55 protein-coding genes and 2 riboswitches (1 of these 57 only partly in view) are annotated in these 56,199 nt (G+C 69.6%); of the genes, 19 read left to right on the forward strand and 36 right to left on the reverse strand.

The window, feature by feature from the left end; genetic code table 11:
* Window positions 1–402 precede the first annotated feature (402 nt).
* Both IMZ11_RS23270 and IMZ11_RS23275 read left to right on the forward strand, forming a co-directional pair.
* Window positions 403–1,404, forward strand: coding sequence for an HNH endonuclease signature motif containing protein (locus tag IMZ11_RS23270; RefSeq protein ID WP_228644534.1), 1,002 nt, complete (start codon window positions 403–405; stop codon window positions 1,402–1,404).
* Window positions 1,405–2,097: 693 nt separating this feature from the next.
* Window positions 2,098–2,502, forward strand: coding sequence for a ClpX C4-type zinc finger protein (locus IMZ11_RS23275; RefSeq protein ID WP_061261362.1), 405 nt, complete (start codon window positions 2,098–2,100; stop codon window positions 2,500–2,502).
* Between the two features lie 158 nt (window positions 2,503–2,660).
* Here IMZ11_RS23275 and kynU read toward each other — a convergent pair whose 3' ends face one another.
* Window positions 2,661–3,887 carry a kynureninase gene (kynU, locus tag IMZ11_RS23280; RefSeq protein ID WP_228644535.1) on the reverse strand — a complete coding sequence of 409 codons (1,227 nt, stop codon included), beginning with the start codon at window positions 3,885–3,887 and terminating at the stop codon, window positions 2,661–2,663.
* A 129-nt stretch (window positions 3,888–4,016) separates the two neighbouring features.
* Between kynU and IMZ11_RS23285 the strand changes: the two genes are divergently transcribed.
* Complete coding sequence (locus IMZ11_RS23285; RefSeq protein WP_228644473.1) at window positions 4,017–4,559, forward strand: VanZ family protein; 543 nt, start codon at window positions 4,017–4,019, stop codon at window positions 4,557–4,559.
* Between the two features lie 151 nt (window positions 4,560–4,710).
* Window positions 4,711–5,463, forward strand: coding sequence for a GntR family transcriptional regulator (locus tag IMZ11_RS23290; RefSeq protein WP_228644474.1), 753 nt, complete (start codon window positions 4,711–4,713; stop codon window positions 5,461–5,463).
* 258 nt (window positions 5,464–5,721) lie between these two features.
* Here the strand turns inward: IMZ11_RS23290 and IMZ11_RS23295 are convergent, their stop codons facing one another.
* A complete protein-coding gene (locus tag IMZ11_RS23295) occupies window positions 5,722–6,729 on the reverse strand; it encodes a DivIVA domain-containing protein (RefSeq protein WP_228644475.1) in 1,008 nt (335 codons plus the stop codon).
* Window positions 6,730–6,882: 153 nt separating this feature from the next.
* Between IMZ11_RS23295 and IMZ11_RS23300 the strand changes: the two genes are divergently transcribed.
* Window positions 6,883–7,416 carry a gamma carbonic anhydrase family protein gene (locus IMZ11_RS23300; protein ID WP_228644476.1) on the forward strand — a complete coding sequence of 178 codons (534 nt, stop codon included), beginning with the start codon at window positions 6,883–6,885 and terminating at the stop codon, window positions 7,414–7,416.
* On the opposite strand, the gene IMZ11_RS23305 is transcribed toward IMZ11_RS23300, so the two are convergent.
* Together IMZ11_RS23305 and IMZ11_RS23310 are read right to left on the reverse strand one after the other, a co-directional pair.
* Window positions 7,403–8,398 (reverse strand): endonuclease/exonuclease/phosphatase family protein, encoded by a 996-nt coding sequence (locus tag IMZ11_RS23305; protein WP_228644477.1) that lies wholly within the window; start codon window positions 8,396–8,398, stop codon window positions 7,403–7,405. The genes IMZ11_RS23300 and IMZ11_RS23305 overlap by 14 nt on opposite strands.
* A gap of 89 nt (window positions 8,399–8,487) precedes the next feature.
* Window positions 8,488–9,654 carry a mannosyltransferase family protein gene (locus tag IMZ11_RS23310; RefSeq protein WP_228644478.1) on the reverse strand — a complete coding sequence of 389 codons (1,167 nt, stop codon included), beginning with the start codon at window positions 9,652–9,654 and terminating at the stop codon, window positions 8,488–8,490.
* A 158-nt stretch (window positions 9,655–9,812) separates the two neighbouring features.
* On the opposite strand from IMZ11_RS23310, the gene IMZ11_RS23315 reads away from it, so the two are divergent.
* Together IMZ11_RS23315 and IMZ11_RS23320 are read left to right on the forward strand one after the other, a co-directional pair.
* A complete protein-coding gene (locus IMZ11_RS23315) occupies window positions 9,813–11,192 on the forward strand; it encodes a hypothetical protein (RefSeq protein WP_228644479.1) in 1,380 nt (459 codons plus the stop codon).
* Window positions 11,193–11,416: 224 nt separating this feature from the next.
* Window positions 11,417–11,578, forward strand: a complete 162-nt coding sequence (locus IMZ11_RS23320) for a hypothetical protein (RefSeq protein WP_228644480.1) — start codon at window positions 11,417–11,419, stop codon at window positions 11,576–11,578.
* 83 nt (window positions 11,579–11,661) lie between these two features.
* Here the strand turns inward: IMZ11_RS23320 and IMZ11_RS23325 are convergent, their stop codons facing one another.
* The 6 genes from IMZ11_RS23325 to IMZ11_RS23350 all read right to left on the reverse strand — a co-directional run bounded on the left by IMZ11_RS23325 (window position 11,662) and on the right by IMZ11_RS23350 (window position 17,752).
* Entirely contained in the window at window positions 11,662–11,943 is a 282-nt protein-coding gene (locus tag IMZ11_RS23325; protein WP_061261370.1) for a metal-sensitive transcriptional regulator, read from the reverse strand.
* A 35-nt stretch (window positions 11,944–11,978) separates the two neighbouring features.
* The gene (locus IMZ11_RS23330; protein WP_228644481.1) at window positions 11,979–13,055 is read right to left on the reverse strand and encodes a glycosyltransferase; all 1,077 of its coding nucleotides are present in this window, start codon (window positions 13,053–13,055) and stop codon (window positions 11,979–11,981) included.
* Window positions 13,052–13,849 carry a hypothetical protein gene (locus tag IMZ11_RS23335; protein WP_228644482.1) on the reverse strand — a complete coding sequence of 266 codons (798 nt, stop codon included), beginning with the start codon at window positions 13,847–13,849 and terminating at the stop codon, window positions 13,052–13,054. Before IMZ11_RS23335 ends, IMZ11_RS23330 begins: the two co-directional genes overlap by 4 nt.
* A 224-nt stretch (window positions 13,850–14,073) precedes the next feature.
* Window positions 14,074–16,188 carry a (Fe-S)-binding protein gene (locus tag IMZ11_RS23340; protein WP_228644483.1) on the reverse strand — a complete coding sequence of 705 codons (2,115 nt, stop codon included), beginning with the start codon at window positions 16,186–16,188 and terminating at the stop codon, window positions 14,074–14,076.
* Between the two features lie 161 nt (window positions 16,189–16,349).
* Entirely contained in the window at window positions 16,350–16,943 is a 594-nt protein-coding gene (locus IMZ11_RS46280; protein ID WP_228644484.1) for a TetR family transcriptional regulator, read from the reverse strand.
* Window positions 16,940–17,752 (reverse strand): sugar phosphate isomerase/epimerase, encoded by an 813-nt coding sequence (locus IMZ11_RS23350; protein ID WP_061261375.1) that lies wholly within the window; start codon window positions 17,750–17,752, stop codon window positions 16,940–16,942. Before IMZ11_RS23350 ends, IMZ11_RS46280 begins: the two co-directional genes overlap by 4 nt.
* Before the next feature lie 80 nt (window positions 17,753–17,832).
* Here IMZ11_RS23350 and IMZ11_RS23355 point away from each other — a divergent pair, with 80 nt between their 5' ends.
* The 5 genes from IMZ11_RS23355 (at window position 17,833) to disA (ending at window position 21,919) form a co-directional block, all read left to right on the forward strand.
* Entirely contained in the window at window positions 17,833–18,531 is a 699-nt protein-coding gene (locus IMZ11_RS23355) for a class I SAM-dependent methyltransferase (protein ID WP_228644485.1), read from the forward strand.
* A 64-nt stretch (window positions 18,532–18,595) separates the two neighbouring features.
* On the forward strand, window positions 18,596–18,976 hold the full coding sequence (locus IMZ11_RS23360; RefSeq protein WP_061261377.1) for a MerR family transcriptional regulator: 381 nt from the start codon (window positions 18,596–18,598) through the stop codon (window positions 18,974–18,976).
* Window positions 18,973–19,287, forward strand: coding sequence for a thioredoxin (gene trxA, locus IMZ11_RS23365; RefSeq protein ID WP_061261378.1), 315 nt, complete (start codon window positions 18,973–18,975; stop codon window positions 19,285–19,287). The genes IMZ11_RS23360 and trxA overlap by 4 nt, the downstream gene beginning before the upstream one ends.
* Before the next feature lie 59 nt (window positions 19,288–19,346).
* The gene (gene radA, locus IMZ11_RS23370; RefSeq protein WP_228644486.1) at window positions 19,347–20,774 is read left to right on the forward strand and encodes a DNA repair protein RadA; all 1,428 of its coding nucleotides are present in this window, start codon (window positions 19,347–19,349) and stop codon (window positions 20,772–20,774) included.
* A 56-nt stretch (window positions 20,775–20,830) separates the two neighbouring features.
* Window positions 20,831–21,919 (forward strand): DNA integrity scanning diadenylate cyclase DisA, encoded by a 1,089-nt coding sequence (disA, locus tag IMZ11_RS23375; RefSeq protein ID WP_228644487.1) that lies wholly within the window; start codon window positions 20,831–20,833, stop codon window positions 21,917–21,919.
* 18 nt (window positions 21,920–21,937) lie between these two features.
* Here disA and IMZ11_RS23380 read toward each other — a convergent pair whose 3' ends face one another.
* Window positions 21,938–22,687: a hypothetical protein gene (locus tag IMZ11_RS23380; RefSeq protein WP_228644488.1), complete on the reverse strand. Its 750-nt coding sequence runs from the start codon at window positions 22,685–22,687 to the stop codon at window positions 21,938–21,940.
* An 83-nt stretch (window positions 22,688–22,770) separates the two neighbouring features.
* On the opposite strand from IMZ11_RS23380, the gene IMZ11_RS23385 reads away from it, so the two are divergent.
* Window positions 22,771–23,637 (forward strand): A/G-specific adenine glycosylase, encoded by an 867-nt coding sequence (locus IMZ11_RS23385; protein WP_228644489.1) that lies wholly within the window; start codon window positions 22,771–22,773, stop codon window positions 23,635–23,637.
* Here IMZ11_RS23385 and IMZ11_RS23390 read toward each other — a convergent pair whose 3' ends face one another.
* From IMZ11_RS23390 to IMZ11_RS23415, 6 genes are all read right to left on the reverse strand, one after another.
* Complete coding sequence (locus IMZ11_RS23390) at window positions 23,638–24,573, reverse strand: TIM barrel protein (RefSeq protein WP_228644490.1); 936 nt, start codon at window positions 24,571–24,573, stop codon at window positions 23,638–23,640.
* A gap of 330 nt (window positions 24,574–24,903) precedes the next feature.
* Complete coding sequence (locus IMZ11_RS23395; protein WP_228644491.1) at window positions 24,904–27,408, reverse strand: ATP-dependent Clp protease ATP-binding subunit; 2,505 nt, start codon at window positions 27,406–27,408, stop codon at window positions 24,904–24,906.
* Between the two features lie 268 nt (window positions 27,409–27,676).
* Window positions 27,677–28,021, reverse strand: a complete 345-nt coding sequence (locus tag IMZ11_RS23400) for an Lsr2 family protein (RefSeq protein ID WP_061261385.1) — start codon at window positions 28,019–28,021, stop codon at window positions 27,677–27,679.
* Window positions 28,022–28,537: 516 nt separating this feature from the next.
* A complete protein-coding gene (locus IMZ11_RS23405) occupies window positions 28,538–29,110 on the reverse strand; it encodes an RDD family protein (RefSeq protein ID WP_228644492.1) in 573 nt (190 codons plus the stop codon).
* Window positions 29,111–29,286: 176 nt separating this feature from the next.
* Window positions 29,287–30,594: an RDD family protein gene (locus IMZ11_RS46285; protein ID WP_228644493.1), complete on the reverse strand. Its 1,308-nt coding sequence runs from the start codon at window positions 30,592–30,594 to the stop codon at window positions 29,287–29,289.
* Between the two features lie 111 nt (window positions 30,595–30,705).
* Complete coding sequence (locus tag IMZ11_RS23415; protein ID WP_228644494.1) at window positions 30,706–31,272, reverse strand: amino-acid N-acetyltransferase; 567 nt, start codon at window positions 31,270–31,272, stop codon at window positions 30,706–30,708.
* Window positions 31,273–31,668: 396 nt separating this feature from the next.
* Window positions 31,669–31,834, forward strand: a riboswitch (cyclic di-AMP (ydaO/yuaA leader).
* 194 nt (window positions 31,835–32,028) lie between these two features.
* Between IMZ11_RS23415 and IMZ11_RS45975 the strand changes: the two genes are divergently transcribed.
* Window positions 32,029–32,958 (forward strand): C40 family peptidase, encoded by a 930-nt coding sequence (locus tag IMZ11_RS45975; protein ID WP_305075897.1) that lies wholly within the window; start codon window positions 32,029–32,031, stop codon window positions 32,956–32,958.
* A gap of 60 nt (window positions 32,959–33,018) precedes the next feature.
* On the opposite strand, the gene IMZ11_RS23425 is transcribed toward IMZ11_RS45975, so the two are convergent.
* From IMZ11_RS23425 to lysX, 3 genes are all read right to left on the reverse strand, one after another.
* Window positions 33,019–33,267, reverse strand: coding sequence for a LuxR C-terminal-related transcriptional regulator (locus IMZ11_RS23425; protein ID WP_228644495.1), 249 nt, complete (start codon window positions 33,265–33,267; stop codon window positions 33,019–33,021).
* A 209-nt stretch (window positions 33,268–33,476) separates the two neighbouring features.
* Window positions 33,477–33,812 (reverse strand): helix-turn-helix domain-containing protein, encoded by a 336-nt coding sequence (locus tag IMZ11_RS23430; RefSeq protein WP_228644496.1) that lies wholly within the window; start codon window positions 33,810–33,812, stop codon window positions 33,477–33,479.
* A gap of 132 nt (window positions 33,813–33,944) precedes the next feature.
* The gene (gene lysX / locus IMZ11_RS23435; RefSeq protein ID WP_228644497.1) at window positions 33,945–35,435 is read right to left on the reverse strand and encodes a bifunctional lysylphosphatidylglycerol synthetase/lysine--tRNA ligase LysX; all 1,491 of its coding nucleotides are present in this window, start codon (window positions 35,433–35,435) and stop codon (window positions 33,945–33,947) included.
* Between the two features lie 107 nt (window positions 35,436–35,542).
* On the opposite strand from lysX, the gene IMZ11_RS23440 reads away from it, so the two are divergent.
* On the forward strand, window positions 35,543–35,683 hold the full coding sequence (locus IMZ11_RS23440; protein ID WP_169808745.1) for a type II toxin-antitoxin system VapB family antitoxin: 141 nt from the start codon (window positions 35,543–35,545) through the stop codon (window positions 35,681–35,683).
* Here IMZ11_RS23440 and IMZ11_RS23445 read toward each other — a convergent pair.
* The 4 genes from IMZ11_RS23445 to IMZ11_RS23460 form a co-directional block, all read right to left on the reverse strand.
* The gene (locus IMZ11_RS23445; protein WP_061261391.1) at window positions 35,662–36,444 is read right to left on the reverse strand and encodes a type III pantothenate kinase; all 783 of its coding nucleotides are present in this window, start codon (window positions 36,442–36,444) and stop codon (window positions 35,662–35,664) included. The genes IMZ11_RS23440 and IMZ11_RS23445 overlap by 22 nt on opposite strands.
* A gap of 46 nt (window positions 36,445–36,490) precedes the next feature.
* Window positions 36,491–39,055, reverse strand: coding sequence for an L-aspartate oxidase (locus IMZ11_RS23450; RefSeq protein WP_228644498.1), 2,565 nt, complete (start codon window positions 39,053–39,055; stop codon window positions 36,491–36,493).
* A 97-nt stretch (window positions 39,056–39,152) separates the two neighbouring features.
* Window positions 39,153–40,001 carry a pantoate--beta-alanine ligase gene (panC, locus tag IMZ11_RS23455; RefSeq protein WP_228644499.1) on the reverse strand — a complete coding sequence of 283 codons (849 nt, stop codon included), beginning with the start codon at window positions 39,999–40,001 and terminating at the stop codon, window positions 39,153–39,155.
* Window positions 39,992–40,882, reverse strand: coding sequence for a Rossmann-like and DUF2520 domain-containing protein (locus IMZ11_RS23460; RefSeq protein WP_228644500.1), 891 nt, complete (start codon window positions 40,880–40,882; stop codon window positions 39,992–39,994). Before IMZ11_RS23460 ends, panC begins: the two co-directional genes overlap by 10 nt.
* 127 nt (window positions 40,883–41,009) lie before the next feature.
* Here IMZ11_RS23460 and IMZ11_RS23465 point away from each other — a divergent pair, with 127 nt between their 5' ends.
* Window positions 41,010–41,972 (forward strand): SAM-dependent methyltransferase, encoded by a 963-nt coding sequence (locus IMZ11_RS23465; protein ID WP_228644501.1) that lies wholly within the window; start codon window positions 41,010–41,012, stop codon window positions 41,970–41,972.
* Here IMZ11_RS23465 and IMZ11_RS23470 read toward each other — a convergent pair.
* Entirely contained in the window at window positions 41,956–43,161 is a 1,206-nt protein-coding gene (locus tag IMZ11_RS23470) for a cytochrome P450 (protein ID WP_228644502.1), read from the reverse strand. The two genes, IMZ11_RS23465 and IMZ11_RS23470, sit on opposite strands and share 17 nt — an antisense overlap.
* Before the next feature lie 120 nt (window positions 43,162–43,281).
* Window positions 43,282–43,397: riboswitch (SAM riboswitch) on the forward strand.
* Between the two features lie 48 nt (window positions 43,398–43,445).
* Between IMZ11_RS23470 and IMZ11_RS23475 the strand changes: the two genes are divergently transcribed.
* Entirely contained in the window at window positions 43,446–44,738 is a 1,293-nt protein-coding gene (locus tag IMZ11_RS23475) for an aminotransferase class V-fold PLP-dependent enzyme (RefSeq protein ID WP_374462599.1), read from the forward strand.
* A gap of 30 nt (window positions 44,739–44,768) precedes the next feature.
* The gene (locus tag IMZ11_RS23480) at window positions 44,769–45,959 is read left to right on the forward strand and encodes an NADH-quinone oxidoreductase subunit D (RefSeq protein ID WP_228644503.1); all 1,191 of its coding nucleotides are present in this window, start codon (window positions 44,769–44,771) and stop codon (window positions 45,957–45,959) included.
* A 3-nt stretch (window positions 45,960–45,962) separates the two neighbouring features.
* Here the strand turns inward: IMZ11_RS23480 and IMZ11_RS23485 are convergent, their stop codons facing one another.
* The 11 genes from IMZ11_RS23485 to dacB form a co-directional block, all read right to left on the reverse strand.
* On the reverse strand, window positions 45,963–46,412 hold the full coding sequence (locus IMZ11_RS23485; protein WP_228644504.1) for a DUF3180 domain-containing protein: 450 nt from the start codon (window positions 46,410–46,412) through the stop codon (window positions 45,963–45,965).
* Window positions 46,413–46,431: 19 nt separating this feature from the next.
* Window positions 46,432–46,932 (reverse strand): 2-amino-4-hydroxy-6-hydroxymethyldihydropteridine diphosphokinase, encoded by a 501-nt coding sequence (folK, locus tag IMZ11_RS23490; RefSeq protein WP_228644505.1) that lies wholly within the window; start codon window positions 46,930–46,932, stop codon window positions 46,432–46,434.
* Window positions 46,929–47,300 carry a dihydroneopterin aldolase gene (gene folB, locus IMZ11_RS23495; RefSeq protein ID WP_228644506.1) on the reverse strand — a complete coding sequence of 124 codons (372 nt, stop codon included), beginning with the start codon at window positions 47,298–47,300 and terminating at the stop codon, window positions 46,929–46,931. The genes folK and folB overlap by 4 nt, the downstream gene beginning before the upstream one ends.
* Window positions 47,297–47,716: a nuclear transport factor 2 family protein gene (locus tag IMZ11_RS23500; protein WP_061261401.1), complete on the reverse strand. Its 420-nt coding sequence runs from the start codon at window positions 47,714–47,716 to the stop codon at window positions 47,297–47,299. Before IMZ11_RS23500 ends, folB begins: the two co-directional genes overlap by 4 nt.
* On the reverse strand, window positions 47,703–48,560 hold the full coding sequence (folP, locus tag IMZ11_RS23505; RefSeq protein ID WP_228644507.1) for a dihydropteroate synthase: 858 nt from the start codon (window positions 48,558–48,560) through the stop codon (window positions 47,703–47,705). The genes IMZ11_RS23500 and folP overlap by 14 nt, the downstream gene beginning before the upstream one ends.
* Window positions 48,561–48,674: 114 nt before the next feature.
* Window positions 48,675–49,262: a GTP cyclohydrolase I FolE gene (gene folE, locus IMZ11_RS23510; RefSeq protein ID WP_061261403.1), complete on the reverse strand. Its 588-nt coding sequence runs from the start codon at window positions 49,260–49,262 to the stop codon at window positions 48,675–48,677.
* A 2-nt stretch (window positions 49,263–49,264) separates the two neighbouring features.
* On the reverse strand, window positions 49,265–51,265 hold the full coding sequence (ftsH, locus tag IMZ11_RS23515) for an ATP-dependent zinc metalloprotease FtsH (RefSeq protein WP_228644508.1): 2,001 nt from the start codon (window positions 51,263–51,265) through the stop codon (window positions 49,265–49,267).
* Window positions 51,266–51,529: 264 nt separating this feature from the next.
* Window positions 51,530–52,087, reverse strand: a complete 558-nt coding sequence (gene hpt, locus IMZ11_RS23520) for a hypoxanthine phosphoribosyltransferase (RefSeq protein ID WP_228644509.1) — start codon at window positions 52,085–52,087, stop codon at window positions 51,530–51,532.
* Between the two features lie 11 nt (window positions 52,088–52,098).
* A complete protein-coding gene (tilS, locus tag IMZ11_RS23525; RefSeq protein WP_228644510.1) occupies window positions 52,099–53,085 on the reverse strand; it encodes a tRNA lysidine(34) synthetase TilS in 987 nt (328 codons plus the stop codon).
* A 79-nt stretch (window positions 53,086–53,164) separates the two neighbouring features.
* Window positions 53,165–54,247 (reverse strand): zinc-dependent metalloprotease, encoded by a 1,083-nt coding sequence (locus tag IMZ11_RS23530; protein ID WP_228644537.1) that lies wholly within the window; start codon window positions 54,245–54,247, stop codon window positions 53,165–53,167.
* A 184-nt stretch (window positions 54,248–54,431) separates the two neighbouring features.
* On the reverse strand, window positions 54,432–55,811 hold the full coding sequence (gene dacB / locus IMZ11_RS23535) for a D-alanyl-D-alanine carboxypeptidase/D-alanyl-D-alanine-endopeptidase (RefSeq protein WP_228644511.1): 1,380 nt from the start codon (window positions 55,809–55,811) through the stop codon (window positions 54,432–54,434).
* Between the two features lie 88 nt (window positions 55,812–55,899).
* On the opposite strand from dacB, the gene IMZ11_RS23540 reads away from it, so the two are divergent.
* Window positions 55,900–56,199, forward strand: partial view of an inorganic diphosphatase gene (locus IMZ11_RS23540; RefSeq protein WP_061261408.1) — the 5' portion only. Its footprint extends 198 nt past the window's final position; 300 of the gene's 498 nt are visible here — the first part of the coding sequence; the start codon lies at window positions 55,900–55,902; its stop codon lies beyond the right edge, outside the window.

The following is a 56,199-nucleotide window of genomic DNA, read 5'->3' on the forward strand; positions in this document are numbered from 1 at the left end:
GCGCCCCGCCGGACAGATCCAGCACCCACCCCTCCATTCCGCCCGGCTGGACCGGGCACCTCTTCTGCATCTCGCCCGGTTGATCCAGCGGCCACGCCCCCATTCCGTCCGGCTGATCCGAGTCCTGCTTCTGCTTCGTGCCCGACTGCCAACCGCGAGCGGAAGTCCGATCCTGCTTCGGCTTCCAACCCTCCGGCCGCGAGTGCTGGTCCAGGCGCGATCGAGAGAAGGGCGGCCCCTGCCCGCAAGCCGGACACCGAACCGGAAACGGATCCTCACCGGAGATCCGCGTCGGTTCGCCGTCGCGGGATCGTCGAGCTCCAGCTCCCGTTGTCCCTGTTGCACGAGTTGCACGCCGACATCTACGCCCAGGGCGGTTGGGCCGGTGTCATTGCCGACATCATGCGCCAATACGGCCAAGCCGCAGGGCAGGGCTCCCCGCCCAGCGCTCGAAACGGCCATGGCAGCGGAAGCGTCCACGGCGATGGTGATGGTGGCGGCGGGGGCGACAACGGCGGTAAGAGCGCGAGTGTCGTCACCCCGGCTGCCGAAGGCGGCGGCACCAGTGGTCTCGGCACTGCCCATTTCGCTGACGCCCAGTCCGCTGATTATGCAGTTCGCGGTGCTACGGCTCGCGGGGTTACGGATCATGGTGCTACAGCCCATGCTGCGCGGGATGCGGTCACCGGCGGCCAGACGGCTACTGGGGATGAGCGGCGGCGGTTCCCCACAGCCGGACTGCGGCGGCAGATCGAGATCCGCGACAGGGTCTGCTCCCATCCCGGATGCCGTGCACCTGCGACCCGGTCGGAGATGGACCACACCCGCCAATACGCGTATGGCGGCCCCACCAGCGAGCGCAACCTCGCCGCCGCGTGCGCGCACGACCACGACCTGCGTGACAACGGCTGGCAGGTCGTACAGACCAGCCCCGGGCATGTGACCTGGATCAGCCGGACCGGCCACGAGTATCCCGTGCAGCCGCCGCCGATCATCGAACCCATGCCCGAGCCGTTCGCCCCCAACGGCTGGACCGGCCCCAACGAGCGCGGAGCGGCCAACACCCACCCAGCGAGCGGGCCCGAGGGTGGCGGCCAGATCGGCAGGAAGATCGGCGGCGAGGTGGGCGGCGGAGGCCACAGGGAGATCGTGAGCGGGTTCGGAGGCGAAAGCGAAGCACACGGGCTTGCGATCAGCGGGTACGGCGCGGGCAGCATCACCGACCCGGCCAATGACGAAGTGCCGTTCCTGCCGACATGGAACGACGAACCCGCCTGGTGGGACGCACCCGTCAAACCCGTCCCCACATCGCACGACGCGTCCCCTGTAGCGTCCCCCAGCCCATTACCCGACCCACGACCCGGACCGGCACCCGGACCGGACGAGGACATCCCTCCCTTCTAGGGAAGGATCTTGCGGAGTTCAGCCATGCGAGATCGGCACGTCCAGACAGCCGCATTCTCCCGCCGCCTCGGACTCCACAACGATCTTGGCTACCGTAGTCCGGACGAGTACGGGGACGGTCTCCCGGTCTGACCACCCCAACAGGGTGTCCGACAGCAAGAAAGCAGTTCACCAACGTGGCAATGCGCGGGTTCCGTCGGAAATGGCCGAATAGCTGGGCGCGGCCGAGCAGCTCCGCTGATCGTGGGTCGCGAGATCTCAACGGAGGCCACTGCGTCGCCCACCGCCGAACAGAACCTCGTCGCCGCGCACGACCATGACCTGCGTGACAACGGCTCAGACGTCCTTCGTGGGAGAACCTCCACGGGTAGCCGCGTCGCTGTCGCACCCAGGCACGGCCCCCAGTGGAACCCACGGCTGGATCACGGCGGACACTGCCGCCTAGCTGTATTGACCCGCAGGGTTGTTGACACGGCTGATCGGTGGCCGGCCTCCGAGTGCGGTGTTCGGGAACGGGCGGCCACGCGGCCCACTCATCCCGATCCATCCCCACCAATCCAGACATCGGGAGACATCCAGAGACATGCAGTGAGATCCGGCGGCATCCCCATGCATCCAATGCATCCATACGACACCGGTACGGTGGATCTTCGCTCTTGATGATCTTAGAATGACAACCTAAGGTTGTCAGTCATGGAGCCATCTGAATTACTCTCGCGGGCGCGGTCACGATCGCTCGACCCTGCGGATCCCCTCGAGACCCTCGCGGCCGCGATCACGCTGAGCGCCGAGCTGAGCCGTGACACGGACGCCCTGCTCGATCTCGCCGTACGCGAGGCTCGAGAGGCCGGAGCCTCCTGGACGGTGATCGGAGAGCGCTTCGGCTTCTCGAAGCAGGCCGCCAGGAAGCGTTTCACCCCGCCCTTCGCTGGCCGCCATCTGGCGAACCGCCGCAAGAAGCGCGACGCGGCCTGCTCCTTCTGCCGTCAGACGCCCGGGCCACGCATTCAGATGGTGCACGGCGAGGCGGGCCGGATCTGCGGCGCCTGCGTGTCACTGGCCAGCGACATCGTGGCCGATCTCATCAAGCGCCGATAACCGGCGCCGAAAGTCGGCGCCGAAAGCCGGCGCAGACCCCGGAGCAAACCCCCGGCAGAACCTCAGATCCGCCCCCGGAGTCGAACCCCGATCCGCACTCCGGGGCCCGACTCCGAGAGCCGGTGACAAGAGACACGAGCAGCGGACACGGAGTCCGATCAGGTCACGGCCAGCCGCTGCTGATAGCGCTCGTCCCGCCACAGTTCCTTGTCGAGCACCTCGGCCAGAGTCGCGGCGGCGTCGTACACGTCGACGTAGCGCAGGTACAGCGGCGCGAAGCCGAACCTCATGATGTCCGGCTCCCGGTAGTCGCCGACGACTCCGCGGTCGATGAGCGCGCGAATCACCGGGTAGCCGTCGGCGTGCCGGTAGCTCACCTGGCTGCCACGCTGGGCCGGGTCACGCGGGGTGGCGAGGACCAGGTCGGGCCTGAGTTCGTCGACCAGGTCGATGAACAGCGTGGTCAGGGCCACGCTCTTGGCCCTGACCTGCGCCATGTCGACGGTGTCCCAGATGTCGAGCGAGGCGTTCAGCGCGCTGTAGGCGAGCACCGGCGGGCTGCCGGTGGCGAACCGCCGTACTCCGTCGGCGGGCCGGTAGTTCGGCTCGAAGGCGAACGGTGCGGCGTGCCCGTGCCACCCGGAGATGACGTTGTGCGCGGCGTCCTGGTGACGGTCGGCCACGTACAGGTACGCGGGGGCGCCGGGGCCTCCGTTGAGGTATTTGTACGTGCAGCCGATGGCGAAATCCACGTCGGCCGCACGCAGGTCGACGGCGACGGCGCCCGCGCTGTGGCAGAGGTCCCAGATCATGATGGCCCCGGCGGCGTGCACCTGGGCGGTCACCGCGTCCATGTCGCGAAGGGCGCCGGTCCGATAGTCCACGTGGCTGAGCAGGACCGCCGCCACGTCGTCGTCCAACGCCTCGTCGAGGGAGCCGATGTCCCTGATCTCGTACGCGCCCAGAGCCTTGGCGACCCCTTCGACGACGTACCGGTCCGTGGGGAAGTTCTCCAGGTCCGAGACGATCACCCGCCGTCCGGGGCGGAGCGGCAGCGCGGCGGCCATCACCTTGAAGATGTTCGTGGACGTGGAGTCCCCGGCGAGGACCTCCCCGGGGCCCGCGCCGATCAGCGGCGCCAGCCGGTCGCCGGTGGACTGCGGAAGATCCCACCAGCCCGCGGAGTTCCAGCTCGCGCCGAGGTCACGACCCCATTCGGTCTCCACGGTGTGCGCCACTTTGGCCGCCGTACGCCGCGGCAGCGCGCCCAGGGAATTGCCGAGCAGGTACGTGGTCCCGCTGGGCAGGGAGAACTCGTCCCGCAGGTCCCGCAGCGGATCCTCGGTGTCGAGGGCGTAACAGTCGGCACGGCTGATGGCCACGATCAGAACTCCTTCGTTTGGTCGTTGTTTCCTGAAATACCGCCAAATGGGCGGTTGCACACAACCAGCCGTCATCCGACCTCCGGGTAGCCGGGTCGCCACCTTCCCGTCACCACCCACAGAATGTCCGTCATGTGGCTCGTGTGGCGTATGTGGGGTCATGTCATCATGGCCGCCGTGCTGGCGGTCCCGGTCACGCTGCTCGCGGCCCACCTGCTGGCCCGCCGGAGAGCGGCCCGCGGCCATCCCCATCCCGCTCGTACGGCCTACGCGGACGTCCTCATGATCGCCGGAACGGCCCCCTGGCTGTGGATGATCCTCACCCCGGGACACAACACCGAGGGGATCAACCTCGTCCCCTTCCGTGACCTCGCCGCGGTCTTCCAGGCACCCGCCGAAACCGTGATCGTGCAGGTCGGGGGCAATCTCCTGGTGTTCGCGGCGCTCGGCGCGCTGCTTCCCGTCAGGTCCGCGCGGTTCGCCCGGCTCTGGACCGTGGCGCTCGTCGCCGCCGCCGCCTCGGCCACCGTCGAGGCCCTCCAGTACGGCCTGCACCTCGACCGGGTGTCATCGATCGACGACGTACTGCTCAACACGGCGGGAGCCGTCATCGCCGCGATCATGACGCAGCGTTGGCATGCGAGCCGGATAGCGGCCGGGAGCGTTCCACAGTAACGGACCGCGATAATCCCTCGAGATCGTCACATGGGCACGATCCACTCAAAATAAGCACGGGACCAACGTCATTCCCTGTGCGATCGTGGACAAGACGGGGCAAGTTCTCTGGAGACGCTAACCCCCCGTTGGTGACAGAGGGTGATCAAACGTGACGGAATCCTCCCCGGTGCACGAACTCCCGATCTACCGGCGCATCGCCGACAGGCTACGCGGCGAGATCCTGTCGGGTGAACTGCACGACGGAGATCGGCTACCGGGAGAGAACGCACTCATGGCCGAGTACGGCATCGCGCGGGCCACGGCCCGCCAGGCCCTCGCCGTGCTCATCAACGAGGGCCTGGCCGTGCCCCGGCGCGGCTCCGGCGTGTACGTACGGTTGTTTCGCCCGATCCGGAGGCATGGCTCCCGGCGGCTCTCCCGCGAGCAGTGGGGGCAGGGCCGCGCCATCTGGGACGCCGACGCCCGTGGCCGCGCCTACACGGTCGATCAGGTCCAGATCCAACGGGAACAGGCGAGCGAGGAGGTAGGACACATACTCGACAGCGACGAGGTGTGGGTGCGGCGCCGCCGCTATCTCGTGGACGACCGGCCCGTCCAGCTCGCCGCCTCGTACTTCCCGGCCGAGCTGGTCGAGGGTACGGCGGTCGTGCTCCCCGACACCGGCCCGGGCGGCGTGTACGCCCGGCTGGGCGATCTCGGCCACCCTCCGGCACACTTCACCGAGGAGGTCCGGGCCAGGATGCCCCACCCGCGCGAAGTAGAACTACTCGGCCTGCCCGCGGGCACGCCCGTCATCTCCATCGGCCGTACGGCCTACACGGCGGAGGGCCGTCCGGTCGAGCACAACGAGATGGTCCTCGACGCCGCCTCGTACGTCCTCCAGTACGACTTCGACGCATAGGTCAAGCAAGTGACGTTGACCTGACTGTCCCGATCATTGATTTCTCTAGAGATGTCCCGCACCTTGAGTGGGAGAGGTCAAGAAGCCGCCTCCGGCGCGAGCCGGAAGCGGCAGACCCCGGCCACGAGTGCGGAAGCCTCCGACCCGATCGGGGGCGGGGGCTTCCGCCTCCATGATCCCCCGTGGGGGCGTCGCCACTGGTGCCATCCCAACGGCGCCTCCACGGGCACCAACCAACCGTGCCACCGCCGGCGGCTGCTACTGCCGGTGGGAGGGCTGGCCGTTCTGCTCGTTCTGGACCCGGACCACGGTGACGTCCGTGGTGACGTCCGTGTCCTCGACGTGCTGCTGCGGGCCACCCTCCGCCTGGACCGCCACGTCCTCCACGATGACGCGGATGTCCTCGTCGTCCTCGACCGCGGGCTCGGCCGGGGCGAGTTCGAGCTGCTGGGCCTGCGGAGCCGGCGGCAGCACCGCCGCCTCGTCGATCAGCGCGCCCGACGCGCTCTCCCTGTGGAGCAGGTCGCCCAGGACCGACCCGATCTCGCCCAACCTGCGCATGACCTCGGTGTGAGTGTCCGTGAGATAGGCGACCCGGCGGCCGGTGTGCTCGTCCAGCGCGGCGACCCGCTGCTGGGCGGCGGTGAGCGTCGAGTGCGCCTCGGCACGGGCGTCTCCGACCAGCTTCTCCGCCTCGAGGCGGGCGACCGTGAGCTGCCTGTCGGCCTCGGCGCGGGCGGCGCGGAGGGTGTCCTCGGCCTCGGCGCGCGCCGTGCCCAGGGTCTCCTCGGCGTCGGAGCCCGCCTGTGCGAGCAGGCGCTCGGCGGCGCTGGTGGCGTCAGCGACGCGGCGCTCGGCCTCCTCCTGGGCGGCGGCCCTGATCGAGTCGGCCTGCTCACGCGCGGTCGTGACCATCCGGTCGGACTCGGCCGCGGCCTGGTCGACCAACCTGTGGGCCTCGGACTGGGACGCCTCCTTGTTGGCCGCCGCCTCCTCGTGCGCCAGCTTGAGGATCTGGCTCAGCCGCTCACCCAGCTCATCGGGGTTCTGCGGGGCCTCAGACAGCCTGCGGCGCGCTTCGGACAGCTCGTGACGGCCCTGCTCGGCCTGGTCGATCGTCCGAGCCAGCCGCTCCTCCAGGTCTCTGATCTGGTTCCGGGTCCTGATCATGTAGTCATGGACCTGCCGACGGCTGTATCCACGCATCACGACTTCGAAGGAGTCGTCGCTCAAGAGGTCGGGGAAGTTCTCGGTCTGATTCGTCATGACAAGCCCTGGGTTTGGAATTGAGGCGGTAACGCACGTCAGGACATGACTCTGGTGCCATCCGCCCTACCTCGCAACCCGAACGCCCGAGCTCCTGCCGAAAAGCGGCCCTCCGCGCCGGGCTCACGAGGGCGTTCGTGGAATCATGACGCCATGCCGTACATCGCTGCTCTGGACGACGACGCCACCCCCGACCTGCACCCCGAGTCCTGGGTCGCGCCCGGCGCGGTGATCGTCGGTCGCGTACGGCTCGGCCGCGGGTCGAGCGTCTGGTACGGCTCGGTCCTGCGCGGCGACGACGAGCGGATCGAGGTCGGCGCCGAATGCAACATCCAGGACCTGTGCTGCCTGCACGCCGATCCCGGCCAGCCCGCGCTCCTGGAGGACAGGGTGAGCCTCGGGCACAAGGCGATGGTGCACGGCGCCCACGTGGAGACGGGCGCGCTGGTCGGCATCGGGGCCGTCGTCCTCGGTGGCGCGCGGATCGGCGCGGGCACGCTGGTCGCCGCGGGTGCGGTGGTCACGCCGGGGGCGAGGATCCCCGCAGGAGTGCTGGTCGCGGGCGTGCCCGGCCGGGTGGTCCGTGAGCTGACCGACGCCGACCGCGCCTCGTTCGCCCGTACGCCTGACAACTACATGGCCAAGGCGCGCCGCCACGCCTCGGCCGCCCGGCTCACCTCGGGGTGACCGCGAACGCCTCGGTGATCAGCTGCGTGAACGTCTGCACGAACGTCTGGGCGAAGTTCCCCTCGAAGGTCCCGGTGAACGTGCCGGCCAGCGGCCGGTGGTCCGAGAGCTCCGGCTGGGTGTCGATCACTTCGGCGCCGGCGTTCCGGTAGGCCGACTGCGTCGCGAAGATGTAGTCGATCTTCCGGCCGCCCCTGGTCGTGGGGGTTCCCCCCCGGCTCAGGCGGTCCGCGGGTCCGGCGTCGACCTCCGTGTAGTTCCCCGTTCCCAGCCCCGATCCGTACAGCGGGGTCAGTTCGGCGTGCTCCGGCTTGCGGTTGAAGTCGCCGCCGAGGATGACCGGGGTGTCACCCGCCCAGTCGGTGATCTGCCCGGTGACCTGCTGCGGGGTCTCCAGGGCCGAGATGTGCGTCACGCAGCCGACGGCGTACTCCATGCCGACCAGGGAGCGCGCGCACAGCACTCCGCGCCGATGCAGGGACGCGGCGGGGTCACCGAACGGGTTGTCGACGACGAGTCGCCGCCGGAGCGGCGGGCCCACGACACCGTTCTTGAAGGCCAGCGCGATGCCGGCGGTCCTGCCGTTCGGCGCCGCGAGATCGTCGGTCATGTCACCCCAGATCCGGGGACACGTGGCCGATCTGCCGAGGCCGTACCAGACGAAGTCGTAGTCCGGGAGCTGCTGCCGCAGCAGGCCGACCTGGGCGTAGCACATCTCGGTGAAGGACGCCACGTCCACGTCCCTGCTCCTGATCAGTGAGGAGACCTGGGGGGCCCAGATCCTCCGCCGCTCCGGTGTGAGGTCCTCCGCGCAGGTGTTCCGCTTGTTGTTGCCTCCGCACAGATTGAAGGTGAGCACGTTCACTCGGTAGGTCAGCGTCGCGTCGGCGACCGCCGCCCCACCTGGGCCGACGAGCGGTGAGGCGAGCAGAACACCGGAGACCAGAACCCTCGCCATGCCGCAGCGGCTCGTACCGATCATCTCTCACTCTCCACAATCGCGTGATTACTTAGAGTAGCAAACGTGATCATACTAGCGAGACAGGGATAGATTGCGGCAAAAAGGACTTCTTATCCCACCCAGGCACCGGTGGTGAAATTTCCCACATTGATGGCCATGATCGGTGCGGCCACCGACAGGTACGCCATGAACACCCAGGGACGGCGCGATCCCACGATGCCGACCGAGAGATAAAGCGGCCACCACAGCAGCGACGCCCGGCCGACGGACATGTAGAACGACGACATCGCCAGCAGCGCCACCGCCTGGGGCGCGAGATAGGCGAAGTCAGCCCACCGGCGGCGGACCAGCCGCCAGACGATGAGCGCCACGAGCACACCCGCGGCCAGCATCTCCTCCTGGTACGACGTGCGCAGCGCGACCTCGTCGACCGACCTGTTCCAGGTGTTGAGCAGCACCGTCCAGGGCAGCTCGGGGAACCGTCCCCAGTACTGCGCCTCGGCCGCCTTCCACGCCATGAGGTCGCCCGTACGGTTCCAGAGATAGAGCATGTAGGCCAGCACCGGCAGGCCGGGCAGCGCGAGCCAGGCCACCTTGCGCCACTGCCTGCCGTTCTCCGCGACCAGGAACATGACGGCCAGGCCGAGGGCGAGGAAGAGCCCGGAGACCCGGATCGAGGACGCCAGCGCCGCGCAGACGGAGGCGGCGGCCCAGCGGCCCCGGCGCGCGAGCAGCCACGCGGGGATCGCCAGCGCGAGGAACGGCGCCTCGGAGTATCCCGCCAGCAGGAACACCGCGAACGGGCTGAGGAAGAACGCCAGGACCGTCCAGGTGCCCGTGCCCTCCCGGTAGGAGTCGCTCAGCCGGGACAGCGCCACCGCGACGACCGCGCTCGCCACGAGCGAGACCAGGACGATGGACAGGCTCCAGTCGGGGATCAGCCAGTGCAGGTCGCGCAGCAGCAGCGGCAGCCCGGGAAAGAACGCCACCAGCTTCGGCGCGTCCGTCATCTCCGGCGCGCCGTCGTAGCCGTACTGCGCGATGGCGATGAAGTTGTCCGCGTCCCAGGGCGTCAGCCGGTCGAGCAGGGGCGCCTCGGTACGGCCCGGCGCCGCGAGCACCATGTAGATGTACGTGGCGACGTGCCAGAAGAACCAGATCAGCAGGGCCGTCCGGTCGGCGGGCCGGCCGAGGAACCGGCGGAGCCCGCCGAACCGCGTCCCGCCCGGCACCGGGTCGGATTCCGGTACGGCTTCCGCCTGCTGAATGTCCGTCACGTTGACCAATGGAAGTACGTCGGGACCGTCCGTGCAAAGGGAATGGCGGACGGAAACCACGCAGCCCCTCGAAACCAAGGTCATTTACCCAGGTCATCCCGTTTTCCGGGCTGAAACTTTCACGCCGTCCCGTCGCCGGCGGGATCTACCATTGCCGGGTGCACTGGGACGGCTTCACGGCGATCGAGCGGGACGTCCGCGCCATGGTCGCCGATCCACGCTGGGGGGCGCTGCCCGTCCCCGCGCGGGCCCAGGCGATGGCGCGGCGGGCCCTGATGACCCCGGACGGCTCGTGCTGGTTGTTCGGCGCGCACGCCCGGTGGTACCGGCTGGACCGCGTGGACGGCCGGTGGCATCTGTCGGCGCCTCCGGTGTCACCGGCGGTTCGCTCGGCCGCCAGCCCGCCGCACACGGCGATGGGGATCCCCCATCTCCTCATCCCCGCCGGGCCCGACTTCGCGGTGGAGCGCGGCTCCACCCAGGCGTTCGTCGGGCCGGACGTGCCCGAGGGCGTCACCGAGCGGATCAGGGCCCTGGTGGTGGCGCACCGCCGGAGACACCGGGATGACTTCCCGCTGCCCGAGAGCTGCTTCCGCGACGTCTTCGCGGCGGACGTGCCCGGCACGGTGGCCGCCGTGTGGGGCACCATCATGTGGTGCGCGTACGCGCCCGCCTTCGACGGCAACGAGGTGCTGCTGTCGCTGTTCGGCGAATTCCTGGCCCGGCCGCTGCCCGGAGACGACTGGGTGCGATGGCTCCCGCCGGTCCCCCTGGACACCCTCGTGACGCTCTACACGGAGCGGATGCTCGCCCGGCCAGGCGAGGCCGGAGCGCTGCTGGCGGGGCGGATGGCCGGGCTCGTCACCGAGACCGCCACGGCGCTCCGCGCCGACCCCCGGTTCCGGCCCAGAGCCGACGCGCTCCTGGCCATGGCCGGTCCGGCCGCCGCCCGGCCGTGGCTGGACGAGCCCGCCGCGCGGGCCGGTGCCGTACGGCAGGCATGGCTGGCGCGGTGCCCTCCGCATCTGGTCATGGCGACCCTCGCCGAGACGTCCCCGGGCGAGCATTTCCGGCACACGTTCTACGACCTGGTCGAGGCGTTGGGCCACGTGGCCGCGACGGGGGCCGACCCGAGGGCGGTGGCCGCTTCTCTGCTCGCCGCCGACGTCGCGGTCGTGTCCCCGGGCGTGGTGGCCGCGCTCTATCCGTGGATGGACGACGAGATGCGCCGCTCGTTGTACGTGGCGCTCACCGATCCCGCCCATCCGCTGCGCGGCTGCTGGCCCGCCTCCGGCGAGTTGCCCGCCGCCCTGCTGCCCTCCGGGAGGGACGAGGCCGCCGCCCTGCTCGGAGCGGCGTACGCCACCGGGCTGGCGTGGTGCCGGCTGACGGGCACGGCCCCGCCGCCGCGGGGATTCCCGGTATCCTCGGCGGTCGTCGCGTGCCTCACGCACCAGCGGGACGACGCCGTTCCCGAGATCTCGGTGACCGATGAATTCGACGATCAGTCAGCGTCCGGGTGGCTCTTTCACAGGTGACGCTTTCTTCACCTGAATCCCAGGAAGACGCAATATCCTCTGCTTTTACCAAAGGGTGCGGGCGCCTTCCCGAAATTAACCGAATTGTGATCTCAGATTCTGGGAAATGGTTAGTGGTAGGGGGCGGACCAGCCCTCAGGAATGGTCCCGATGGGCCATGTCGGGGAAAGGCGGCCGGACGTAACCTCGTGATGGGTGTGGGCTGCAGAAGGAAGGACGACGCGGTGGGGCACGACGACCTGGACTCTCGGGTCCACGACCGTGTCGCGTTGGACGAGATCGCGCTCTATGCGGAGGTGCTGGAGGCCGTCAACTTCAGCGATGACCGACTGACCTTGGAAGAACTCGACAACGCGCTCGGATTGGGAACTTCGGCGAGCTGCTGAAGGCATTCACGAGAAACGGTCCCGGACTCCGGCAACGGGGTCCGGGATTGCTTTTCCGGGACTAGTCAACCAGCCCCCACCGCTCAGGAGCGTACGAGCCGGGCGATGGCCGCCGACGCTTCCTTGATCTTCTCGTCGGCCGCGGGACCGCCCTCGCTCACCGCGTGGGCGACGCAGTGCGCGATGTGGTCCTCAAGCAGCCCGAGAGCCACCGCCTGAAGCGCACGGGTCGCCGCCGACACCTGGGTGAGAACGTCGATGCAGTACGCGTCCTCGTCGACCATCCGATGCAGCCCTCGGATCTGCCCCTCGATCCGGCGCAGCCGCTTGAGATACGCCTGCTTGTCACCGCTGTACCCATGCATGACCTCACGTTACCCGTTTTGGGTATGAACGCCAGTCACTCCCGTGATCGCAGGCCGTACATGAGTTCCTGCCAGCGGGCGGCCACCACGCCGGCGGCGTGACCCGCGGCGGACTGGATCGCCCCGGCGGCCAGCGCCGTACGCCGGCGGTCGTCGTCCACCAGCCCGAGCAGGGCGGTGGCGTACGCCTCGACCTCGTCCCCGCCCTCGGGCACCAGCACGCTGTCGTGGCCGGGACGGACGAACTCCACCGGACCGCGCGCCCCGTCGAACCCGACGATCGGGACCCCGCAGCTCAGCGCCTCGACCACGCTCATGCCGGGCGCCTCGTGCCGGGACGGCACCGCGACGATGGACGCCTTGGCGAACTCGCCGGGAAGGTCGGACGTCGTGCCCATGAAGTAGACGTGGTTGTGCAGGTCGAGCTCGCGGACCAACGCGCGCAGCCGCTTCTCCTCCGGGCCCGTGCCGTACAGGCGAAGCCGCCAGTCGGGCCGCTTGTCCGCGACGACGGCGAAGGCGCGGATCAACCGGTTGTACGCCTTGACCGGCACGAGCCGGCCCCCGGCGCTGACGATGCGGTTGTCCATGCGGGACCTGGGCCACGGCCCGGCGGGCAACGCGTCCGGGATGGTGTGCACCGAGAGCTCGTCGTCGAGGAGGCGCGCCCAGTCCTCCCGCGCGCTCGTGGTACTCGTCACGACCGCGTCGAGGCGGGGATAGAAGCGGCGGACGGGACCGGGCACCGCGGGACGCGACCACTCCTTGGCGATCCGCACCACCTCGCGCGGCGCGTAGCGTGCCGACTGGACGCTGAGGCTCGGCCTGGCCGTGATCAGCACGTCCGTGCGCAGCCCGCGCAGCATGCGCCAGAGGGCGACCTCCGTGCGGACCTGGCCCGGCGGCAGCAGGTGGCGCACACCCGGTCGCGAGTCCACCAGCCAGCGCATGGAGATCCGCGGATCGACGGGGAAGAACGGCGTCTCCCTGGTCCGCTTGACGCTCACGATCTCGACCTCGTTGCGCGAGGCGAGCCCCGCCGCGAGGTTCAGCGTGGCCCGGACGTCACCGCGCATCCCGTACGCCGAGGGAAGCAGGAAGGAGATCTTCACGCGCCGACCTCCAGGCGCAGCTCGTCATCCGAGGTGAAGGTGGGGGTGACCGGGACGCCGTCGACCAGCACACGGGGGTAGTGCACCCGGCGGCGTTTGCCCTCGACGTCGTCGATCCTGGCGCCCAGCGGCAACCACCCGTCGATGCCGTCGACCTCCAGGGCCGGCTGCCAGACCCCCTCCTGGTCGGGCGCGGCCGCGAGAACGTCGCACAGCGAAAGCGCCGCGTGGAAGCGCACACCCTGGACCGTGGCGGCGACCGTCACGGTCGCGTCGGGGTCGCCGCAGCGCAACGTGAGCGTGGCCCCGCGGTGCCGGTCGTCGTCGTCGAGCCCCGTGTAGGCCAGCAGGCCGGTGACCTCGAAGCGTCCCTCGCGGAACCACACCGCCCGGACGTCGGCGACCGGCGCGGCTTCGTCGATCTTGACGGCGAGAAAGCCGTTGCGGGTCCGGTAGGCGCGGTAGGCCAGGGTGCGCCGTCCCAGCGCGTACGCGTCCAGCCGGTCGAGCGAGAAGCCGGGGTCGCTGCTGCGCATCCGCACCCGGGGACCGTCCTGCTGGAGATAGGCGTCCCAGCGTCCCGGCGTGAGCGACAACGGCGCGAGCGGCACCGCGAGCGTGGCCTCCTCGACGTCGCCCTCGGGTGCGTCGACGGCGTCAAGGGTGATCTGGCGTTCGGCTCCGGTGCCTCGATGCCGCAGGATCAGACGGGTTTCGCCGGAGAGCGGCTCCTCGACCGCCATTCGCACGGCGAGGACGTCGGCAAGGGTGACCTCGGCATCCGTAACGATCACGCCCACCGCTCAGCCCCCTCCCCGTTGATTGAGCCACCGTTGAGGTTACCGTGATTTTCCCGTTATGTGGATATGCGGAGAAAGACATTTGGGGTTAACGCCGGGATTACTGATACCCCTGCAGATCTGACCGATCAATTCCACAAATTGTGGATAAGATTGGAAAGTCGCGGATCGCCCTCCCCCTTCCTCCCTGGGAGGGCGATCCGTTACGACGCGTACCGTCAGCCGGCGACCGGCTCGCCCTTGACGGACTTGATCAGCAGCTGCGCGACGTCGACGACTTCCAGCGTCTCCTTGGCCTCGCCGCTGTTCTTCTTCTCGTTGATGGCGTCGCCCAGCATGACGAGGCAGAACGGGCACGCGGTGGAGACGGTGTCCGGATCGGTGGTCAGCGCCTCGTCCACCCGCTCGGTGTTGATGCGCTTGCCGATCCGCTCCTCCATCCACATGCGGGCGCCTCCGGCGCCGCAGCAGAAGCCGCGGTCCTTGCAGCGGTGCATCTCCTGCGCCTGGACGCCGGGCACCTTCGCCATGATGTCGCGGGGCTGCGCGTACACCTTGTTGTGGCGGCCGAGGAAGCACGGGTCGTGGTAGGTGATCTTCTCCTCGATCGGCGTGATCGGGGTGAGCCTGCCCTCCTCCACCAGGTGCGCCAGGAGCTGGGTGTGGTGCACGACCTCGTAGGTGCCACCCAGCTGCGGGTACTCGTTGGCGAGCGTGTTGAAGCAGTGCGGACAGGTCGCGACGATCTTCTTGACCCCGGCCTCGTTCAGCGTCTCGATGTTCTGCTGGGCGAGCATGTTGAACAGGAACTCCATGCCCAGGCGGCGGGCCGGGTCACCCGTACACGCCTCCATCGGGCCGAGCACACCGAACTTCACGCCCGCGATGTGCAGCAGCTCGGCGACCGCCTTGGTGGTCTTCTTGGCGCGGTCCTCCAGGGCTCCGGCGCAGCCGACCCAGAAGAGGTACTCGACGTCCTCGGGCATCTTCTCGTCGATGATCGGGACCTCGAAGTCGAGCTCCTCGATCCACTCGGCCCGCTTCATCTCGGACATGCCCCACGGGTTGCCCTTGTTCTCGAGGTTCTTGAGCATGACGCCCGCCTCGGACGGGAACGAGGACTCGATCATGACCTGGTAGCGGCGCATGTCGAGGATGTGGTCGATGTGCTCGATGTCGACCGGGCACTGCTCGACGCAGGCGCCGCAGTTGGTGCAGGACCACAGCACGTCCGGGTGGATGACGCCGTCCTCACCCACGAGGGGCTTGTCCAGCAGGGCGAGCACATCCTCCGGGTAGCCGGCCCTCGCCTCTTCACCCGCCAGCAGGTACGGCGCGATCTTGAAGGCGTGGTCGCGCTGGTCGATGATCAGCATCTTCGGCGACAGCGGCTTGTCGGTGTTCCAGGCGGGACACTGCGACTGGCAACGGCCGCACTCGGTGCAGGTGTAGAAGTCCAGGAAGCCCTTCCAGGAGGTGTCCTGGATCTTGCCGCGGCCGAAGACGTCGACCTCGGGGTCGGCCTCCTCGAAGTCCAGCACCTTGCCGCCGCTGCGCATCTCCTGCGCCGCGCCCAGGCCGTCCGGGCGACGGGAGAACATCACGTTCAGCGGCGCCGTGAAGATGTGCAGGTGCTTGGAGTTCACCACGATGATCAGGAACACCAGCATGACGCCGATGTGCAGCAGGAGGCCGATCTCCTCCAGCAACTCGCTGGTCGGCAGGATCTTCGCGGTCAGCTCCGAGGCGAACGCGCCGGAGGCGTACGGGAAGTTCCCCGTGTTGATCGCCGCGCCGCGGAAGAGGAACATCGTCCAGATCACGTTGAAGATCATGAAGAGGACGAGCCAGGCGCCGCCCAGGTGCGAGCCGGAGAACCGGGAACCGCGCCCGAGCTTCTTCGGCGAGTTCTTGATCCGGATGACGGTGAACGCGACCAAACCGATCAGCGCCGCGACCGCGATGAAGTCCTGCAGGAAACCGAGGACCGCCCACGTCCCGATGAGCGGAATGTGGAAGTCCGGCGTGCCAGTGATCATCCCCTGGATGAGCGCGCCGTACGCCTCGAGGTAGACCGTCGCCAGGATGAAGAACGCCCACATCACGAAGAAGTGCGCGGTGCCCGACGGCGTCCACTTGAGCAGCTTCTTCTGCCCGAAGACCTCGACCAGCTGGGCCTTGATCTCCGCGCCGACGTTATCCTTGGCGTACTCGATCCGTTCGGGCGCGGGCTGGCCGCTGGTGGCGAGCCTGTAGAGGAACGCCACGCGACGGCCCGCGAAGGCGAGCGCCACGCCCGTCATGACGAGCCCGATGATCGCAACCCAGAGCACGGGTCCTCCCTTAGCAAAGTTGGCTGCCGGCGTACGACCGCAGGTCATCCACAATTACGCCGAGGCCGCACCGAATCCTACCCACGGGTAACTTGTCGGGCAAAAGTCCGGCACGTCCAGCCTCGATAGTAGAAGAAAGCTCTAGATCGATGTCAGCCGGGCTACGCGGAGAGATAACGCTGCAGCGTAGGGGCGAGGATCTCGACGAGTTCCTCCGTGTCCGCCGAGGCGAGCGGTTCCAGTTTGACGATGTAGCGCATCATCAATACTCCGAACATCTGGGCGAAGGCTACCTCCATCCTGATGGGTGGGATGCACAGTGCCTCCGCCACCCGGGTGAGGATCGCCTCGGTGATGAACTCGCGCAACATGTCGACCGCCTGCTCGTTCACCATCGCGGTGCGCAGCAGCGCCACGATCGGCTCACGGGCCTCGGGCGTCGAGATCATGGTCAACAGGAAGCGGACCAGCCGCTCGCCGATCTGCTCGGGCGGACCGCCGAGGATCGTCGGCAGCACGGCCGCCGGATTGACCGGGAACTGCATCGCCGCGACGAAGACGCCCTCCTTCGACGCGAAGTAATGGTGCACGAGGGCCGGATCGACCCCCGCCTCGGCCGCGATCCCACGGACGGTCGCCTTGTCGTACCCCTTCTCCGCGAAGATCTTCCGCGCGGCGGCGAGCACCGCCCCGCGAGTGTCGGCCGTCCCCGGCCTGCGGCCGGGCCGCCTCTTCGGCGTCGCCCGCTCCGTCACCGGCGGCCCGAGGGGGCCAGATGCAGCCGCGCGAAGGCCAGCGCCTCGGCGAGATCGTCGATCCGCTCGCTCCGGCTGGCCGCCCTGCGGGTGTTGATCTCCAGCACGACCAGGCCGCCGTATCCGTTGCCCGCCAGACGCTCCAGCATCTGGGCGCACGGCTGGTTGCCCCGTCCGGGCACCAGATGCTCGTCCTTGTTGGTGGTGCCGACGCCGTCGGCGAGGTGCAGGTGGGCGAGCCGGTCGCCGAGCTTGGCCGCCATCTCCATCGCGTCCGATCCCGACACCGCCGTGTGCGACAGATCCAGCGTCACATCCGGGAAGTCGTAGTCGATCGGGTTCCACCCCGGCGCGTACGGCACGACCTCGCTGCCCCGGGCCCGCAGCGGGAACATGTTCTCCACCGCGAAGACGACGTCGGTCTCGTCGCGCATCCGGGCGAGACCGACCTCGAAGTCCCGCGCGTAGTCTCGCTGCCAGCGGAAGGGCGGGTGGACCACCACGGTCTGCGCTCCCAGGCGCTCGGCCGCGCGCCGCGCGCGCTGCAGCTTGAGCCACGGGTCGCGCCCCCACACCCGCTGGGTGACGAGTAGGCACGGCGCGTGCACGGCCAGGATCGGCATCTGGTAGTGATCCACCAGCCGCTCCAGGACCTCGACGTCCTGGCTGACCGGATCCTGCCCGACCATGATCTCCACACCGTCGTATCCCAGGCGCTGCGCCAGTTCGAAGGCGTCTGGCGTCCGCTCGGGGTACACCGACGCCGTTGACAACGCGATCTTCGCGTTGGGGACACGGATGGCACTCACGGATCCAGCCTAAGCCGGGCGGAGACCGCGTGCCGCGACGCCACAATGATGCAGCGAAGATCACAACCTATCGTTGACGCATGGCGCACATCCTGACCGGGGCCATTCCCAGCCCGAACATCTGGAACTCCCCGCAGACATACGAGCTGGAGAACCGGGCGGTCGACCCCGACGGCGTCGTCGACGCGGCCATGCGCGCGATCCGCCCGTGGGACGGCGCGACCGTGCTCGACATCGGCTGCGGCACCGGTTTCCACCTGCCCTCGCTCGCCGCGACGGCGGCCCGCGTGGTCGGGGTGGAGCCGCACGCCGGCCTCGCGTCCCGCGCCACCTCCCGCTGCGCCTCCCTCCCCAACGTCCGGGTCCGTACGGCCACCGCCCAGGCGCTCCCGGTGCCCGATTCGTCGGTGGACGTGGCCATCGCCCGCTGGGCGTACTTCTTCGGCCCCGGATGCGAGCCGGGGCTGCGGGAGCTGTCGCGGGTCATGCGCCGCGGCGGCGCGGCCTTCGTCGTGGACCTGGACGCCGCGAGGGGCGCGTTCGGGCGCTGGTTCAGCCGATCGATCCCGTCGTACTCCGCGAAGGACGTCGAGGCGTTCTGGTCCCGGCAGGGCTGGCAGCGCCGCGAACTCGACCTGCGGATGGTCTTCGCCACCAGAGCCGATCTGGAGAGCGTGCTCCGCATCGAGTTCACGCCCGCGGTGGCCGAGGCGGCCGCCGAGGAGACCGAGGGCCTGGAGCTCGACTACCCCAACGTCCTGCGCTGGCGGCATTTCTAGCGCCGGAGACGCCTTGACATTGACGTTGGCGTCAAGGCTTACCGTCGGGGTTCTGGGAGGGCCGATGCGGATCGGAGAGCTGGCTCGGCGCGCGGGCGTGAGCACCCGCGCTCTGCGCTACTACGAACAACAGGGGCTGATCGAGGCACGCCGCTCCGCGAACGGATACCGGGAGTACGACGAGGCCGACCTGCGGCTGGTCATGGAGATCCGTTCGCTCATGGCGGTGGGGTTCACCCTCGAGGACGCCCGGCCGTTCGTGGACTGCCTGCGCTCCGGACAACCTTCGGGGCACGCCTGCGCGGACTCCGTCGCGGTCTACCGGCGCAAGCTGGCCGAGATCGACGCGGACATCCGCTCGCTGATCGCCCGCAGGTCCGAGGTGGCCGCCCAGCTCGCACTGGCCTGCCCGGGCTGCGTGCTTTCCACAGGAGGAGAACCATGATCACCCTGACTGCCGAGACGTTCGACGAGCAGGTGCTGCGGAGCGACAAACCCGTCCTGGTGGACTTCTGGGCGGAGTGGTGCCCCCCGTGCCGGATGCTCGCGCCGATCCTGGAGGAGATCGCCTCCGAGTACGGCGACCGCCTCACCGTGGCCAAGCTCAACGCCGACGACCACCCCGAGATCGCCCAGCGGTACGGCATCCTCGGCTTCCCGACGCTGAACCTCTACCGCGACGGCGAGATCGTGCGGCAGATCCGCGGCGCGAAGCCCAAGCGCATGCTGCTGGCCGACCTCGCCGGGCACATCTGACCGTTCCCGCGTCCCCTCGTCCGTGCCTGATTGTCGGCGAGTGCCGATAGCGTGCCCCCGTGGCGACGAAGCAGAGGGTGTCCTACCGGTGCGGCGAGTGCGGGTGGACCACCGCCAAGTGGGTGGGGCGCTGTGGCGAGTGCCAGGCGTGGGGCACGGTCGAGGAGGCCGGCGCCCGGCAGGGCGTCAACGTGGTCAAGCCGGGCGCCGTGTCCGCGCCGGCGGTTCCGATCGGCGAGGTCAAGGCCGAGGTCGCACACGCCCGCCCCACCGGCGTCGGCGAGCTCGACCGGGTTCTGGGCGGTGGTCTGGTGCCCGGCGCTGTCGTCCTGCTCGCCGGTGAGCCGGGCATCGGCAAGTCCACGCTCCTGCTCGAGGCCGCGGCCCGCACCGCCGGCCACGAGACCGTCCTCTACGTCACCGGTGAGGAGTCGGCCGCCCAGGTGCGGATGCGCGCCGACCGCATCGGCGCGATCGAGCCCCGGCTCTACCTCGCCGCGGAGACGGACCTGTCGGCCCTGGTCGCGCATGTCGAGAAGGTCCAACCGCGGTTCCTCATCGTGGACTCGGTGCAGACCATCGGCTCCGCCGAGGCCACCGGCGTGCCCGGCGGCGTCACCCAGGTGCGCGAGGTCGCGGGCAACCTCGTCCGGCTGGCCAAGGAGCGCGGCATGTCGACGGTGCTCGTCGGCCACGTGACCAAGGACGGCACGATCGCCGGACCCCGCGTCCTCGAGCACCTCGTCGACGTGGTGCTCCACTTCGAGGGCGACCGCAACTCCCGGCTCCGCATGGTCCGCGCGGTGAAGAACAGGTTCGGCCCCATCGAGGAGGTCGGCTGCTTCGACCTCAACGAGCGCGGCATCACCGGGATCACCGATCCCAGCGGGCTGTTCCTCTCCCGGCACACCGAGCCGGTGCCGGGCACCTGCGTCACGGTCACCATCGAGGGCACCCGCCCGATCCCCGCCGAGGTGCAGGCCCTGGTCGGGCCGACCGAGGCGCCGCAGCCGAGGCGGACCTCCTCCGGCCTCGACTCCTATCGCGTGGCCATGGTGCTCGCGGTGATGGAGCGGCGACTGCAGGCCAAGATCGGCAAATGTGACGTGTTCACCGCGACCGTGGGCGGCATCCGGCTCACCGACCCCGCGGTCGACCTGGCCCTGATGCTCTCCGTGGTCAGCGCGGCCGCCGACCAGGCGCTGCCGCCCGGCCTGGTCGTGCTGGGCGAGGTCGGCCTCGCCGGCGAGCTTCGCCCGGTCCGCGACGTACGACGCCGTCTCGCCGAGGCCGCCAGGCTGGGATTCACCCGGGCGCTGGTGCCCAAGGGATCTCTCGAGGAGGGTGCCCCCAAGCTGGAGCCCGTGCCGTCCCGGGGGCATCTGGTCGCGGTCCGCGAGCCCATGCTGCGCACCACGAGCTTCGCCCCCGGCTTCGAGGTCACCGAGGCGGAGTTCGTCTGGGAGGCTCTGTCGCATGTCCGGTGACAGCGGGCACCCGCCGGTAAACTGAGCGAGGTAATGCGTCCGACCGCGGGGGTCACGTGCCACACAACGACAAGGGATCTGACGAGCGGCGCCGGGCGATACTCGCCGCCGTCGCCCCTGGCACCGCGCTGCGCGAGGGGCTGGAGCGGGTTCTCCGCGGCCACACCGGGGGTCTCATCGTTCTCGGCTACGACAGCACCGTCGAGGAGATCTGCACCGGCGGTTTCGAGCTCGACGTCGAGTTCGCGGCCACCCGGTTGCGTGAGCTGGCCAAGATGGACGGCGCGATCGTGCTGAACAGCGGCGACCTGCGGATCGTCCGCGCGGCCGTGCATCTCGTGCCCGACCCCAGCATCCCGACCGACGAGTCCGGCACCCGCCACCGTACGGCCCAGCGGGTGGCCCGGCAGACGTCCTTCCCCGTCATCGCGATCAGCAAGTCGATGCGGATGATCGCGCTCTATCTGGACGGCATCCGCTACGTGCTGGAGGAGTCCGCGGCGATCCTCTCCAAGGCCAACCAGGCGCTGGCGACGCTGGAGCGCTACAAGATGCGGCTGGACGAGGTGTCCGGCACGCTGTCCGCCCTGGAGATCGAGGATCTCGTCACCGTCCGCGAGGTGGTGACGGTGGTCCAGCGCCTCGAGATGGTCCGGCGCATCGCGGGCGAGATCGAGGGCTATGTCGTGGAGCTCGGCACCGACGGCCGGCTCCTCTCCCTCCAGCTCGACGAGCTCGTCGCGGGAGTGGACACCGACCGTGAGCTGATCGTGCGCGACTACCTGCCGGATTCGGTCGTGAAGCGGTCAGGCGACTTCGTCGAGCATCTGAGCGAGCTCGACGGGCTCTCGGCCGGCGATCTGCTCGACCCGTCGAAGGTCGCCCACGTGCTCGGCTACTCCGGCACGGGCGCCCTGGACGGGCCGGTCAGCCCACGCGGGTTCCGCCTGCTGACCAAGGTGCCGCGGCTGCCCGGCACGATCGTGGACCGGCTCGTCGACCACTTCGGCGGGCTCCAGAAGCTCCTGGCCGCCAGCGTCGACGACCTCCAGTCCGTGGGCGGCGTCGGCGAGACCCGGGCCCGCAGCGTCCGCGAGGGGTTGTCCCGGCTCGCTGAGTCCTCCCTGTTGGAGCGCTACATCTGAGCTCGCGGGGCGCCGGTGTCACCGCAGATAGAAGATCGCCTTCGAGCTCTTCAGCCCGTCCGCGTGCGTCCAGGCGACGTAGGTGCCCGGCAGGGCCGCCGCCCGCTTCACCGTGCAGTCGGCGCCGGAGCGGTGCCGATCCCACCGGATCGTCCGGACGTACGGCACGCCGCGCTTGAGCATCTGGATGTCCGTGCCGTCTCCGCTGACGCAGTCGGCCGTGGACCACACCCTGTCGTCGCCGGAGACGATGCGCGTCTCCAGCATCCGCGGGCCCACGTCGACCGTGCAGTCCACCCGGCCGGTGCTCACCACGGTCAGCAGGAACGTCGGTTCGGCGGTGCCCGCGTAGGTCTGCTGGCCCCCGCGCAGACTGAGCACGAGGTCCTTGGGGTCGCAGGGATCGCCCGGACGGAGCGGCGCCGCCGCCTTCGCCTCCTTGGCGTCCTTGGAATTCTTGGCGTCCTTGCCGCCCTTCGCCTCTTTCGACGCCCCGGACGGCGAGGCGGTGGGCGAAGCGGAGTTCCCGGCGCCTCCCGAGGCCGACGGCGAGGCGAGAGGGGACGGAAGCGAGACGACCAGCGTGTCGGGACCGGGCGTGGCGTTCTTGGCCGCTCCGGTGGTCCCCTGCCTTCCCGAAGCGCTCGTGCACGCCCAGGCCACGACCGCCACCACGACGAGAACGCCGGTGAGCACCACCATACGACGGCGCCAGTAGACGTCCGTCCCCTCGATGCCGACGTCACTACTGAACGTGTCCGGATCCATACGCTCAGTATGGTGAGTCGTTGGGCGCGAGGGGGAACGGCTCGCCGACGGTGGTGCCACCGGACCGCCGGTAAGGTCGGCGAGTGGCCATCTCACTGCGCGAGCCCATCCTCGACTGGTACGCCGAACACAACCGGGACCTGCCGTGGCGGCGTCCGGAGGCGACCCCCTGGGGCATCCTCGTCAGCGAGATCATGCTGCAGCAGACCCCCGTCGTCAGGGTGCTGCCGGTCTGGACCGAGTGGATGGAGCGCTGGCCCACCCCCGAGGCGCTCGCCGCGGTGCCCCCAGGCGAGGCCGTACGCCACTGGGGCCGGCTCGGATACCCGCGCAGGGCGCTGAACCTGCACGCGTGCGCCAGGGCCATCACAGCGGACCACAGGGGCCGGGTGCCCTCCTCGTACGACGAGTTGAGGGCGCTGCCCGGCATCGGCGACTACACGGCCGCCGCGGTGGCGAGCTTCGCGTACGGGCACAGCCACGCGATCCTGGACACGAACGTCCGGCGGGTGCTCGCCCGTGCCGTACGCGGCGAGGAGTACCCGCCGAAGGCCACCACGTCGGGCGAGCGCAGGCTCGCCGAGTCGCTGCTCCCCGCCGTCGGCGCCCCGCGCTGGGGCGTCGCGGTGATGGAACTCGGCGCGCTGGTCTGCACCGCGCGCGCTCCCCGCTGCGATGACTGCCCGATCGTGTCGCAGTGCGCCTGGCGCCTCGCCGGGCGGCCCGCCCACGACGGCCCCGTACGGCGCGGCCAGACCTACGCGGGCACCGACCGGCAGTGCAGGGGGCGGCTCCTGGCCGTTCTGCGCGACGCGCACGGCCCGGTGCCAAAAGGGGCGCTGGACGTGGTCTGGGCGGACCACGTCCAGCGTGAGCGGGCTCTGGACGGCCTCCTGGACGACGGGCTGGCCGAGGTCCTCACGGACGGGACCTACCGGCTGCCCGGGTGATCAGGCGGCGAGCTTGAGCCCGAGAGCGGTCAGGTTGCTGCGGGTCCAGTCGAGCTCGTCGGCCAGCCGCGCGACGAGCGCCGCCGGGCCCTTCGTCTTCGGCGGGTTCCAGTCGTGCACCTCGACCTCGACGTGGGCGCTGCCGCTCACCGCCCCGGACAGGATCGCGTTCAGCGTGCCCTCGATCACCGGCTGGGTGCTGGGGATCTCGTGGCCGTGATTGTGCACGTGGCCGAGCTTCACCACGGGCGCGCCCGTCTGCGCGAGGCCGCGCAGGGCGTCGCCGGTCGCGTCGTCGCCGGAGGACAGGTGGCAGGCGTCCAGGCACACACCGAGGTGCTCGGAGTCGATGCCGCCGACCCGGCGCAGGGCCTGCTCGGTGGTCTCCAGAACGCAGCCGGGCCACGGCTCGAAGCCGACCCGGATCGTCTTGCCCGTCACGCTGTAGAGGCCGCGCAGCTCACGTGAGAGACGCTCCAGCCGCCGCGAGGCGATCGAGTGCAGGTCGGCGGGCCAGTCACGGCGCCACCCGATCGGGATCGTGGAGATGCTGCCGAACCTGACGTCATCCGGAAGCAGGAACGAGAGGATCTTGGCCAGCGCCATGGTGTACCGGTATCGCTCGGGCTTCGCCCAGTCCGGCCCGGGAACCTCCTGGTGGCGTCCGCCGGTGCCGTTGAGGCTCACCACCTCGAGGCCGCGCTCCTCGAGCGACCTGCGCAGCCGTACCAGCTCGATGCGGTCGGCGACCAGGTGGTCGGCGACCGCGGGGGCGAGCCACAGGCACACGCCGAGCCGGGCCACGCCCAGCTTCCTGCGCACCGGCACCGCGTAGCGGGTGAGGTGCGCGATCAGGTTCTCCAGGTCCTCGGCGGGATGTACTCCCGTGTTGTAGGCCAGATGAACGAGCGTCCCGTCGTCGTGCAACAGGCGCATCAGGTCCCTCCAAGGCTTGTCCGCTTTCCCGACCCCATTGGTCCACACGGTCTGTCCTGACCGCATGGGACGGGAGTCCCCTCCCTGCCGGGAATCCGGCCCGGGCCACCGAGCTTGCCCCGGTGCCTCCGGTTACCGCGTCCGTCCCGCAGCTGATTTCTCGGTACGCCGCAGGGGTGATTTCGGGCCCGTCGGGTCTCCGGCGGGCGCTCTACGCAGTGTAGTACTACATCGAGTGGTGGCATAGCCCGGTATCACAGAAAACAAGAACCCCGCGTGAGGGCTTTCTCACGCGGGGTTCCCGTCAGCACATCCGGGTGCTGGATCGGCTCAGTGCTGGATCGGCTCCACGATCGAGGCCGCGGAGTCCGGCACCTCGGGGCTCTTGGCCTCGCCGACGAAGGTGAACTTCGCCGCGTCGCCCTCGCCCTCGACGTCGATCTTGACGATGTGGCCCGGACGCAGCTCGCCGTAGAGGATCTTCTCGGAGAGAACGTCCTCCAGCTCGCGCTGGATCGTACGGCGCAGCGGACGGGCGCCCATCACCGGGTCGTAACCGCGGTCGGCGAGCAGCTGCTTGGCCGCGGCGCTGAGCTCCAGGCCCATGTCGCGGTCCTTGAGCCGCTCGTCCACCTGGGCGAGCATCAGGTCGACGATCTGGATGATCTCCTTCGGCGTGAGCTGGTGGAAGACCACGATGTCGTCGACGCGGTTCAGGAACTCGGGCCGGAAGTGCTGCTTGAGCTCCTCCTGGACCTTGGACTTCATCCGGTCGTAGTTGCTCTCGACGTCGTTGGACTTCGCGAAGCCCACCCCGATGCCCTTGGAGATGTCCCGGGTGCCGAGGTTGGTCGTCATGATGATGACGGTGTTCTTGAAGTCCACCACGCGGCCCTGGGCGTCGGTCAGGCGACCGTCCTCCAGGATCTGCAGCAGCGAGTTGAAGATGTCCGGGTGGGCCTTCTCGATCTCGTCGAAGAGGACCACGGAGAACGGCTTGCGCCGCACCTTCTCGGTGAGCTGGCCGCCCTCCTCGTACCCGACGTAGCCGGGCGGGGAGCCGAACAGCCGCGAGACGGTGTGCTTCTCCATGAACTCGGACATGTCGAGCATGATCAGCGCGTCCTCGTCCCCGAACAGGAACTCGGCCAGCGCCTTGGACAGCTCGGTCTTACCGACACCGGACGGGCCGGCGAAGATGAACGAACCACCCGGACGGCGCGGGTCCTTCAGACCGGCGCGCGTGCGGCGGATGGACCGGGACAGACCCTTGATCGCGTCGTCCTGGCCGATGATCCGCTTGTGGAGCTCGTCCTCCATGCGGAGCAGTCGCTGCGACTCCTCCTCGGTCAGCTTGAAGACCGGGATGCCGGTGGCGGTCGCGAGCACCTCGGCGATGAGCTCCTCGGTGACCTCGGCCACGACGTCCATGTCGCCGGCCTTCCACTCCTTCTCCCGGCGCTCGCGCTTGAGCTGGAGCTGCTTCTCCTGGTCGCGCAGCGCCGCGGCCTTCTCGAAGTCCTGCGCGTCGATCGCGGACTCCTTCTCGCGCCGCACGTTGGCGATCTTCTCGTCGTACTCGCGCAGGTCCGGCGGAGCGGTCATCCGGCGGATGCGCATCCGCGAACCGGCCTCGTCGATGAGGTCGATCGCCTTGTCCGGCAGGAACCGGTCGCTGATGTACCGGTCGGCGAGCTGGGCCGCGGCCACGAGCGCGCCGTCGGTGATGGACACCCGGTGGTGCGCCTCGTAGCGGTCCCGCAGACCCTTGAGGATCTCGATGGTGTGGCTGAGGCTGGGCTCGGCCACCTGGATCGGCTGGAAGCGCCGCTCCAGGGCGGCGTCCTTCTCCAGGTGCTTGCGGTACTCGTCCAGCGTGGTGGCGCCGATGGTCTGCAGCTCACCACGGGCCAGCATCGGCTTGAGGATGCTGGCGGCGTCGATCGCGCCCTCGGCCGCGCCCGCACCGACCAGCGTGTGCAGCTCGTCGATGAACAGGATGATGTCGCCGCGGGTGCGGATCTCCTTGAGCACCTTCTTCAGGCGCTCCTCGAAGTCGCCGCGGTAACGCGAACCCGCGACCAGCGCGCCCAGGTCCAGCGTGTAGAGCTGCTTGTCCTTGAGCGTCTCGGGAACCTCGCCCTTGACGATCTTCTGGGACAGGCCCTCGACGACGGCGGTCTTGCCGACGCCGGGCTCACCCACGAGAACCGGGTTGTTCTTGGTCCTCCGGGAGAGGACCTGCATGACCCGCTCGATCTCCTTCTCCCGGCCGATGACCGGGTCGAGCTTGCCCTCACGGGCGGCCTGGGTGAGGTTGCGGCCAAACTGGTCCAGCACAAGGGAGGTGGACGGCGCCGCCTCCTGCGGGCCCCCGGCCGCCGCGGGCTCCTTGCCCTGGTAGCCGTGGAGCAACTGGATGACCTGCTGCCGCACCCGGTTGAGGTCGGCCCCCAGCTTCACCAGCACCTGGGCCGCCACGCCCTCGCCCTCACGGATGAGGCCGAGCAGGATGTGCTCGGTGCCGATGTAGTTGTGGCCGAGTTGCAGGGCCTCGCGGAGCGACAGCTCAAGGACCTTCTTGGCGCGCGGGGTGAAGGGAATGTGCCCCGAAGGCGCCGACTGCCCCTGGCCGATGATCTCCTCGACCTGCTGGCGCACACCTTCAAGACTGATGCCCAGGCTCTCCAGAGCCTTGGCGGCAACGCCTTCTCCCTCATGGATCAAGCCAAGAAGAATGTGCTCAGTACCGATGTAGTTGTGGTTGAGCATCCGGGCCTCTTCCTGGGCCAGGACGACAACCCGCCGCGCACGGTCGGTGAACCTCTCGAACATCTCGTCGCTCCTCACAGAGCGGTCAGGCGGACCCGGGATGTCCGGCCCGTCCTTCCGCATGGTAGCCCCGACCCGGCAACCGCTCCTATCAGAGAGGACGTTCCCCGAGAGCAGGGCGTTCACCCTTCATCCAACTACCTGCCGGGGGCGAGGTGTTCCCGATACGCCGCAAGCGAACGAGGTTTAGGGAAGTGCAAACAGAATCGTGCGGCCCCACCGAAGGTCGTAACATCCGACGACCGGTTTGACCGCACGATCAAAAGCACCCTTAGTGGGCGGCGTCGTACGCCTCCACGATCGAGGCGGCAATGCGACCACGCTCGCTGACCGGGTGCCCGTGCGCCTTCGCCCAGGCACGGATCTCGGCGCTCTTCTCGCGGGTCATCGCCCGCTGAGCACCGCCGGCGGCACCACGACGACGTCCGCGCGCCGGAGCGGCTTCCGCGTGCCGCGCACCGCCGACGAAAGGCGACAGTGCCTCGCGCAGCTTCTTTGCGTTCCCATCGCTGAGATCAATCTCATAAGACTTACCATCAAGCGCGAAGGTGACCGTCTCATTGGCCTCGCCGCCATCGAGATCGTCGATGAGAATCACCTGCGTATGCTTGGCCATGCGGCAATCCTTTCGGAGCATTGTTTGATTCGTCAGCCAAACATATACCCGGTTCGGGCGGCTGACAATTCAACTTTCAGCTCATCCTCAGGAACTCGTGTTGTCCTTGTCACGTCGTTCCGTTGCGGTCCGAAGGCCGGCCGCCTCGGAACGGACCAACTTAACCACGCCGTAGACGACCGCACCGCCGACAACTACGACGGGTATCAAGGCGGACAATACCTCTGTCATTCGTCCTCGCTCGTGCCGGGGGTGTCTTTCTCGGCACCCAGGATTTTCGGAGCCCGGGCGTGGCGCACCGCATGTCGCCCTCGCGGAGTCCCTGACCTGACGATAGCCCCACGTGACGCCCGGTGTGCCTCCGGGGGCGGCCGGTGGCGGTGGGGCGATTCCATGTCTCTCCAGCCGCCTTACCGGATGCATAGAAATCGTACCCATGAATGACAAGTGGGGCGGTCCGCGACGGAGCCGCCCCACTGTTTTGACCGGACGCCGGTCAAGTTGTTCTTCCCGCGATCAACGCGGCGCCTTCACCACCACGGTTCCGGCGACCTTGTCGTGCAGGCCCTGCTGCAGGGGCTTGTCGACGAGGATGAACACGCCCGTCGCCAAGGCGAAAAGACTGGCCAGGAGACCGATGACCGGAATGCCGTAGAGCACGAAGACGCCGGGATACACGGCCGAGCGCCGCATCACGACGGAGGAATCCAGCGGTGCGCCGCCCAGAGCGACCAGCTGGATCTTCATGATCTTCTTTCCGATGGTCTGGCCATCCTTGGAGTGCAGGACGTAATCGTAGGCCGCGTACGCACCATAGGCGATCAGGGACGCGATGAAGCCGGTAAGAAAGCTGCCGCTCGCCACGCCGAGGACGATGCTCAGAATCAGGTACACGACGCCGAAGATGACGCTGTCGATGATTCGCGCGACCAGACGCTCCCACCATTCGGCGAGCGGGGCCGGAACACCCGGCGGAAGGGGGGCGCCCTGCGGAGCCCCATAACCACCCGGGGGCGGATAGGCGCCCGGCGGCGGGGGCGGCGGAGCCGAGCCATAGGGGTTCTGGCCGGGGGGCGGTTCCGCGGTCATTGGGTCACCTCTCACGTGTGGAGGACATGCGTTCCCCAACCATCGCACGGATGATCCCGACTGTTACCGCTTTTCGCCCCCAATAGGGACACAGTTCCAATCCCGCTCGCGCCCATGAAAACGGGACCGATGGCTCGTTCCATCGGCCCCGCTTTCCCTGGTTACCCAGGCCGGACTTACTTGATCTTGACCACGACGGTTTTGGCGGCCTTGTCGTGCAGCGCCTGCCACAACGGCCGGTCCCAGAGCAGCCAGAGCGTGTTCACCAGAGCGAAGAGGTTGAGCAGCAGGCCCACGACGGGAATCCCACCGGGGATCTGCGGCCCGAACAGGACTCCGGCCCGCTTTCCTGCGACATCCGTCGCGAGGCCGCCCGACGGGAGGGAATCGCCCACGGGGACGACCTTGATGCCCATGACGATCTTGCCGACCGTCTGCCCGCGCTGCTTGAGCATCATGAACTCGTACCCGGTCGCGATCAGGCCAGCGATCGCCGAGATGAGCAGACTGGCGAGGATCACGCCGCCACCCGCCGTGAAGGCACCCGTCTCCGGGTTGAAGCTGGCCTCGGTGACGATGATCATGGTCAGCACCGTCGAGACGATGGCGTAGGGGATGCCGATGATCACGACGTCGATGAGACGGGCCACCAGGCGCTGCCACCACTCAGCGAGCGGGGCGGGCGCGCCGGGCGGGACCTCCGCCGCCTGCCCGCCGTAGGGCTGGGCGTAGCCCTGCTGCCCGTACCCGGGCTGCCCATAGCCCTGCTGGGGATAGGAGGGCTGCTGGCCGTAGCCCTGCTGACCGTAGTCGGCCTGCTGACCGTAGCCGGGCTGCTGGGCGTACCCCTGCTGGGGCTGCTGGCCGTAGCCGGCCTGCTGGCCGTACTGCTGCTGCTCCTGGCCGTAGCCGGGCTGGGTCTGCTGGCCATAACCGGGCTGCTGCTGGCCGTACCCCTGAGGCTGGCCGAACGCGCCCGTACCGGGCTGCTGGCCATATCCCTGCTGGGGCTGCTGCCCGTAGCCCTGCTGGCCGTACTGCTGCTGCCCATAGCCCTGCTGCGGCTGCTGCGGCTGCTGGGCCTGCTGGCCGTACCCCTGCTGCCCGTACGGCTGCTGAGGCTGCTGCTGGGCCGACTGGCCATAACCGGGCTGCTGCTGACCGTACCCCTGAGGCTGGCCGAAGGCCCCGGTCCCGGGCTGCTGCTGGCCGTACTGCTGCTGCCCGTAGCCCTGCTGGGGCTGCTGGGGCTGCTGGCCGTAGCCGGGCTGCTGCTGCTGGCCGTAGACGTGCTGGTCGTGCTGCTGGCCGTATCCATAGGCCTGCTGGGGGCCCGTCGACTGCGACGGGTTGCGGTAACTGACGACCGTGACATCAGGGTCGTACTGCTGGGCTGGATTGCTCGTACCCTGCTCACGGTCCGAAGGCGGCGGTGGGGTGCCGTCCGGAGCGTCCTGGGGGTACGGCGGCTGTCCGGAGCTCACCGTTTCACCTCGTTTCGGGTTCGCATGCGGCGATCGTCATGCGCATGCCGATATGGCCAAAGTAGCGACAGGCGTATCAACAGTCACCTTTCCGGCCGGTCACCACCATGGTCAGACTCGGGGTTGGAGATGCAGCAGCATTCGGGTGTTGCCGAGCGTATTGGGCTTGACGTGCTCGAGATCGAGGAACTCCGCGACGCCTTCGTCGTAGGAGGCGAGCAGCTCGGCGTACACCTCCGGAGAGACAGGGGTCCCGTGAATGGGCACGAATCCGTGCCTTCCGAAGAACGTGACCTCGAAGGTCAGACAGAAGACCCGGCGCACACCCAGCTCGCGGGCCGCGTCGATGAGCGCGCCGACGATCCAGTGGCCGACGCCCATCCCCCGGGCGGCGGGGTCGACGGCGACCGTGCGGATCTCCGCCAGGTCCTCCCAGAGCACGTGCAGCGCCCCGCAGCCGACGACCGTCCCATCGACCTCCGCCACCCAGAACTCCTGGACGTCCTCGTACAGGGTGACGGTGGTCTTCTTCAGCAACCGCGGCCCGACGCCGGAGTACGCGTCGACGAGGCGGCGGATGGCGCGGACGTCGAGGGTCCTCGCCCGGCGCACGATCACGACCCGGGACGCGCGCTCACCGCTCTCGGCTTCCGAGGGCCGGCCCGCAACCTGCTCCATGGATCGCCAGCCTAGTCGCCGCCCGGCCCGTGCGGGCGCGCCGCGAGGGCCCGTACGCGAGCGCGGAGGAGAACACGGATTAACGGTCATGCCGAAACCCGAGCAACCCTCAGATCAGCTCACTGTGCGTATCCGTTCGAGCACGTTCCGCGCCTCCTCGGCTTACGTTCCGGGAATATCCAATTTTGCGACCTCTCGAGCCTGCGCTGACCTGCTACGGAGACGGCCGGGCAACAGGTAAACGCAGGGTAATGGACGTCCCGGTCCACTATCACATGTGACCGGACCGTGATCATTCAGTTGTGAAAGCTAGACGGAATCACGAGTTCTGGTTGAGCAGGAACCCGGTGTGCACTAGTGTCCAGCGACGATGCCGGTCATCGCGAAAAGGCGCGAACGACCGGACCGCCGAGTCCCCGAGGCGCCCGTGCCGAAGGGAGCCGGGGAACCAACTGTGGAGATCCGGGGTCAAACCCAGGTCATCAAGGGGTGAATCCGAAAGGTAGGGCTACTCCGGCCCGAACCCGTCAGCTAACCCGGTAGGCGGCCAAAGTGTCGGCAGCCGCCGCCATCGCCCTCGGGCGTTCGCGCGGTGCGGGGATCCGCCTGCCGGGCACGCGTAGGAGAGGAGCTTTGTTGCGCATCTCTGGAGGACGATCCGCGGGCAGGCACGCTCGTGGGCGACGGCGCCGCGCCCGGTCATCGACCGGCGGCCCGATCCGCAGGTTCGCATTCTTCGGTGTCGCTCTCATCGCGATGACCTTCGGCGCCCCCGTCATGGCCGCGACCGCCGAACCGCAGCCCAGCCTCAAGGAGCTGACCGCCGAGGTCGAGCGCCTCTACACCGAGATCGAGACCCTCACCGAGGATTACAACGGTGCCCGGGTCAGGCTCAAGGAGGCCCAGCGGTCGGCCGATCTCGCGAAGAAGACCCTCGCCACGAGCGAGACCGAGCTGGAGACCCGGCGCAGGACGGCGAGCCTCCTCGCGCAGAACTCCTACATGACCGGCGGCTTCGGTTCCGCCTTCGCGCTGCTGAGCGCGGACGACCCGGATTCGTACCTCGACCAGGCGTCCACGACCTACGCCCTCCAGATGCAGCAGGGCGAGGAGGTCGCTCAGGTGGCCAAGGCGATGGAGGCGGCCGAGCGGGCCAGGACCAGCGCGAAGGCCCGCCAGAAGGAAGTGAAGGACCTGCTCTCCGGCCTCGACGAGCAGCGCGACAAGATCCGCAAGCTGGTCAAGAAGTCCGAGAGCAACCTGTACAGCAAGGTCGCGGGGAGCGTCACCAGGGGAAGCGCCGCCCGGCGGCTGGCCTTCCCGATCATCGGTGACGGCAAGGCGGCCGAGGCCGCGCGCTGGGCCCTCACCCAGCAGCTCAGGCCCTATGTCTGGGGTGCCGACGGCCCGACCTCGTTCGACTGCTCGGGGCTCGTCATGGCGGCCTACCAGACGGTCGGGATCAGCCTGCCCCATTACACCGGCTCACAGTGGTCGTCCGGCACGCACATCGCGCGCGAGGACATGCGCCCCGGCGACCTGGTCTTCTTCTACAACGACCTGCACCACGTGGGCATCTACATCGGCGGCGGTTACATGGTCCACGCGCCCCGTACGGGCGACGTCGTCCGGATCGCCTCGCTGGCCAACCGGCCCTTCGCGGGAGCCGTACGGATCGCGGACTAGTTTTCCGCGCTCCTCGGCCGGGCGTCGCCTCAGATCAGCCCAGATCGGCTCAGATCGGGCTCAGATCAGGCGGCGCCTGGCCGCCCACGCGACCGCCTCGATGGCGGTCGCGACCCCGATCCTGTCGCAGATGACCCGCAGCCGGCGCCGTACGGTGCGACCGCTCACATCGAGGCGGCGGCCCACCTTGTCGACGGTGCCGCCCTTGGCCAGTTCGGCCAGCAACCTCAGATCGTCATCGCTGAGACCGGCGCGGTCGCATTCCGACACGGGGCTCTCGCCCCGGGAAACCACATCGGAAAGCGGCATCGTCAGCCCTCCCCCACCAGGATGATTTATCGGTCCGCCCTGGGAAGGTAAACACTTTGTTCAAAAATCGTCAAGTTCGGACCCTGATTGGTCATTGACAGTCCGTACGGCAAAGCGGGGCATCCGTGCGGTTTAGGTCCCCGCCTTTATCCCGAATTTCGCGGCAAGCATGGAAAACGCCATGCGCCTCTCGGACCGAAAGTCGGGACTCAAAGGGCCGCGTCGTACGCGGCGTGGGCCGCCTCCACCTCGCCGATGTGAACCTCCGCCCATTCCTTGACGGCGTACATCAGCGGCATGAGGGTCCATCCGAGCGGGGTGAGGTCGTAGTCGACCCGGACGGGCACGGCCGCGGTCACCCTGCGGGACACCAGCCCGTCGCGTTCCAGCGTGCGCAGCGTCTGGGTGAGCATCTTCTGGCTCACCCCGGAGACGCTCTTCGCGAGGTCGGTGTAGCGGCGGGGACCGTCGGCCAGCGCGTTCAGCGTCAAGTTCACCCACTTGTCGCTGAGCCGATCGAGGAGCTGCCGGGAAGGGCCGCTCATCGCGTACGCACCAGAGTCCATCATCTGAGACTGATGTGCCGCCATCCCACTCCCCTACGGGCATTTCATACTTTCAGGGGGTTTCTTACCAGAAGAGAGTAGCTTTTCAAAGGTTCGCAACCCGCCCATGGGTTAGACATGCGGCCGTACCAGCGGGAACAGGATCGTCTCGCGGATGCTCCTCCCGGTGAACGCCATGATCATACGGTCGATCCCGACGCCCACCCCGCCCGTCGGCGGCATGGCGTACTCGAGGGCGCGCAGGAAGTCCTCGTCCAGCCGCATGGCCTCGGGATCGCCGCCCGCGGCGAGGACGGACTGCTCGGTGAGGCGGCGGCGCTGCTCGATCGGATCGACGAGCTCCGAGTAGGCCGTGCCCAACTCGGTGCCGAACCCGATGAGGTCCCACTTCTCCGTCAGCTGCGGGTTGTCCCGGTGCTGGCGGGTGAGCGGCGACGTCTCCAGCGGGTAGTCCATGACGAACGTCGGCTGGATCAGTGTGTGCTCCACCAGCGCCTCGAAGATCTCCTGGACGAGCTTGCCCTGCCCCCATCCGGAATCCCAGTTGATCTGCCGCTGATCCGCGTATTTCCGGACCTGTTGGAGAGGGGTCTCCGTGGTGACCTCCTCGCCGAGGGCGGCAGACACCGAGCCGTACAGCGTGATCCGCGGCCACTCGGCCATGCCCAGGTCGATCTCCTCGTGCCCGTGGACCACCACCGTCGTGCCCAGGGCGGCCACGACCGCCTGCTGGTACATCCGCTGGGTCAGATCCGCCATGTCGTTGTAGTCGAGATACGTCCCGTACGCCTCGAGCATGGTGAACTCGGGGTTGTGCGTGGCGTCCGCGCCCTCGTTGCGGAAGTTCCGGTTGATCTCGAAGACCTTCTCCAGGCCGCCGACCACGAGCCGCTTGAGATAGAGCTCGATCGCGATGCGCAGGTAGAGGTCCATGTCGTAGGCGTTGATGTGCGTACGGAACGGCCGGGCCGCCGCGCCGCCGTGGATCGGCTGCAACATCGGCGTCTCGACTTCGAGGTAGCCCTCGTCGTGCCAGAAGTCGCGGACGGCGCGCACCGTGGCGCTGCGGATCCGCGCCATCCGCCTGGCCTCGTCGTTGACGATCAGATCGACGTAGCGGAACCTCACCCGCGACTCCGGGTCGGTGAGGCCGGCGTGCTTCTCGGGCAGCGGGCGGAGGCACTTGGAGGTGATCTGCCAGCGTTCCGCCATGACGGACAGCTCGCCCCTGCGCGAGGTGACGACCTCGCCCTCGATCCCGACGTGGTCGCCGAGATCGACGTCGCGCTTCCAGGCGGCCAGGGACTCCTCGCCGAGCCGGTCGAGCGACAGCATGATCTGCAGGTCGCCGGAGCCGTCCCTGATCGTGGCGAAGCACAGCTTGCCGCTGTTCCGTGACAGCATCACCCGTCCCACGACGCCCACCCGGTCACCGGTCACGGCGCCCGGCCCGAGACCCGCGTGCCTCTCCCGGACCTCCGCGACGGTCGCGGTGCGCGGGAAACTCACCGGATAGGGGTCGATGCCCTCGGCCCGGAGCCGGTCGAGCTTGTCCCGCCGGACCCGCATCTGCTCGGGTAGCCCGTTGAGGTCGTCGCTCACAGTCAAAAGGCTAGCGACCGCGTCCCGCCCCATCCGGTACGGCTACGCCAAGCGAAAACACATGCGCGTAAAGTGACGAATGGTCTAATGTGTGGCAGGTGATACGAATGTCGATCGATGTGGACGACGAACTACTCGCCGACGTCATGCGCCAACTGCCTGAGATGTCCACCGAAGAGGTCATCGATCACGCCCTGCGGCGCCTGATCTATCCCAGCCTCGTCCGTCAGCCGGTGTTCCGCGCGTAGATCAGCCGCAGGCCGATCAGCGTGAGCCACGGCTCGTGCACGTCGATCGTGCGCGCCTCGCTGACGACGAGCGGGGCACCGGTGCCGGTGGCGACGACGGTGACCTCCTCCCGGTCGTCGGCGAGCTCCGCCGCCATCCGCTCCACGATGCCGTCGACCAGCCCGGCGAAGCCGTACACGATGCCGGACTGAAGCGCCTCGACCGCGTTCTTGGCGATGACGGACCGGGGCCGGATCAGCTCGACCTTGTGCAGCTGGGCTCCCGCCGACGCGAGGGCGTCCACGGAGATCTCCACACCGGGCGCGGTCACCGCGCCGATGTACTCTCCGCGGGCGGACACCGCGTCGAACGACGTCGCGGTGCCGAAGTCGACGATCACGCACGGCCCGCCGTACAGGGTGGTGGCGGCGAGCGCGTTGACGATGCGGTCGCTGCCGACCTCCTTGGGGTTGTCCATCCGGACCGGCACGCCGGTGCGCACGCCCGGCTCGACGACCACGGCGGTGACGTCCCCGTAGTAGCGGCGGGACATGTCGCGCATCTCGTTCAGCACCGACGGCACGGTCGAGCAGATGGCGATGCCGCTGATGTCGGCGTCCTTGAGCAGGGGCGACTGGCCGAGGAGTCCCTGAAGGATCACGGCGATCTCGTCCGCGGTGCGCCGGGGGTCGGTGGCGATCCGCCAGTGCTCGATGACCTCTTCACCCTCGAACAGGCCAAGCACCGTGTGGGTGTTGCTGACATCGATGGTGAGCAGCATGCCCTGATTATGCACTCTGTCGATCAATCCCTCACCATGGCCACGGTCAGAGGCCGCCGGCCCGGTCCGCCTCGCGGAGGTCCAGGGCGATGTCCAACGCGGGCGCGGAGTGGGTCAGGCCGCCCACAGCGAGGTAGTCCACACCGGTCTCCGCCACCGCGGCGGCGGTGTCCAGGGTCAGCCCGCCGCTGGACTCCAGCCGGGCCCGGCCGTCCACCAGGCGTACGGCCTCGGCCAGCCGCTCGACCGTGAAGTTGTCGAGGAGGATCTCCTCGGCCCCCTCGGCCAGCACGGGCTCGATCTGGTCGATCCGGTCCACCTCGACCTCGATGGGCAGGTCGGGGTGCGCCCACCGTACGGCGCGGAACGCCTCGGCGACGCCGCCCGCGGCCACGACGTGGTTGTCCTTGATCAGCGCGGCGTCGTGCAGGCCCATGCGGTGGTTGACCCCGCCGCCGCAGCGCACGGCGTACTTCTCCAGAGCGCGCAGCCCGGGGAGTGTCTTGCGGCTGTCGCGGATCCGCGCCTTCGTCCCGGCGACGGCGTCCACCCACCGCCGGGTCAGGGTGGCGACGCCGGAGAGGTGGGTGAGGAAGTTGAGGGCGGTGCGTTCGAGCGTGAGCAGGTCCGTCGTCAGGCCGCGCACGGTCATGAGGACGTCGCCGCGAACGACCCTGTCGCCGTCCTTGGCGCGCCGCTCGACGGCGACCATCCCGGGCGCCTGGCGGAACACCGCCTCGGCGACGGCCAGGCCCGCCACGACGCCGTCGGCGCGCGCGACCACGTCGGCGACGGCCGTCTGGTCGGCGGGGATGGTGGCGGAGGAGGTGACGTCCCGCCGTCCGGCGAGGTCCTCGTCGAGCGCCTCGGTCACCAGTGCGAGCAGGCGCGGCGGGTCGATGCCGAGCCCGGCGAGCTCGGCGGACAGCTCTTCCGGGAGCTCCGTCGGCCGGTGCCCCGGCCGCTCCTCGTGGGCCGCGTGCTCCATGAGCAGTCCTTCCTCTTCCAGGGTGATGTCGATGTGCAGCCGCCAGTTCCGGTCGTCGCGGGCGGGATGGTCCTCACGCCAGTGCGATCCCCGGGTCTCCAGCCGCTCGGCGGCCGCACCGGTCAGAGCGCACGCGACGGTCAGCAGGTTCGTGGCCTCCCAGGACTCCGTGCACGGCTCCACCGCGATCGGGGTCCACATGGCGCCCGACAGCGCCCGCGACACGTCGATCAGGCTCTGGCGGCTGCGCAGCACGCCGGCGCCGCGGCTCATGTGGTTCTGGATCCTGGGCCGGGTACGCGGGTCGACCAGCCCCACCGGCCGTCCGTCGTCGACCGGCTCGCCGGGCTCGCCCTGTTCCGCCCGGGACGACACCAGATCGGCCGCGATCCGCTCGGCGAAGACCAGCCCTTCGAGGAGGGAGTTGGACGCGAGGCGGTTGGCCCCGTGGACGCCGGTGCACGCGACCTCTCCGCAGGCGTACAGGCCGGGGACGCTGGTACGGCCGCGCAGGTCGGTGCGGACGCCGCCGCTCGCGTAGTGAGCCGCGGGGGCGACCGGGATCGGCTCGGTGACCGGGTCGATGCCGTGCTCGCGGCAGACGGCCAGGATCGTCGGGAACCGCGCCCGCCACTTCTCCTCGCCGAAGTGCCGGGCGTCCAGGTGGACGTGGTCGGCGCCGGTCTCCAGCATCTTCCCGGTGATGGCCTTGGCCACGACGTCCCGCGGCGCGAGGTCGGCCAGCTCGTGCACGCCGCGCATGAAACGCTCGCCGGCCGCGTCGATCAGCACGGCCCCCTCACCGCGTACGGCCTCGGAGACCAGAGGCTGCTGGCCGGTCGAGTCCTCGCCGAGCCACAGGACCGTGGGGTGGAACTGGACGAACTCGATGTCCCTGACGACGGCCCCGGCGCGCAGCGCGAGGGCGACGCCGTCGCCGGTGGACACGACCGGGTTGGTGGTGGAGGCGTAGACCTGGCCCATGCCGCCGCTCGCCAGGACGACGGCGCTCGCCCGCGCGGCGCCGACGCCGTCCCGCGCTCCCTCGCCCATGACGTGCAGCGTCACGCCGCAGGCCCGGCCGGCGCCGTCCCTGAGCAGGTCGAGCGCGAGGGCGTGCTCGATGACCTCGATGCGGGGTTCCGCCACGGCGGCCGCGACGAGGGCGCGCTGGACCTCGGCGCCGGTGGCGTCACCTCCCGCGTGGACGATGCGGTTGCGGCGGTGGCCGCCCTCGCGGGTGAGTTGGAGTTCGCCGCCCGCGTCACGGTCGAAGCGGGCGCCGTGGTCCATCAGCCGTCGCAGCGCGTCCGGCCCCTCGGTGACGAGGACGCGTACGGCCTCCTCGTCGCACAGGCCGACACCGGCGATGAGCGTGTCCCTGAGGTGCTCCCCGGGGGTGTCCTCGGGGTCGAGCACGGCCGCGATTCCGCCCTGGGCCCAGCGGGTGGACCCGGCCGACAGGGTGTCCTTGGTGACGACCAGCACCTTCCCCTGGGGGGAGAGCTCGGTGTAGCGGAGCCCCACGGTCAGCCCGGCGATGCCGGAGCCGATCACGACGACGTCGGCGTGGGCCGTCCAGCCGGGGGCGGGCGCCGTGAGCCTTCTCGGAATCGCCACCATCGGGGGTTCCCCTTTCGTCAAGATGACGATAACGGCCCCAAGGATACGCGGCCCCACGGACCCCCCACAAAACCCCCGGAGGGGATGATCTACCAGATCATGGGAGTTGTACGGCGATGTTGTCGATCAACCGGGTGTTCCCCACCTTGGCCGCCACGGCCAGGATCGCGTCGCCGTGGTGCTCCTCGCCCACGGAGGCGAACGTGGCCGGGTCCACCAGAGCCAGGTAGTCCAGCAGCAGTGGCGGGGACAACCGCGCCGCCTCGTCCAGTACGGCTCTCGCGGCGTCCACCACCCGGGCCGGGGTCGTCTGGGCGGCGCCGGCGCGCAGCGCCCTGGACAGGTGGAGCGCGGTGCCCCGGTCGGCGTGCGACAGGTAGCGGTTACGGCTGGACAGGGCCAGCCCGTCCGCTTCCCGGACCGTCGGCGCGCCGACGATCGAGACGGGCACGTTGAGGTCGCGCGCCATGCGGCGGATGAGCGCGAGCTGCTGCGCGTCCTTCTGCCCGAAGATCGCCACATCGGGCTGGACCAGGTTGAACAGCTTCAGCACGACGGTCAGCATGCCGTCGAAGTGGCCGGGGCGGAACGCGCCCTCGACCGTGGCGCCCATCGCCCCGGCGGACACCCCCACCTGGTGGCCTTCGGGGTACATCTCCTCGACCGACGGCGCGAAGACGACCCGGACGCCCTCTTCCGCGCACACCTCGAGGTCGGCGTCGAGCGTACGCGGATAGCGCGAGAAGTCCTCGGCCGGGCCGAACTGCAGGGGGTTGACGAAGATGCTCACCGCCACGTGCTCGGCATGCTCGTGGGCCAGCCTGATCAACGAGCGGTGCCCGGGGTGCAGGGCCCCCATCGTGGGGACCAGCGCGAGCCTGCCTGGGCCGATCGCTTCCCTCGCCTTGGCGAGCTCGGTGCGGTCACCCGCGACGATCACGTCCATATGTTCCCTCCCAGCGCGTCCAGGAGGCGCTCCGCGGTCTCGGGCTTGAGCAGCCCGGCGGCGAGCGCCCGGTCCGCGGTGAGCCTAGCGAGGGCGACGTAGGCGTCCGCCGCTTCGGGTGCCGCGAGGATCAAGGCGTCCACGTGTTTGCGCACGGTGCCGGCGTCGCCGCGGACGACGGGACCGGTCAACCCGGCGATGCCGAGGCGCAGCACGTTGTCCAGCGCGGCCCCGAGCAGCGGGCCCAGCATCCGGCCGGGCTGCTCGACGCCGATCTTGCTCAGTAGCTCCTGCGACTCGGCGATCAGGGTGACCATGTGGTTGGCGGCCCCGGCGATGGCGGCGTGGTAGAGCGCGCGGTCCTGGTCGGCGATCCAGACCGGCTCCGCCCCCATCTCGATGACGAGCGCCTCGGCGACCGGGCGCAGCATCACCGGGGCGGTCACGCCGAACGACGCGCCGGTGAGCCGGGACAGGTCGTCCTCCCTGCCGGTGAACGTCATGACCGGGTGCAGCGCCAGAGGCAGCGCCCCGGCCTCCGCCGCCGGTTCGAGCACGGCGAGGCCGTACGCGCCGCTGGCGTGGACCAGGAGCTTGCCGCGCAGGTCGGCCCCGGTCGCGGCCAGGCCGGAGACCAGGCCGGGCAGCACGTCGTCCGGCACGGTGAGCAGCACCAGGTCGGACTTCCCGATCACGTCTTCCGGCCGGCTCAGCTCGACGCCGAGCCGCTCGATCGCCCGCCGCCTGGACGAATCGGAGACCCCGCTGGCTGCCACCACCCTGTGGCCGGCCTGGGCGAGCGCCGCTCCGAGAACCGAGCCGACGCGACCCGCGCCGAGCACCCCCACGGCAAGCCGCGCGGGGCGGTCACCTGTATCCATGACGCCTCCCTTCGGCCCAGCGTAACGGCGGCGGGCATCGCTCCGCCGCCGCTACTCGACAGGCGGGATCTTGCCCTGATCGGAGGCCGTCTAATACCGCCGCCGTTCCTCGGTAACGTCGGTCGATGTGTGGGTCACCTGGCGGGAAGCGACACGGCGGGCACTGTACGGCGACGGCGGCTTCTACCTGAGAGAACGGCCGGTCCGGCACTTCCGCACGTCGGTGCACGCGTCACCGGCCTTCGCCGAGGCGGTGCTGCGCCTGCTCGGCGAGGTCGACACCGCGCTCGGGCGGCCTCCGGTCCTCGACCTGGTCGACATGGGCGCGGGGGACGGCATGCTCGCCGTGTCCGTGCTGGAGCTCGCCCCGCCCGAGCTCGCGGACCGGCTGCGCGTCACCGCGGTCGATCTGTCGTCGCGGCCGGAAGGTGTGGACGAGCGCGTGGCATGGGCGCCGGCCGTACCGGACGAGGTCCATGGGCTGATCTTCGCCAACGAGTGGCTCGACAACGTGCCGGTGGACGTCGTGGAGCGGACTCCCGGCGGACCGCGGCTGCTCCTGGTGGACCCCGCGACCGGCGAGGAACGACCGGGACCGGGACCGGACGAGCGGGATCTCGCCTGGCTGGAGCGGTGGTGGCCGCTGCGGGCCGTGGGCGACCGCGCCGAGATCGGCCGTCCCCGCGACGAGGCCTGGGCGTCGCTGATCGTACGGCTCGCGCGCGGCACCGCGGTCGCCGTGGATTATGCACACCCTGTGGACGACCGGCCGGGCGGCGGGAGCCTCGTGGGCTACCGGAACGGCGCGGCCGTACCTCCCGTGCCGGACGGGTCGTGCGACATCACGGCGCACGTGGCCCTGGACGCCTGCGCCGCGGCGGGCGAGCGGGCAGGCGCGCGGGGCACGACGCTGACGACGCAGCGGGAGGCCCTGCGGCGGCTGGGCGTCGGCGGAGCCCGGCCGCCGCTCGCTCTCGCGCACACCGACCCGCGCGGCTACCTCAGGGCCCTGGGGCGCGCCTCGGAGGAGGCCGAGCTGATCGATCCGGCCGGGCTCGGGAGGTTCGGCTGGCTCAGCCAGTCACGGTGACCCGCAGCGACTCCAGGCCGCGGATGATGTAACCCGGCTTCCAGAAGGGCTCCTCGACGAGTTCCAGCTTCGGGGCGGCGTCGAGCAGCGCGGTGAAGGACTCCACCAGCTCGACCCGCGCGAGCGGGGCACCGAGGCAGAAGTGGATGCCCGCGCCGAAGGAGATGTGCGGGTTGTCCACACGCCCGACGTCCAGGCGGTCCGGGTCGGGGAAGACCTCCGGATCGCGGTTGGCCGAGCCGAAGAGCAGCCCGATCTCCACGCCGCGGGGGATCGTCACCCCGCCGACCTCGATGTCCTCGAGGACCCAGCGCTCGAACATCTGCAGCGGGGTGTCCCACCGCAGCAGTTCCTCGATGGCCGTGGGCATCAGCGTGCGGTCGTTCCTGAGCCGCTCCAGCTCGGCCGGGTTGCGGAACAGCGACCACCAGCCGTTGCCGGTGACGTTCACGGTGGCCTCGTGGCCGGCGTTGAGCAGCAGCACGCAGGTGCCGATCAGCTCGTCCTCGGTCAGCCGGTCGCCGTCGTCCACGACCTGCGCGAGGGCGGTGATGAGGTCGTCTCCCGGCTGGTCCTTACGGGATCTGGCCAGCTCGCGCAGGTATTCGGCGAACTCCGCCGCCGCCCGCACGGCCGTGTGCTGCGCGTCGAGCGAGGGGTTGAGCTCGTACATGCCGCAGATGTCGGCGGACCACGGGCGCAGCAGGTGCCGGTCGGCCTCGGGCACGCCCAACATTTCGGCGATCACGGTCACCGGGAGCGGCTCGGCCACCTCGGCGAGCAGGTCGCCGCCGCCGCGCTCGACCAGCCCGTCGGCCAGCTCCCTGGCGATCCTGCGCACGCGGGGGCGGAGCGACTCCACCATCCGGGGCGTGAACGCCTTGGACACCAGGCGGCGCAGGCGGGTGTGGACGGGCGGCTCGACGTCGAGCATGCCGGCCCTGACCACCCTCCAGAAGGGTTCCTGGAACTCCGGCTCGGGTTCCCTGCCGAACGCCTCGTGCGAGGCCGTGTGGAGGTAGGAGCGGCCCAGCCGCCGATCGCGCAGCAGCGCGTTCACGTCGGCGTGACGGGCGATCAGCCACTGGCCGGTCGGCTCGAAGAAACTGACCGGGTCGTTCTCCCGCAGATCGGCGTAGACGCCGTACGGGTGGGCCACGAACTCGGGATTCCAAGGATCAAACTTCACAAACCAACCATACGAAGCATTTTGCCTGGTCGCATCACCTGAACCACCAGTACGGACATCACATTTCGGGCAACTGACGGCTTGCGGCGCCGGGGAGGGAGTGGGCTATAGTGCCGCACAGGTCATGAGTGCCAGCGCACAGCCCCGGCTTGCTGGCCGGCAACCCTCGCGTCCGCGGCGGGGTGCCCCGGGTGAGGACCAGGTCCGGCGCGAGGCGCGCCGGGCAAGCGCGGGCTCCGCCGGTATGACGCCATGGCCGGGGTCCCTGACCTCAGGAGGCCGTCGTGTCCGTTCTCTCGCTGTCCACCCTCTCCCCCGCCGCCGCCAACGAACGGCCGATCCCCGCCGTCCTGGGCGCCGACCTCGAGGTGCCGGTCAAGGGCGGGCGGCTGGTGCCGTACGCGAACCTGGACTACGCGGCGAGCGCGCCCTGTCTGGAGCCGGTGAGCGCCGCCGTCACCGCGGCGCTGCCGGCCTACTCCAGCGTGCACCGCGGCGCCGGATACGCCTCCCAGCTCACGACGGCCCGGTACGAGCAGGCGAGGCACACCGTCCGGGCCTTCGTGGGCGCCCGCACGGACGACGCGGTGGTCTTCACCCGCAACACGACCGACGCGATGAACCTGCTGGCCCGCAGCCTGCCCGAGGGCACCACCACCGTCGTGTTCGACACCGAGCACCACGCCTCGCTGCTGCCCTGGCCCGACGCCGTACGGCTCGCGCCCCCGGCCTTCCCCGGCGAGGCGATCAGGGCCGTGGACGAGACGCTGGCCGGGATCGAGGGACCGGCCCTCCTGGTCGTCACGGCCGCCTCCAACGTGACCGGCGAGCTGTGGCCGATCGCGGGGCTCGCGCACGTGGCGCACCGGCACGGCGCCCGCGTCGTGGTGGACGCCGCCCAGCTCGTCCCGCACCGGCGGCTCAACCTGGCCGCGCTCGACCTCGACTACGTGGCGTTCTCCGGGCACAAGCTGTACGCGCCGTTCGGCTCCGGAGCCCTGGTCGGGCGGGCCGACTGGCTCGCGGAGGCCGCGCCGTACCTGCTGGGCGGCGGCGCGGTGACCTCGGTCGGCGCGGACGGCGAGGAGACGTCGTGGAGCGACGACCCCGAGGTGCGCCACGAGGCCGGTACCCCGAACGTGCTGGGGGCGGTCGCCCTCGCCGCGGCCTGCGACGCGCTGGCCGCGACCGGCTGGACGGCCCTGGTCCGCGAGGAGGAGCGGCTGGTGGCCCGCCTGCGCGCGGGGATCGCCGGGATCGAGGGTGTGCGCGAGCTGTCCCTCTGGGGGCCGGACCACCCCAGGGTCGGCATCGTGTCGTTCACCGTGGACGGCCTGACGGCCCGTGAGGTCGCCGAGTCCCTGTCGGCGGACCACGGCATCGGCGTCCGGGACGGCAAGTTCTGCGCGCACCCGTTCGTACGGCACCTACTCGGGACCTCCGACGGCGGCTGCCAGGACGGCACGGCCAGCGCCGTACGCGCGTCGATCGGGATCGGCACGACCGAGGAGCACGTGGACCGGCTGATCGGCGCTCTGCGGGACCTGGCCACAACCGGGGTGGGCATTTCGTCCTGAACCACCCCCCGGCGTGGGAGCATGGGCCGTATGACAGGAGAGCCTCGGGCCGAGGGGGCGTTCCGGGAACGCGTCGTGGGCATCGGGTCGGGCGCGGGAGCGGTGGCGCCCCGGGAACTGGCCACCGAGGACATGGTCCTCAACATCGGACCGCAGCACCCGTCGACGCACGGCGTGCTGCGGCTGCGTCTCACTCTGGACGCCGAGCGCATCGTCAGCGCCGAGCCGATCATCGGCTACATGCATCGGGGCGCCGAGAAGCTGTTCGAGGTGCGCGACTACCGCCAGATCATCGTCCTGGCGAACCGGCACGACTGGCTGTCGGCCTTCGCCAACGAACTGGGCGTCGTGATCGCGGTCGAGCGGATGCTCGGCATGGAGGTCCCGCGACGTGCGGTGTGGGCACGGACACTGCTGGCCGAGCTCAACCGGGTGCTCAACCACCTGATGTTCCTCGGGTCCTACCCCCTGGAGCTGGGCGCGATCACCCCGGTCTTCTACGCGTTCCGCGAGCGGGAGACCCTGCAGCACGTCATGGAGGAGATCTCCGGCGGCCGGATGCACTACATGTTCAACCGCGTCGGCGGCCTCAAGGAGGATCTGCCGCTCGGCTGGCTCGACCGCGCGGGGCAGGCCGTCGCCGACGTACGGCGCCGCCTCCCCGACATCGAGAACCTCGTCTCCGGCAACGAGATCTTCCTCGCCCGGACCAAGGGCGTCGGGGTGCTGCCCCGCGAGACGATCATGCAGTACGGCGTGAGCGGCCCGATCGCCCGCGCCTCCGGCGTCGACTTCGATCTGCGCAGGGACGAGCCCTACCTCGCGTACGGCGAGCTGCCGGTGCGGGTGGTGACCCGGACGGAAGGCGACTGCCACGCCCGGTTCGAGGTGCTGCTCGACCAGGTCAAGGCCTCCCTCGACTTGGCGGACGCCTGCCTTGACCGGCTGCGGGAGCTCCCCCCGGGACCGATCAACCAGCGGCTGCCGAAGATCCTCAAGGCCCCCGAGGGCCACACGTACGCCTGGACGGAGAGCCCGCTCGGCATCAACGGGTACTACCTCGTGTCCCGGGGCGAGAAGACCCCCTGGCGGTTGAAGCTGCGCAGCGCGTCGTTCAACAATGTCCAGGTGCTGCGGGAGATCCTGCCGGGGCATCTGGTCGCCGACATGATCGCCATTCTCGGCTCGATGTTCTTCGTCGTCGGGGACATCGACAAATAGCGGTTACTTGCGCTCCTCCGGCTTGCCCGGCACCCGGCAGCAGTGCTCAAGGAAAAGCGCCGCGCAGATCAGCACGACGCACGAGGCGAACGAGCCGCCCGCGACGAACGCGTCCTGCCGCGGCTGGGGCAGGTCGAGCAGGTTGAGCACGTGGAGCACGAAACCCGCGAAGACGCCCCCGAACACCGCGCCCGCGTACGCCGTGGCCTTCGCCAGGGCGGCGAGCCGGGCGACCGCCAGCGGCTCCGCCGGCTTGGTGCCCGGCTTGCGGCGGATCCTGGCCCGGGTCAGCCACCCGGTGTACGCCTCACCGATGGCCAGCAGCAGCAGGGTCGGGATCGCGCTCCACGGCACGGTCGGCAGCTGGGAATAGGTCTTCTGCAGCAGGCCCCAGGTGAGCAGCGCGAACACCACCACCAGGCCGACCAGCACGCCGGGGTTGCTGGGCTTCACGCAGGCTCCTCTTGCGACATCAGGCGGGGGGCTCCAGGGACAGGTCGTCGCGCAGCCGTACACCGGCCTGGTCCAGCCCGGCGAGCAGGTCGGCCACGGCGCCGTGCCCGGTGAGCGTCGCCTCCGGATCGGCCCGCAGCCACGGGACCAGCACGAACGCCCGCTCGTGCGCCCGGGGGTGCGGGAGCGTGAGGTCGGGATCGGCCGACACGACGTCGTCCACCGTGATCAGATCCACGTCGAGAGTCCGCGGCCCCCAGCGCTCCACGCGCACCCGGCCGAAGGCGTTCTCGATGCTCTGGGCGCGTTCGAGGAGCGCCCACGCGTCCAGCATGGACTCGGCCACGACGACGGCGTTGAGGTAGGGGTCCTGCTCAGGCCCGCCCACGGGGTCGGTCTCGTACACGGGGGAGACGGCGACGAACGTCAGTCCCGGAGCGTCGAAGAGGGCGTCGATCGCGCCCTGGAGATTCTCCATCCGGCGACCGAGATTGCTGCCGAGCGCGAGCACGACCCTCATGCGCGACCCCTTCTGATGGTCACCACCACGTCGTCGAACGGCAGCGGAATGGGCGCGGCCGGCTTGTGCACACTGACCTCCACCTCGTCCACCAGGTCGTACGCCAGGCAGACGGACGCGAGCCGGTCGGCGAGCGTCTCGATGAGGTTGACCGGCTCGCCCCCGACCGTCTCCACCAGGCGCACGGCCAGCGCGCCGTAGTCGACGGTCTTGGTCAGGTCGTCTCCCCCGGCGGCGGGCGCGGTGTCGAGGAACAACGTCACGTCGACCACGAACTCCTGGCCGAGCTCCCGCTCCGCGGGCAGGCAGCCGTGCCGCCCCCGCGCGCGCAGCCCCACCAGGCGAACGCTGTCACTCCGGCCGCTCACTCTTCCTCCTCCTCGTCCTCGCTCTGCAGGACGGGGGACCCGTGGTACAACCACAGGCGCCAGCCGTCCGGGGTGCGGACGTATGTGCTGGTCGCGACCACCCGGCCCGCGGCGAACCCCGCCTCGTCGGTGTCCGCGGCGGTCAGGATGTTCTCCGCGCAGGTGAGCACGGCGACGTCGCCCAGCACCATGGTCCGCACGTCGGTCAGCACGAACTGGATGTACGGGGTGTTGGCCATGATCAGCGCCCACGAGCGGAGCACCTCGGACCGGCCGCTGAGCATGGGCCAACCGGGGTGGACGCACATCGCCACCCGGTCGCCCGCGTCCTCCGCCCAGATCTCGGACATCCGATCCAGGTCCGCGCTCTCGATCGCGTCGTAGAACTCCTGGTTGAGCTCCTCAACGTCCTTCATCGGCTGCCTTCCACGCCGCCGCGACGCGTACGGCGTCCGCGTTGGGTCCGACCTGGTGTACCCGGACGCACCAGGCGCCCTCCCGCGCGGCGAGCGCGGTGACCGCCAGCGTGGCGTCGTCACTGCGGTCGAAGGGGCGGGGCCTGCCCTCGGCGTCCGGCAGCAGGCGCCCGAGGAACCGTTTCCTCGACGCGCCGATCAGCACGGGATGGCCCATCTCGACCAGCTTGCGGGTCCCGGCCAGCAGCGCCCAGTTGTGCTCGGGATGCTTGGAGAACCCGAGCCCGGGGTCGATGACGATCTGCTCCTCGCGCACGCCCTCGCCGAGCACCGAGTCGACCCGCTTGCGCAGTTCCTCGGTCACCTCGGTGACGACGTCTCCGTACATCGCGCGGCTGTCCATGTCGTGGCTGTGGCCGCGCCAGTGCATCACGACGTACGGCACGCCGGCCGCCGCGACGACCCTGGGCATCGCCGGATCGGCCAGCCCGCCGCTCACGTCGTTGACGAGCATGGCACCGGCTTCCACGGCCGCCTCGGCGACCTCCGCGCGCATGGTGTCCACGCTGACCGTCACGCCCTCCTGGCGGAGGACGCGGATCACGGGCTCGACCCGGCGCAGTTCCTCTCCGAGGGAGACCCGGGCGGAACCGGGGCGGGTGGACTCGCCACCGACGTCGACGATGTCCGCGCCCTGGGCGACCAGTTCCAGCCCGTGGGCGATCGCGGCGTCCGCGTCGAACCACTGGCCGCCGTCGGAAAAGGAGTCGGGCGTCACGTTGACCACGCCCATGACCAGGCATCGCCCGGGATCGGGCATCCCGGGCACGTGGTGTGTGGTCATGCTGCCTCCTCGTCCGCGAGCCGGCGATGACCATTCGTCACTGTGTCTACTGGTTCGCTCGCTTCTCGCTCGCAGCCAAGCCTAGGCGCTCGGAGGTCGGGAACTGTATCCGGATCAGTTGCGCCCGAGGATGAGCGACATCGCCTCGGCCCGCGTGCTCTCGCAGGTGCGGAAGTCGCCCCTGACCGCGGAGGTGATGGTCTTCGCGCCCGGCTTGCGCACACCGCGCATGCTCATGCACATGTGCTCGGCCTCGATGACCACGATCACACCGCGTGGTTCGAGCACCCGCATCAGCCCGTCGGCGATCTGCGAGGTCATCCGCTCCTGGACCTGCGGCCGGCGGGCGTAGACGTCCACCAGCCGGGCCAGCTTGGACAGACCGGTGATCTGGCCCTTGGCGTTCGGCGTGTACCCGACGTGGGCCACGCCGTGGAAGGGCAGCAGGTGATGCTCGCAGGTCGACATGACCTCGATGTCCTTCACCAGCACCATCTCGTCGTGGTCGGCGTCGAACATCGTGGTCAGCGCGTCCTCCGGCCGCTGACCGAGTCCCGCGAACTGCTCCGTGTAGGCACGTGCGACCCGGGCCGGGGTGTCGCGCAGGCCGTCCCTGTCGGGATCCTCGCCGATGGCGAAGAGGATCTCCCGGACGGCCTTCTCGATCCGGCCCTGGTCCACGTAATGAGGCTCGACCGTCACGGTCAGGCCTCGTCCTTCTGCGGCGCCTGGTCGTTCATCCACGGAGCCGGGTTACCGGCGGGCAGAGCCTGCCCGTTGCCGTTGGCCCGCTCCTTCGGAGTGATCACCGGCGGGCGGTCGGACGGGAGCCGCTTGCCGTACCCGGCGTACGAGGGACGCTTCTCCTTCGTCTCGACCGGAGCGAAGACCTGGAGCACCTGCTCGCGGGAGAGGGTCTCCTTCTCCATGAGCTCCAGCACGAGGTTGTCGAGCACGTCGCGGTACTGGACGAGGACCTCCCACGCCTGGTCGTGCGCGGACTCGATGAGCCGGCGGACCTCCTCGTCGATCGTGGAGGCGATCTGCTCGGAGTAGTCGCGCTCGTGGCCCATCTCACGCCCGAGGAAGACCTCGCCGTTGCCACTGCCGAACTTGCGGGCGCCGAGCTTCTCGCTCATGCCGTACTCGGTGACCATACGGCGGGCGATGGAGGTGGCCTTCTCGATGTCGTTGGAGGCACCCGTGGTGGGCTCGTGGAAGACGAGCTCCTCCGCGGTGCGGCCACCCAGCAGCATGGCGAGCTGGTCCATCATCTCTGACCTGGTCGCGAGGAACTTGTCCTCCATCGGCAGCGTCATCGTGTAACCGAGGGCGCGGCCGCGGGACAGGATCGTGATCTTGTGGACCGGGTCGGAGTTGGGCAGCGCGTGCGCGACCAGGGCGTGACCACCCTCGTGGTACGCGATGATCTTCTTTTCCTCGTCGGACATCACGCGGGACTTGCGCTCAGGACCGGCCATCACGCGGTCGATGGACTCCTCAAGGGTGTTCATCGAGATGAGCTTCTGGTCCTGCCGGGCGGTCAGCAGCGCCGCCTCGTTGATCACGTTGGCCAGGTCGGCTCCGGTGAAGCCGGGCGTACGCCGCGCGATGACGTCGAGGTCGACGTCCTGGGCGAACGGCTTGCCGCGGCCGTGGACGCGCAGGATGCCCTTGCGGCCCTCCAGGTCCGGACGGTCGATGACGACCTGACGGTCGAAACGGCCGGGGCGCAGCAGCGCCGGGTCGAGGATGTCGGGCCGGTTGGTGGCGGCGATGAGGATCACGCCGCCCTTCACGTCGAAGCCGTCCATCTCGACGAGGAGCTGGTTCAGCGTCTGCTCGCGCTCGTCGTGGCCACCGCCGAGACCCGCGCCGCGGTGACGGCCCACCGCGTCGATCTCGTCGATGAAGATGATCGCCGGAGCGTTGGCCTTCGCCTGCTCGAACAGGTCGCGGACACGCGAGGCGCCGACACCCACGAACATCTCGACGAAGTCGGAACCCGAGATCGAGTAGAACGGCACGCCGGCCTCACCGGCCACCGCCCTGGCGAGCAGGGTCTTGCCGGTTCCGGGCGGGCCGTACAGCAGGACGCCCTTGGGGATCTTGGCGCCGATCGCCTGGAACTTGGCCGGGGCCTGCAGGAACTCCTTGATCTCCTGGAGCTCCTCGATGGCCTCGTCGGCACCCGCGACGTCGGCGAACGTCGTCTTGGGAGTGTCCTTGGTGATCAGCTTCGCCCGCGACTTCCCGAAGTTCATGACGCGGGAGCCGCCGCCCTGCATCTGGTTCATGATGAACAGGAAGATCAGGACGATGATGATGATCGGCAGGAAGCTGACCAGCAGGCTGACCAGGAAGTTCTCCCTGGGAACCTCGACGGTCCAGCCCTTGGAGGGGTTGGCCTTCGCCAGCGCCTCAGTCAGCTGGACGCCCTGGCCCTGCACCCAGGGGGCCTGGATGCGGTCCACGGACTTGCCGCCGACGTCGATCGGCTTCAGCAGCGTCAGCTCGGCGCGCTGGTCCTTGTCGACGACTTTGGCGCTCTTCACGTTGCCCTGCTGGATCTGCTGGACGACGGTAGAGGTGTCGGCGGTGGTGTAGTTGCCGTCCCCGTTGAACATCGTGGTGACGAGCAGGAGAAGCACGACGATGCCCAGGATCCACAGTAGTGGCCCACGTGTAAATCGCTTGAGATCCATCCGTTGCGGAACCCCGGCGGGCCCGTCCCTTCCTGACCAAGGCCTGGCCCCGGGCGAAACCCGGGTCGCGGCATCCCTCGCCGCTCCTACTGACTACCCGCAGGTAACCGAATGGCACCCGCAGATATCAGAAGGTACACCGGGCCGCCGCATGCGGTAACTGCATGAGCGGCTCCGGCTTTACCTTTCCAACGTACGTGACGCAAGCCGTGTTCCCTACCAGGGAGCGGATCGCGGCCCGCACAAGGGGACTTCGCTCAGGGCTTACTCGCCACCGTAGACATGCGGAGCGAGCGTGCCGATGAACGGCAGGTTGCGATACCGCTCCGCATAGTCGAGCCCGTAACCGATCACGAACTCGTTCGGTATGTCGAACCCGACATACTTCACATCAATTGGCACCTTGACCGCGTCCGGCTTACGGAGCAGCGCGCAGATCTCCAGCGAGGCCGGGTTGCGCGACTTCAAATTGTTCATCAGCCAGGAGAGCGTGAGACCGGAGTCGATGATGTCCTCGACCACGAGCACGTGACGGTCCGCGATGTCGGTGTCGAGGTCCTTCAGCACCCGCACCACCCCGGACGATCTGGTGCCCGCGCCGTAGGAGGACACCGCCATCCAGTCCATCTGCACCGGGACGTGCAAAGCCCGGGCCAGGTCGGCCATGACCATGACCGCGCCCTTGAGGACGCCGACGATCAGCAGGTCCTTACCGTCGTAGTCGGCATCGATCTGGCCGGAGAGTTCCTTGATCTTGCCTTGGAGCTCGTGTTCCGGAATGAGGACGCTCAAGAGGTCCTTGCCCATGTCGGCTGCATCCACCTGCGGAATCCTTACGCGAGGTTGTTCGCTGTAGCGAATATCAGGGTGCCACAGCGCCGGACCGCTCCCACCCCCCCGGGTAGATCGACCCGCCTCTGCCCCCGCCATGCGCTGATCAGCCGCTCCACCTCGTCGATGTGCACCGCCGCGAGCGCGGAGGCGGGCGCGCCCGCCTCCACCGCCGCCCGCTGGATGACCCGCCGCCGCACGGCTCCGGGGACCTTCTCCAGTACGGCGACGGCCAGCTCGACGCCGGATCCCGTACGCGACTCGGCGAGTACGGCGTCGGCCCACTCGTCCAGGGCGTCGGCGTCGTCCCGGCACAGGCGCGCGGTACGGGCGAGCGCCTCCGCCACACCCGGCCCGAGCGCGGCCGTAAGGACGGGCACGACGTCATGGCGGACCCGAACCCTGGTGTAGGCGGGGTCGATGTTGTGCGGGTCGTGCCACGGTTGGAGCCCCAGAGCCGCGCACGCCTCCTCGGTCCTCGCCCGGCTCAGGCCGAGCAACGGCCGACGATAGACGCCGGAGATCCCCGGCATGCCGGAGAGCGACCGGGTGCCGCTGCCGCGCGCCAGCCGCAACAACACGGTCTCCGCCTGGTCGTTCAGGGTGTGCCCCAGCAGCACGGCCGCGGCCTCCAGCCGCCGGGCCGCCTCCGAGAGCGCCGCGTAGCGGGCGTCGCGCGCGGCCGCCTCCGGCCCGCCCTCGGTGCCCACGGTGACGGGCAGGACCAGCGCGGGGTCGAGGCCGAGCGCGGGCGCGAGCCGCACGAGGTCGTGCGCACGGGACGCCGAGCCCTGCTGCAGGCCGTGGTCGACGGTCAGCAGCCCGGCGCGCAGGCCCATGCGAGGGCCGGAGAAGCCGAGCGCCGCGGCGAGCGCGAGCGAGTCGGCGCCGCCGCTGCACGCGACCAGGACGAGCGCCCCCTGGGGCAGGTCCGCGAGCGACTGCCGTACGGCACGGCGCACGTCGGCGACGGCGGGATGGGGACCCATGAGGCCATTCTGTCCGCCGGCCGGCCGGACGTGGGAACCGTGTCCGCCCGGATCGGCCGACGCGGAGAACGCGCGACGGTCAGGACTCCGGCGCGGCCGTCTCCTGCTCCAGCGAGCGGTTGCCGAGGACGCGGCCCATCCACACCTGGGGATCCGCGATCTCCTCCCGGCTCGGCAGCGTGTCGGGAGACGTCCAGACCCGGTTGAAGCCGTCCATCCCGGCCTGCTCGACGACGGTGCGCACGAAGTGGGACCCCTCGGCGTACTGCTTCATCTTGAGCTCGATGCCGAGCAGGCGCCGGATGAGCTGGTCGGTGCGCGACCCGCCCTCCCTGCGGCGCTGGAACCTGGACCTGATCTCGGCCACCGACGGCACGACGGACGGGCCGACGGCGTCCATGACGTAGTCGCCGTGCCCCTCGACCAGGGTCATCACCGCGGTGACCCGGTCGAGCACGGCCTTCTGCTCCGGGGTCTGGATGGCCTCGATGAGGTTGCCGTCGCCTCCCCTGATGGCGTCGGCGACCGCGTCGGAGGCGGCGCGCAACCGTTCGAGCAGGGTCGTCAGGTCCATGTCGGAGGCGAGCAGGAAGTCGGTCATCTGGGTGCGCACGTATTCCCGGAGCCAGGGCACGCCGGTGAACTGCACCCGGTGGGTCTCCTCGTGGAGGCAGACCCAGAGACGGAAGTCACGCGCGTTGACCCCCATCTCGCGCTCGGTGTGCACGATGTTGGGCGCCACGAGGGTCAGCCGCCCCGCGGGCGCGTTGCCCTCGGGATCCGGCGGGAGGAAGAGCTCGTACTGCCCCAGCACCCGGGACGCGAGGAACGCCAGCACGGCGCCCACTTCCACACCGGTGATGCGGGAACCGACCGCGCCGACGATCGCGGGCACGCTCGACATCTTCTGGGTGAGCGGCTCGAAGACCACCCTGAACCCGTCGACGTTGGCGCGGATCCACCCGGGCCGGTCGACGACGGTCGCGGCCTCCGGCGGCGCCGAGTCGATGCGGGTGAACTCCCGTACGTGTCCTTCGGCCTCGCGGGACAGCCGCCTCAGCTCGGCGACCGCCTGTCTGGCCTCTTCCCGGCTCACCTGTGGCCCCGGGCGCACGAGGCGCACTCCGGTCGCGACGGCCAGATCCCAGTCGATCACCTGCATACTCACCACCGTACGTTCTCCCCCCTCGCCGCGCGCGCGAGGGGCGCGGCGGTGTGCTGAGGAGGAGTGAGCGGGGAGCGCAGCGACCCCGAGCGACGAACGAAGCACATCGCCTCAAAGGCGCCCCGAGCCCGTCGTGCCGCAGGCGCGACAAAACCAGCAGAGAGGGGCGCGGCGAAACCGGTCAACTCTGGGAGACGATCGTGGCCAGGCGGTCGAGCGCGGCGACCGCCGCTCCGGGGTCGGGCACGTCGTCGGCCATGAAGGCGAAGGCGAGCAGCCGCCCGTCGGTGGTGTACGCCACTCCGGCGAGGGTGTTCACACCGTTGAGCGTGCCGGTCTTGGCGCGGACCAGCCCGGCGCCCGCCTCCGAGCCCGATGTGTCGTACCGGTTGTGCAGGGTGCCGGTGTATCCGGCGATGGGCAGCCCGCTGATCAGTGAATGGAGGTCGGGGTTGGCCGGTGACACCGCGGCGGCGAGCAGGCGGGCCAGCGCGGTGGGGGTGATGCGGTTCCTGATGGACAGGCCGCTGCCGTCGGTGACCTTGATCTCCTTGTCGAGACCGAGCCGTCCGAGTACGCGGTGGACGGCCGCCGCCTGCCCGGCGAACGTGTGCGGCAGACCCTCCTCGATGGCGACCTGGCGGGCCAGCGCCTCGGCGAGGTCGTTGTCGCTCTGCGTCAGCATGCGCTCCACCAGGGCGTAGACGGGAGGCGACTCGACGCGGGCGAGTTCCTTGGCCGTCTGCCCGGCGGTGACGGGCTTCACGTCCTTGCCGACCTTGACGCCGTACGCGCGGAGGAGCGAGGCGAAGGCGTCCGCGGCCGTACGCGGCGGGTCCGGGACGCGGGCCCCCTGGCCGGGCGCGACCCGCCCCTCGTCGATCGTGAGCGCGGTCACCGGCGCGGCGCTGCCCTCGGGCACGTAGGTGGGCTTCCATCCGGGCGCGGTCACCGGTCCGGTGAAGAGCGAGGTGTCGTATCCGAGCGTGACAGAAGTGATCTTGGCGGCTTTCAGCGCCTTGGCCGTGCGGGAGGCCAGGACGGCGAGGGAGGCGGGCTCGGGATAGACGCCGCGCGGCTTCTTCGCCCCGGTGAGGGTGGGATCACCGCCGCCGACGAGGACGATCGTGTTCGCGCCGGCTCCCGTGACGACCCTGGTCGCGATCTTGGCGTCCGGGCCGAGCGACGCGAGGGCGGCCACGCCGGTGACGACCTTGGTGGTCGAGGCGGGCGTGAGGGCGATCTCCGCGCGGCCGTTGAAGAGTGTGGCGCCGCTCGCCGCGTCCAGTACGACCCCGCCCGAGCTGCGCCCGAGGGCGGGGTCACCCAGCGCGTGGGCGAGCCGCGTGGTCAAAGTACCCTTAGCGGGGAGAGGCGCGTCCCCAACCGCGGCCAGAACCGCACCCGCGGTGATGATGGGGGTGGGGGTCGGTTCCGGTGAGGCGATCGGAGCCGACGGGCGGCGGCTGTCATGGGTGATCACATAGACGCCTACGGCGACGGCGAACACCTGCAATAGGGCGAGGGTGACTAACAGCACCCATCGCTCGCGTCGCACCATGTCACCTCTTGTCGCGCCAAATGGATGTACGCCTACGAGACATTAACGCCCCCCGGGATGCCGGGAGAGCTTGAGTGGAGGAACCGTAGTGGAGTTCGACGTTGTCGTTGAGATTCCCAAGGGGCAACGGAACAAGTACGAGGTGGACCACGAGACCGGCCGCATCCGACTGGATCGTCTGCTTTTCACGTCCACTCAGTACCCCGCCGACTACGGGTTCATCGAGAACACGCTGGGCGAGGACGGCGACCCGCTGGACGCGCTCGTGCTGCTCCAGGAGCCGACCTTCCCCGGCTGCCTGATCAAGTGCCGCGCCGTCGGCATGTTCCGCATGACCGACGAGAAGGGCGGCGACGACAAGGTCCTGTGCGTGCCCGCCACGGACCCG

Source organism: Microtetraspora sp. AC03309 (genome assembly GCF_020826795.1).
Taxonomy (GTDB): domain Bacteria; phylum Actinomycetota; class Actinomycetes; order Streptosporangiales; family Streptosporangiaceae; genus Microtetraspora; species Microtetraspora glauca.

Excerpts from the sequence above, each read along its gene's own strand:
- IMZ11_RS23270 (WP_228644534.1), top strand. The coding sequence starts at position 403 with ATGCGCCAATACGGCCAAGCCGCAGGGCAGGGCTCCCCGCCCAGCGCT.
- IMZ11_RS23275 (WP_061261362.1), top strand. The coding sequence starts at position 2,098 with ATGGAGCCATCTGAATTACTCTCGCGGGCGCGGTCACGATCGCTCGAC.
- IMZ11_RS23285 (WP_228644473.1), top strand. The coding sequence starts at position 4,017 with ATGTGGCTCGTGTGGCGTATGTGGGGTCATGTCATCATGGCCGCCGTG.
- IMZ11_RS23295 (WP_228644475.1), bottom strand. The coding sequence starts at position 6,729 with ATGACGAATCAGACCGAGAACTTCCCCGACCTCTTGAGCGACGACTCC.
- IMZ11_RS23300 (WP_228644476.1), top strand. The coding sequence starts at position 6,883 with ATGCCGTACATCGCTGCTCTGGACGACGACGCCACCCCCGACCTGCAC.
- IMZ11_RS23305 (WP_228644477.1), bottom strand. The coding sequence starts at position 8,398 with ATGATCGGTACGAGCCGCTGCGGCATGGCGAGGGTTCTGGTCTCCGGT.
- IMZ11_RS23325 (WP_061261370.1), bottom strand. The coding sequence starts at position 11,943 with ATGCATGGGTACAGCGGTGACAAGCAGGCGTATCTCAAGCGGCTGCGC.
- IMZ11_RS23355 (WP_228644485.1), top strand. The coding sequence starts at position 17,833 with ATGGCGCACATCCTGACCGGGGCCATTCCCAGCCCGAACATCTGGAAC.
- IMZ11_RS23360 (WP_061261377.1), top strand. The coding sequence starts at position 18,596 with ATGCGGATCGGAGAGCTGGCTCGGCGCGCGGGCGTGAGCACCCGCGCT.
- trxA (WP_061261378.1), top strand. The coding sequence starts at position 18,973 with ATGATCACCCTGACTGCCGAGACGTTCGACGAGCAGGTGCTGCGGAGC.
- IMZ11_RS23380 (WP_228644488.1), bottom strand. The coding sequence starts at position 22,687 with ATGGATCCGGACACGTTCAGTAGTGACGTCGGCATCGAGGGGACGGAC.
- IMZ11_RS23390 (WP_228644490.1), bottom strand. The coding sequence starts at position 24,573 with ATGCGCCTGTTGCACGACGACGGGACGCTCGTTCATCTGGCCTACAAC.
- IMZ11_RS23395 (WP_228644491.1), bottom strand. The coding sequence starts at position 27,408 with ATGTTCGAGAGGTTCACCGACCGTGCGCGGCGGGTTGTCGTCCTGGCC.
- IMZ11_RS23400 (WP_061261385.1), bottom strand. The coding sequence starts at position 28,021 with ATGGCCAAGCATACGCAGGTGATTCTCATCGACGATCTCGATGGCGGC.
- IMZ11_RS23405 (WP_228644492.1), bottom strand. The coding sequence starts at position 29,110 with ATGACCGCGGAACCGCCCCCCGGCCAGAACCCCTATGGCTCGGCTCCG.
- IMZ11_RS23415 (WP_228644494.1), bottom strand. The coding sequence starts at position 31,272 with ATGGAGCAGGTTGCGGGCCGGCCCTCGGAAGCCGAGAGCGGTGAGCGC.
- IMZ11_RS45975 (WP_305075897.1), top strand. The coding sequence starts at position 32,029 with ATGACCTTCGGCGCCCCCGTCATGGCCGCGACCGCCGAACCGCAGCCC.
- IMZ11_RS23425 (WP_228644495.1), bottom strand. The coding sequence starts at position 33,267 with ATGCCGCTTTCCGATGTGGTTTCCCGGGGCGAGAGCCCCGTGTCGGAA.
- IMZ11_RS23430 (WP_228644496.1), bottom strand. The coding sequence starts at position 33,812 with ATGAGCGGCCCTTCCCGGCAGCTCCTCGATCGGCTCAGCGACAAGTGG.
- IMZ11_RS23440 (WP_169808745.1), top strand. The coding sequence starts at position 35,543 with ATGTCGATCGATGTGGACGACGAACTACTCGCCGACGTCATGCGCCAA.
- IMZ11_RS23445 (WP_061261391.1), bottom strand. The coding sequence starts at position 36,444 with ATGCTGCTCACCATCGATGTCAGCAACACCCACACGGTGCTTGGCCTG.
- IMZ11_RS23450 (WP_228644498.1), bottom strand. The coding sequence starts at position 39,055 with ATGGTGGCGATTCCGAGAAGGCTCACGGCGCCCGCCCCCGGCTGGACG.
- panC (WP_228644499.1), bottom strand. The coding sequence starts at position 40,001 with ATGGACGTGATCGTCGCGGGTGACCGCACCGAGCTCGCCAAGGCGAGG.
- IMZ11_RS23460 (WP_228644500.1), bottom strand. The coding sequence starts at position 40,882 with ATGGATACAGGTGACCGCCCCGCGCGGCTTGCCGTGGGGGTGCTCGGC.
- IMZ11_RS23480 (WP_228644503.1), top strand. The coding sequence starts at position 44,769 with ATGACAGGAGAGCCTCGGGCCGAGGGGGCGTTCCGGGAACGCGTCGTG.
- folK (WP_228644505.1), bottom strand. The coding sequence starts at position 46,932 with ATGAGGGTCGTGCTCGCGCTCGGCAGCAATCTCGGTCGCCGGATGGAG.
- IMZ11_RS23500 (WP_061261401.1), bottom strand. The coding sequence starts at position 47,716 with ATGAAGGACGTTGAGGAGCTCAACCAGGAGTTCTACGACGCGATCGAG.
- folP (WP_228644507.1), bottom strand. The coding sequence starts at position 48,560 with ATGACCACACACCACGTGCCCGGGATGCCCGATCCCGGGCGATGCCTG.
- ftsH (WP_228644508.1), bottom strand. The coding sequence starts at position 51,265 with ATGGATCTCAAGCGATTTACACGTGGGCCACTACTGTGGATCCTGGGC.
- tilS (WP_228644510.1), bottom strand. The coding sequence starts at position 53,085 with ATGGGTCCCCATCCCGCCGTCGCCGACGTGCGCCGTGCCGTACGGCAG.
- IMZ11_RS23530 (WP_228644537.1), bottom strand. The coding sequence starts at position 54,247 with ATGCAGGTGATCGACTGGGATCTGGCCGTCGCGACCGGAGTGCGCCTC.
- dacB (WP_228644511.1), bottom strand. The coding sequence starts at position 55,811 with ATGGTGCGACGCGAGCGATGGGTGCTGTTAGTCACCCTCGCCCTATTG.